The 56,510-nt window shown below is 47.9% G+C and carries 57 protein-coding genes and 1 other annotated feature (2 of these 58 only partly in view); of the genes, 30 read left to right on the top strand and 27 right to left on the bottom strand.

All coding sequences use genetic code 11. The features are described 5' to 3' along the window. Positions 1 to 390, top strand: partial view of a 3'-5' exonuclease gene (locus D3D03_RS10110; protein ID WP_119923486.1) — the 3' portion only. Its footprint begins 183 nt before the window's first position; the window shows 390 of its 573 coding nt (coding positions 184-573); its start codon lies beyond the left edge, outside the window; it ends in the stop codon at positions 388 to 390. A 64-nt stretch (positions 391 to 454) separates the two neighbouring features. Here D3D03_RS10110 and D3D03_RS10105 read toward each other — a convergent pair whose 3' ends face one another. The 3 genes from D3D03_RS10105 to D3D03_RS10095 all read right to left on the bottom strand — a co-directional run bounded on the left by D3D03_RS10105 (position 455) and on the right by D3D03_RS10095 (position 4,638). Continuing rightward, complete coding sequence (locus D3D03_RS10105) at positions 455 to 1,570, bottom strand: NADH-dependent flavin oxidoreductase (RefSeq protein WP_119923485.1); 1,116 nt, start codon at positions 1,568 to 1,570, stop codon at positions 455 to 457. 100 nt (positions 1,571 to 1,670) lie between these two features. Further along, on the bottom strand, positions 1,671 to 3,779 hold the full coding sequence (locus tag D3D03_RS10100) for an MMPL family transporter (RefSeq protein WP_119923484.1): 2,109 nt from the start codon (positions 3,777 to 3,779) through the stop codon (positions 1,671 to 1,673). Between the two features lie 64 nt (positions 3,780 to 3,843). Further along, positions 3,844 to 4,638, bottom strand: coding sequence for a hypothetical protein (locus tag D3D03_RS10095; protein WP_119923483.1), 795 nt, complete (start codon positions 4,636 to 4,638; stop codon positions 3,844 to 3,846). A gap of 115 nt (positions 4,639 to 4,753) precedes the next feature. Between D3D03_RS10095 and D3D03_RS10090 the strand changes: the two genes are divergently transcribed. Beyond that, positions 4,754 to 4,930 carry a YycC family protein gene (locus tag D3D03_RS10090; RefSeq protein ID WP_119923482.1) on the top strand — a complete coding sequence of 59 codons (177 nt, stop codon included), beginning with the start codon at positions 4,754 to 4,756 and terminating at the stop codon, positions 4,928 to 4,930. Positions 4,931 to 5,007: 77 nt separating this feature from the next. On the opposite strand, the gene D3D03_RS10085 is transcribed toward D3D03_RS10090, so the two are convergent. Both D3D03_RS10085 and pulA read right to left on the bottom strand, forming a co-directional pair. Further along, complete coding sequence (locus D3D03_RS10085) at positions 5,008 to 5,490, bottom strand: RIP metalloprotease (protein ID WP_026831765.1); 483 nt, start codon at positions 5,488 to 5,490, stop codon at positions 5,008 to 5,010. A gap of 231 nt (positions 5,491 to 5,721) precedes the next feature. Further along, a complete protein-coding gene (gene pulA / locus D3D03_RS10080; protein ID WP_119923481.1) occupies positions 5,722 to 7,734 on the bottom strand; it encodes a type I pullulanase in 2,013 nt (670 codons plus the stop codon). Between the two features lie 162 nt (positions 7,735 to 7,896). Between pulA and D3D03_RS10075 the strand changes: the two genes are divergently transcribed. Beyond that, complete coding sequence (locus D3D03_RS10075; RefSeq protein ID WP_026831763.1) at positions 7,897 to 8,391, top strand: YajQ family cyclic di-GMP-binding protein; 495 nt, start codon at positions 7,897 to 7,899, stop codon at positions 8,389 to 8,391. 47 nt (positions 8,392 to 8,438) lie between these two features. Here the strand turns inward: D3D03_RS10075 and D3D03_RS10070 are convergent, their stop codons facing one another. Next, positions 8,439 to 9,221, bottom strand: a complete 783-nt coding sequence (locus tag D3D03_RS10070) for a 3-hydroxybutyrate dehydrogenase (RefSeq protein WP_035387557.1) — start codon at positions 9,219 to 9,221, stop codon at positions 8,439 to 8,441. A 115-nt stretch (positions 9,222 to 9,336) separates the two neighbouring features. Between D3D03_RS10070 and D3D03_RS10065 the strand changes: the two genes are divergently transcribed. From D3D03_RS10065 to D3D03_RS10055, 3 genes are all read left to right on the top strand, one after another. Next, positions 9,337 to 10,221, top strand: a complete 885-nt coding sequence (locus tag D3D03_RS10065; RefSeq protein WP_119923480.1) for a LysR family transcriptional regulator — start codon at positions 9,337 to 9,339, stop codon at positions 10,219 to 10,221. Between the two features lie 87 nt (positions 10,222 to 10,308). Beyond that, complete coding sequence (locus D3D03_RS10060) at positions 10,309 to 10,722, top strand: carboxymuconolactone decarboxylase family protein (RefSeq protein ID WP_026831760.1); 414 nt, start codon at positions 10,309 to 10,311, stop codon at positions 10,720 to 10,722. Positions 10,723 to 10,784: 62 nt separating this feature from the next. After that, complete coding sequence (locus D3D03_RS10055; RefSeq protein ID WP_119923479.1) at positions 10,785 to 11,378, top strand: metallophosphoesterase family protein; 594 nt, start codon at positions 10,785 to 10,787, stop codon at positions 11,376 to 11,378. A gap of 67 nt (positions 11,379 to 11,445) precedes the next feature. On the opposite strand, the gene D3D03_RS10050 is transcribed toward D3D03_RS10055, so the two are convergent. Continuing rightward, on the bottom strand, positions 11,446 to 12,051 hold the full coding sequence (locus D3D03_RS10050; RefSeq protein WP_026831758.1) for a hypothetical protein: 606 nt from the start codon (positions 12,049 to 12,051) through the stop codon (positions 11,446 to 11,448). 29 nt (positions 12,052 to 12,080) lie between these two features. Then, a complete protein-coding gene (gene argS, locus D3D03_RS10045; protein ID WP_026831757.1) occupies positions 12,081 to 13,763 on the bottom strand; it encodes an arginine--tRNA ligase in 1,683 nt (560 codons plus the stop codon). 56 nt (positions 13,764 to 13,819) lie between these two features. Beyond that, positions 13,820 to 14,042: a binding site (T-box leader), on the bottom strand. A 124-nt stretch (positions 14,043 to 14,166) separates the two neighbouring features. Between argS and D3D03_RS10040 the strand changes: the two genes are divergently transcribed. Further along, the gene (locus D3D03_RS10040) at positions 14,167 to 15,843 is read left to right on the top strand and encodes a GGDEF domain-containing protein (RefSeq protein ID WP_119923478.1); all 1,677 of its coding nucleotides are present in this window, start codon (positions 14,167 to 14,169) and stop codon (positions 15,841 to 15,843) included. Positions 15,844 to 15,858: 15 nt separating this feature from the next. After that, positions 15,859 to 16,638, top strand: coding sequence for an alpha/beta hydrolase (locus tag D3D03_RS10035; protein ID WP_119923477.1), 780 nt, complete (start codon positions 15,859 to 15,861; stop codon positions 16,636 to 16,638). A gap of 60 nt (positions 16,639 to 16,698) precedes the next feature. Here the strand turns inward: D3D03_RS10035 and trhO are convergent, their stop codons facing one another. After that, a complete protein-coding gene (gene trhO / locus D3D03_RS10030; protein ID WP_035387556.1) occupies positions 16,699 to 17,616 on the bottom strand; it encodes an oxygen-dependent tRNA uridine(34) hydroxylase TrhO in 918 nt (305 codons plus the stop codon). 239 nt (positions 17,617 to 17,855) lie between these two features. On the opposite strand from trhO, the gene D3D03_RS10025 reads away from it, so the two are divergent. The 4 genes from D3D03_RS10025 (at position 17,856) to D3D03_RS10010 (ending at position 21,637) form a co-directional block, all read left to right on the top strand. Next, positions 17,856 to 18,500: a TVP38/TMEM64 family protein gene (locus D3D03_RS10025; RefSeq protein ID WP_026831753.1), complete on the top strand. Its 645-nt coding sequence runs from the start codon at positions 17,856 to 17,858 to the stop codon at positions 18,498 to 18,500. Between the two features lie 295 nt (positions 18,501 to 18,795). Continuing rightward, the gene (locus tag D3D03_RS10020; protein WP_028105470.1) at positions 18,796 to 19,122 is read left to right on the top strand and encodes a DUF485 domain-containing protein; all 327 of its coding nucleotides are present in this window, start codon (positions 18,796 to 18,798) and stop codon (positions 19,120 to 19,122) included. Beyond that, positions 19,119 to 20,675, top strand: a complete 1,557-nt coding sequence (locus D3D03_RS10015; RefSeq protein WP_026831751.1) for a solute symporter family protein — start codon at positions 19,119 to 19,121, stop codon at positions 20,673 to 20,675. Before D3D03_RS10020 ends, D3D03_RS10015 begins: the two co-directional genes overlap by 4 nt. A 107-nt stretch (positions 20,676 to 20,782) precedes the next feature. Further along, positions 20,783 to 21,637, top strand: coding sequence for a sulfite exporter TauE/SafE family protein (locus tag D3D03_RS10010; protein ID WP_119923476.1), 855 nt, complete (start codon positions 20,783 to 20,785; stop codon positions 21,635 to 21,637). 107 nt (positions 21,638 to 21,744) lie between these two features. Here D3D03_RS10010 and D3D03_RS10005 read toward each other — a convergent pair whose 3' ends face one another. Beyond that, positions 21,745 to 23,121 (bottom strand): alanine/glycine:cation symporter family protein, encoded by a 1,377-nt coding sequence (locus tag D3D03_RS10005; RefSeq protein ID WP_119923475.1) that lies wholly within the window; start codon positions 23,119 to 23,121, stop codon positions 21,745 to 21,747. A gap of 158 nt (positions 23,122 to 23,279) precedes the next feature. On the opposite strand from D3D03_RS10005, the gene D3D03_RS10000 reads away from it, so the two are divergent. The 3 genes from D3D03_RS10000 to D3D03_RS09990 all read left to right on the top strand — a co-directional run bounded on the left by D3D03_RS10000 (position 23,280) and on the right by D3D03_RS09990 (position 26,721). After that, entirely contained in the window at positions 23,280 to 24,497 is a 1,218-nt protein-coding gene (locus tag D3D03_RS10000; protein WP_026831748.1) for a PucR family transcriptional regulator, read from the top strand. 120 nt (positions 24,498 to 24,617) lie between these two features. Continuing rightward, the gene (gene ald, locus D3D03_RS09995) at positions 24,618 to 25,742 is read left to right on the top strand and encodes an alanine dehydrogenase (protein ID WP_026831747.1); all 1,125 of its coding nucleotides are present in this window, start codon (positions 24,618 to 24,620) and stop codon (positions 25,740 to 25,742) included. A 115-nt stretch (positions 25,743 to 25,857) separates the two neighbouring features. Further along, a complete protein-coding gene (locus D3D03_RS09990) occupies positions 25,858 to 26,721 on the top strand; it encodes a tetratricopeptide repeat protein (RefSeq protein WP_026831746.1) in 864 nt (287 codons plus the stop codon). A 1-nt stretch (position 26,722) separates the two neighbouring features. Here the strand turns inward: D3D03_RS09990 and D3D03_RS09985 are convergent, their stop codons facing one another. Next, positions 26,723 to 27,370, bottom strand: a complete 648-nt coding sequence (locus D3D03_RS09985) for a diacylglycerol/polyprenol kinase family protein (protein WP_026831745.1) — start codon at positions 27,368 to 27,370, stop codon at positions 26,723 to 26,725. A 116-nt stretch (positions 27,371 to 27,486) separates the two neighbouring features. Between D3D03_RS09985 and D3D03_RS09980 the strand changes: the two genes are divergently transcribed. Continuing rightward, positions 27,487 to 28,107: a DUF1836 domain-containing protein gene (locus D3D03_RS09980; RefSeq protein WP_026831744.1), complete on the top strand. Its 621-nt coding sequence runs from the start codon at positions 27,487 to 27,489 to the stop codon at positions 28,105 to 28,107. Between the two features lie 43 nt (positions 28,108 to 28,150). On the opposite strand, the gene D3D03_RS09975 is transcribed toward D3D03_RS09980, so the two are convergent. Both D3D03_RS09975 and D3D03_RS09970 read right to left on the bottom strand, forming a co-directional pair. Further along, positions 28,151 to 28,627: an LURP-one-related family protein gene (locus D3D03_RS09975; RefSeq protein WP_026827182.1), complete on the bottom strand. Its 477-nt coding sequence runs from the start codon at positions 28,625 to 28,627 to the stop codon at positions 28,151 to 28,153. Positions 28,628 to 28,798: 171 nt separating this feature from the next. Next, complete coding sequence (locus D3D03_RS09970) at positions 28,799 to 29,323, bottom strand: restriction endonuclease (protein ID WP_026831743.1); 525 nt, start codon at positions 29,321 to 29,323, stop codon at positions 28,799 to 28,801. Positions 29,324 to 29,517: 194 nt separating this feature from the next. On the opposite strand from D3D03_RS09970, the gene D3D03_RS09965 reads away from it, so the two are divergent. The 3 genes from D3D03_RS09965 to D3D03_RS09955 are packed head-to-tail and all read left to right on the top strand — an operon-like array spanning position 29,518 to position 33,484. Beyond that, positions 29,518 to 31,662 (top strand): PAS domain-containing sensor histidine kinase, encoded by a 2,145-nt coding sequence (locus D3D03_RS09965; RefSeq protein WP_119923474.1) that lies wholly within the window; start codon positions 29,518 to 29,520, stop codon positions 31,660 to 31,662. Then, the gene (locus D3D03_RS09960) at positions 31,659 to 32,744 is read left to right on the top strand and encodes an SDR family oxidoreductase (RefSeq protein WP_026831741.1); all 1,086 of its coding nucleotides are present in this window, start codon (positions 31,659 to 31,661) and stop codon (positions 32,742 to 32,744) included. Before D3D03_RS09965 ends, D3D03_RS09960 begins: the two co-directional genes overlap by 4 nt. Then, positions 32,741 to 33,484 (top strand): sugar nucleotide-binding protein, encoded by a 744-nt coding sequence (locus D3D03_RS09955; RefSeq protein ID WP_119923473.1) that lies wholly within the window; start codon positions 32,741 to 32,743, stop codon positions 33,482 to 33,484. Before D3D03_RS09960 ends, D3D03_RS09955 begins: the two co-directional genes overlap by 4 nt. A 63-nt stretch (positions 33,485 to 33,547) precedes the next feature. On the opposite strand, the gene D3D03_RS09950 is transcribed toward D3D03_RS09955, so the two are convergent. Continuing rightward, positions 33,548 to 34,936 carry a TrkH family potassium uptake protein gene (locus D3D03_RS09950; RefSeq protein ID WP_026831739.1) on the bottom strand — a complete coding sequence of 463 codons (1,389 nt, stop codon included), beginning with the start codon at positions 34,934 to 34,936 and terminating at the stop codon, positions 33,548 to 33,550. A gap of 160 nt (positions 34,937 to 35,096) precedes the next feature. Here D3D03_RS09950 and D3D03_RS09945 point away from each other — a divergent pair, with 160 nt between their 5' ends. From D3D03_RS09945 to motB, 3 genes are all read left to right on the top strand, one after another. Beyond that, a complete protein-coding gene (locus D3D03_RS09945) occupies positions 35,097 to 35,336 on the top strand; it encodes a hypothetical protein (RefSeq protein WP_026827175.1) in 240 nt (79 codons plus the stop codon). A 96-nt stretch (positions 35,337 to 35,432) separates the two neighbouring features. Then, positions 35,433 to 36,218, top strand: a complete 786-nt coding sequence (gene motA, locus D3D03_RS09940) for a flagellar motor stator protein MotA (RefSeq protein WP_026831738.1) — start codon at positions 35,433 to 35,435, stop codon at positions 36,216 to 36,218. Then, entirely contained in the window at positions 36,193 to 36,969 is a 777-nt protein-coding gene (gene motB, locus D3D03_RS09935; RefSeq protein WP_026831737.1) for a flagellar motor protein MotB, read from the top strand. Before motA ends, motB begins: the two co-directional genes overlap by 26 nt. Before the next feature lie 55 nt (positions 36,970 to 37,024). Here the strand turns inward: motB and D3D03_RS09930 are convergent, their stop codons facing one another. From D3D03_RS09930 to D3D03_RS09905, 6 genes are all read right to left on the bottom strand, one after another. Beyond that, complete coding sequence (locus D3D03_RS09930) at positions 37,025 to 37,558, bottom strand: DUF420 domain-containing protein (protein ID WP_026831736.1); 534 nt, start codon at positions 37,556 to 37,558, stop codon at positions 37,025 to 37,027. A gap of 3 nt (positions 37,559 to 37,561) precedes the next feature. After that, complete coding sequence (locus D3D03_RS09925; RefSeq protein WP_026831735.1) at positions 37,562 to 38,989, bottom strand: dihydrolipoyl dehydrogenase family protein; 1,428 nt, start codon at positions 38,987 to 38,989, stop codon at positions 37,562 to 37,564. Then, a complete protein-coding gene (locus D3D03_RS09920; RefSeq protein ID WP_026831734.1) occupies positions 38,986 to 39,363 on the bottom strand; it encodes a DUF1499 domain-containing protein in 378 nt (125 codons plus the stop codon). Before D3D03_RS09920 ends, D3D03_RS09925 begins: the two co-directional genes overlap by 4 nt. A 97-nt stretch (positions 39,364 to 39,460) precedes the next feature. Continuing rightward, positions 39,461 to 40,846, bottom strand: a complete 1,386-nt coding sequence (locus tag D3D03_RS09915; protein ID WP_026831733.1) for a sensor histidine kinase — start codon at positions 40,844 to 40,846, stop codon at positions 39,461 to 39,463. Next, on the bottom strand, positions 40,843 to 41,535 hold the full coding sequence (locus D3D03_RS09910) for a response regulator transcription factor (RefSeq protein ID WP_026831732.1): 693 nt from the start codon (positions 41,533 to 41,535) through the stop codon (positions 40,843 to 40,845). Before D3D03_RS09910 ends, D3D03_RS09915 begins: the two co-directional genes overlap by 4 nt. Before the next feature lie 23 nt (positions 41,536 to 41,558). Next, positions 41,559 to 42,821, bottom strand: a complete 1,263-nt coding sequence (locus tag D3D03_RS09905; protein ID WP_233550683.1) for a hypothetical protein — start codon at positions 42,819 to 42,821, stop codon at positions 41,559 to 41,561. A 124-nt stretch (positions 42,822 to 42,945) separates the two neighbouring features. Here D3D03_RS09905 and D3D03_RS09900 point away from each other — a divergent pair, with 124 nt between their 5' ends. Beyond that, on the top strand, positions 42,946 to 43,752 hold the full coding sequence (locus D3D03_RS09900) for a Cof-type HAD-IIB family hydrolase (RefSeq protein ID WP_026831730.1): 807 nt from the start codon (positions 42,946 to 42,948) through the stop codon (positions 43,750 to 43,752). 60 nt (positions 43,753 to 43,812) lie between these two features. Here the strand turns inward: D3D03_RS09900 and ung are convergent, their stop codons facing one another. Next, positions 43,813 to 44,472, bottom strand: coding sequence for a uracil-DNA glycosylase (gene ung / locus D3D03_RS09895; protein ID WP_026831729.1), 660 nt, complete (start codon positions 44,470 to 44,472; stop codon positions 43,813 to 43,815). A gap of 80 nt (positions 44,473 to 44,552) precedes the next feature. Between ung and D3D03_RS09890 the strand changes: the two genes are divergently transcribed. Continuing rightward, positions 44,553 to 45,275 carry a WecB/TagA/CpsF family glycosyltransferase gene (locus D3D03_RS09890; protein WP_026831728.1) on the top strand — a complete coding sequence of 241 codons (723 nt, stop codon included), beginning with the start codon at positions 44,553 to 44,555 and terminating at the stop codon, positions 45,273 to 45,275. Between the two features lie 50 nt (positions 45,276 to 45,325). On the opposite strand, the gene D3D03_RS09885 is transcribed toward D3D03_RS09890, so the two are convergent. Together D3D03_RS09885 and D3D03_RS09880 are read right to left on the bottom strand one after the other, a co-directional pair. Then, entirely contained in the window at positions 45,326 to 45,958 is a 633-nt protein-coding gene (locus D3D03_RS09885; RefSeq protein ID WP_119923471.1) for an NAD(P)H-dependent oxidoreductase, read from the bottom strand. A gap of 116 nt (positions 45,959 to 46,074) precedes the next feature. Further along, positions 46,075 to 46,533, bottom strand: a complete 459-nt coding sequence (locus D3D03_RS09880; protein WP_026831726.1) for a MarR family winged helix-turn-helix transcriptional regulator — start codon at positions 46,531 to 46,533, stop codon at positions 46,075 to 46,077. A gap of 172 nt (positions 46,534 to 46,705) precedes the next feature. Between D3D03_RS09880 and D3D03_RS09875 the strand changes: the two genes are divergently transcribed. Next, positions 46,706 to 46,966 carry a hypothetical protein gene (locus D3D03_RS09875; RefSeq protein ID WP_119923470.1) on the top strand — a complete coding sequence of 87 codons (261 nt, stop codon included), beginning with the start codon at positions 46,706 to 46,708 and terminating at the stop codon, positions 46,964 to 46,966. A 12-nt stretch (positions 46,967 to 46,978) separates the two neighbouring features. Beyond that, entirely contained in the window at positions 46,979 to 47,950 is a 972-nt protein-coding gene (locus D3D03_RS09870; RefSeq protein WP_119923469.1) for a LacI family DNA-binding transcriptional regulator, read from the top strand. A gap of 73 nt (positions 47,951 to 48,023) precedes the next feature. On the opposite strand, the gene D3D03_RS09865 is transcribed toward D3D03_RS09870, so the two are convergent. The 4 genes from D3D03_RS09865 to cbpA all read right to left on the bottom strand — a co-directional run bounded on the left by D3D03_RS09865 (position 48,024) and on the right by cbpA (position 53,455). Then, positions 48,024 to 51,185 carry an efflux RND transporter permease subunit gene (locus D3D03_RS09865; RefSeq protein ID WP_119923468.1) on the bottom strand — a complete coding sequence of 1,054 codons (3,162 nt, stop codon included), beginning with the start codon at positions 51,183 to 51,185 and terminating at the stop codon, positions 48,024 to 48,026. A 33-nt stretch (positions 51,186 to 51,218) separates the two neighbouring features. After that, positions 51,219 to 51,785, bottom strand: a complete 567-nt coding sequence (locus tag D3D03_RS09860) for a TetR/AcrR family transcriptional regulator (protein WP_119923467.1) — start codon at positions 51,783 to 51,785, stop codon at positions 51,219 to 51,221. A gap of 202 nt (positions 51,786 to 51,987) precedes the next feature. Beyond that, positions 51,988 to 52,755: a pyrroline-5-carboxylate reductase family protein gene (locus D3D03_RS09855; protein WP_119923466.1), complete on the bottom strand. Its 768-nt coding sequence runs from the start codon at positions 52,753 to 52,755 to the stop codon at positions 51,988 to 51,990. A 61-nt stretch (positions 52,756 to 52,816) separates the two neighbouring features. Further along, complete coding sequence (gene cbpA, locus D3D03_RS09850) at positions 52,817 to 53,455, bottom strand: cyclic di-AMP binding protein CbpA (RefSeq protein WP_026831721.1); 639 nt, start codon at positions 53,453 to 53,455, stop codon at positions 52,817 to 52,819. 336 nt (positions 53,456 to 53,791) lie between these two features. Between cbpA and D3D03_RS09845 the strand changes: the two genes are divergently transcribed. The 4 genes from D3D03_RS09845 to D3D03_RS09830 all read left to right on the top strand — a co-directional run. Next, a complete protein-coding gene (locus D3D03_RS09845; protein ID WP_026831720.1) occupies positions 53,792 to 54,409 on the top strand; it encodes a DUF47 domain-containing protein in 618 nt (205 codons plus the stop codon). 16 nt (positions 54,410 to 54,425) lie between these two features. Then, positions 54,426 to 55,430, top strand: coding sequence for an inorganic phosphate transporter (locus D3D03_RS09840; RefSeq protein WP_026831719.1), 1,005 nt, complete (start codon positions 54,426 to 54,428; stop codon positions 55,428 to 55,430). A gap of 134 nt (positions 55,431 to 55,564) precedes the next feature. Then, the gene (locus tag D3D03_RS09835; RefSeq protein ID WP_026831718.1) at positions 55,565 to 56,380 is read left to right on the top strand and encodes a bifunctional hydroxymethylpyrimidine kinase/phosphomethylpyrimidine kinase; all 816 of its coding nucleotides are present in this window, start codon (positions 55,565 to 55,567) and stop codon (positions 56,378 to 56,380) included. Between the two features lie 60 nt (positions 56,381 to 56,440). Beyond that, positions 56,441 to 56,510: the beginning of a YojF family protein gene (locus D3D03_RS09830; protein WP_026831717.1), read on the top strand. Its footprint extends 296 nt past the window's final position; only the first 70 of its 366 coding nucleotides appear in the window; the start codon lies at positions 56,441 to 56,443; its stop codon lies beyond the right edge, outside the window.

Raw genomic sequence — 56,510 nt, 5'->3', positions numbered from 1 at the left:
GTCTGGGATGCGCCGGCGTTACCCGAAGCGATGGCAACACACGGCTTATTCGAGCTGATTGAAAACGCGGAACTCATTGTTGCCCACAATGCTTCTTTCGATATGGGCGCACTTCAAAAAGCGATTCAAAAATATGATTTGTATCAAATGCCGTCTTTTCAGTATGGCTGTACGGTCAAGTTGTCACGGAAACTCTACCCCTGGTTGCCGAACCATAAGTTAAATACGATGGCAGAATTTTTGGGGGTTTCCTTTAAACACCACGATGCGAAAGAAGATGCCTATATCTGTGCCTTGTTGCTGCAGGATATGTTGGACCGGACGAACATCGAACATCCGGTCGAACTGCACCGTTTTTGTGGTGTCCGGATGGGTGAAGTTGCTTATTAATTCTCTTCATCTGAAAAAGGAGCGGCTCAGAATGTGAGCCGCTCCTTTTCTATCTGTCTGTTGCTTATTTCGTTGTTTGTTTGATTGGGAACCAGCCCGGACGGCTTGTGATTCCTTGCCATAAAGCATCCGGTACAACAAGTTCTGCTTGTGCCGACGGATCAAGTTCAGTCCGAATCGAAACCGTGTCGCCTGCTTCAACTTTTTCGACCCATTTCGGTTCCATGATCAGTTCACGACCAAGTGCGACGAGTGGAACCACTTCAAGCGAACGCTCGACTTCTTCTGGTGTGTGGAGTGATCCGACACCGATGACCGGAACGTGTTGTCCAACACGTTCTTGCACCAAACTGATCGGCGAACGTGTTTCGTTTTGATCACGAATCGATCCTGCAAAGAAGTCCATGACGGAGACGTGCAGGTAGTCGAGGTCTTTTTTCGCAAGAGCGTCGACGAGTTGCATCGTATCATCGAGTGTGATTCCCGGGTTTTCGACTTCTTCCGGTGAGAAGCGGTAACCGACGATAAACGACGGATCTTGTTTTGCGACTGCTTCGACCGCATCAACGACCGCAAGCGGGAACGCAAGACGTTTTTCTAGACTGCCGCCCCATTTATCATCGCGACGGTTTGAATGCGGCGAGACGAACTGTTGAATTAAGTACGTGTTCGCACCGTGAATCTCTACTCCATCAAATCCGGCTTCCATCGCCCGGCGTGTTGCTTGACCAAATGCCTCGATGATTGCGTCGACTTCTTCTGCCTCGAGGGCACGTGGTGTCATTGCACCTTCACGTTCCGGAGCCACTGCGCTCGCACTGACAGTTTGTCCGCCGACGAGTTCCGGCGGCGCCATACGACCCGCGTGGAAAATCTGCAGAATTGCTTTTGCGCCTTGATCTTGAATCGTTGTTGCAAGACGTTTTAAGCTTGGTACCAATTCGTCGCGCTCTGCTCCGAACTCATTCGGGAATCCTTGCCCGTCAGCTGTGACGTTGGCACAGGCTGTAATGACTGCACCAACCCCACCCGATCGTTCTGCATAATAAGCAAGTTCTGCTTCCGACACTTCACCGTTTTCTTCTGCCGCGTAGTTTGTCATCGGCGCCATCATAATCCGGTTTTTTAATGTTACTCCGTTTGGAAGTGTAAACGTATCAAACATCTTTTCATTAGCCATTGAAGCATATCCTCCTCTGAAATCTTAACTTGAATATCGTCAGTATACGCCCGTGTTCCGTCAAATGACCAATGATGTGCCTAGCCGATGTTCGGTCCGCTTAATGGACTTTGATTTTTCGTTTTGTCCGTCCGCCCGGCCACCACCAGTTCCAGTGTCCAAACAGCTTCATCAGTGCCGGGACTAAAAACATCCGAATGATAGTCGCATCAATGAAAATCGCCAAGGCAATCCCGACGCCCAGCTGCTTGATCGGGCTCACCCCGGTGAAGGCGAAGGCACCCGTGACGACGATCATGATCAAAGCGGCCGATGTAATGATTTTACTGGTCTTCGCGAGACCCATCTCTGTCGCAATATCATTGTCGCCTGTTTCCTCATAGTATTCTTCCATCCGTGAAACAAGGAATACTTCGTAGTCCATCGACAGCCCAAACACAAGTGAAAAGATGAAGACCGGCGTCAAAATGCCGATTGTCTCTGCCGGGAAGACCCAGCCCGATTCAAACAAGATGACGAGCAAACCAAACGTTGCGCCAAGGCTGAGCAGGTTCATCAAGATGGCTTTGATCGGAATCAGAATGGATCGGAAGGCAAACAATAAAATGATGAATGTCGCAAGCAGGACGAGTCCCAAAGCAAGCGGCATCTTCGAATAAATTTCATCGTAGATTTCCTGGTTAAACGCAGCCGGTCCTCCGACTTGGTACCCTTGCTCCCGAATTTCACGGACCCATTCTTGTGACGCCTTGTCACCCGGATCTCCCGTCAAATTCACATTCACCCGGGCAATCCCGTTCTCAAACGCAATCAAGGAGGCCAGTTGTTGTTTCCCCTGCTCCGTTGCTGCGACCTGCGTGACCTCGAGTCCGTTCGCTTCAGCGAGCGAGCTTGCGGAAACCACTCCCCGGACGCCTTCGTCCGCTTCGAGGCGTGTCGTCAGTGCCTCGAGTTGCTCCAGCCCCTGTTCCGTCTGAAAATCAGCTTTCAGTAAAACGACGGCATCCGTGCCATCATCCCCGAAGGTTTTTTCCCATGCTTCAAATGCCAGACGTGATTCATAGTCTTCCGGTAAGGCGCTCGCTTGCGGAATGTTCAGTTCCAGATCGCGCAGCGGAATTAAGCACGGCAACAGCAATAGTAAAGAAAATAACGTGATCGCAACGGGACGCTTCATGACGAAACGCGCCAGCTTGCGCCATCGGACTTCGCCTTGCTCTGAGTCGGCTTTAAAAATCCGGCCTTTTTCCAGCCCGGAACCCAGCAGTGCAAGCAAAGCCGGCAGTAACGTGACGGCGCTGATGACTGCTCCGAGCACTGATACCAACGTGCCGATGGCGACTGCTTGAAAGACGTCGACGTCAATTACGAGCAGTCCGGCTAAACCGACGAACACACAAATCCCGGAGAATAAAATCGATCGTCCGGCTGTTGCGACTGACACTTCAGCCGCTGCTGTAATCGACCGTCCGGCTGTTCGTTCTTCCCGAAAACGATTGACGTACAGCAAGGAAAAATCGATGCCGAGTGCCAGTGAAATCATCGCCACGGCATTCAAGACAAAAATCGATAACTCTTGTTGACCCGCAATGAAATACAAGGTCCCTGCCCCGAAAATGAAGGTCACGAGTCCCATGATGAGCGGCAGGACGGCAGCAAGAGGTGTGCCAAAGACGAGGAGTAACACGAGCATGGCGGCCGGCACACCAATCAACTCGGCCCGTACCAAATCGTTTTTCGATGCTGTATTCAAGTCGTCGACAATCAACGGCTCACCCGTCAATCGAATCGTACTGCCTTCCTGCGGATCGAGTTTGTCTTGAACCGCCTTCACCCAAGACGGTTCGATGTCGGGTATCCCGACCGACACGTATCCCTTACCGTCCTTCAAAGCTTCCGGATTTTCCTCGCTTCCGACGACTTGTCCGACTCCTTCAATCGTCCGAAACGCGGTGACATGACGGATCATCTCTTGTTCGATGACCTCGTCGTTCCCTTCAAACAAGACGATGATTTGATGCGGATCCTGCGTAAATTCTTGTTCCAAGATCCGTTCGACCTGCTGAAACTCGCCGTCCCGGGTGAAGCCGTTCCCTTTTAATTGATCCGGAAGCTGCACCGCAAAATAACCAAGGACAATCAAAAGAATCAACCACAGCAAACTGATGGTTTTTCGAAACCGGACTACGTACTGACCAAATCGTTCCATCTGTCATCCCCCTCTTTTCGTATACAAGAAACACATCCTTCGCCTGATAGGACAAAGGATGTGCTTACGTCTTTTGAAAAATCTGCAGCCACGTCGTGCCGAAATTGGAAGAGGTTGAAACGATGGCAAGACGTTGTGCCGCTCCGTCCAACAATACCGTCTTAAGTAAAACGGAGGACTGACAACCATCAAACTTAAACTTCAATTTATCTTCTTCATATAAATAAAAGCGTGTCGCATCGGTAATCGAAAATAGATTCTGATGGCGATCTACAAGCAGATATTCTTCATACTCCGAGAAAGGAATGACGTGTTCCTCCTCGGTCATAGCGTCCCAAATCACATAACGCGTTTGGGTCATATCATACGAAATGATTGTTGCCGGAGCAATCAAACGTTCAAATGCAAACTCCGGATCGTACCCGCGTTCAATGAGACGTCCAAATAAAGGGGCTTCGGCATAGTCTGAAAATGTTCCTTGCTCGGTTTCAAAACAATAACGGACAACATCCGTTTCGGCTGAATACATAAAAATTTCTTCACCCTGCCAATAATACAGATTACTGAACCAAGCATCCGAAAAGAGTGCCGGCCGTTTCATATATTGAAGACGTCCGTCTTCTAAATCCAACAAACCAAAGGTCGATGTTTCGTTAAAAACGATGAATACCCGATGTCCTTCTGGTTCAAAATACCAGGTGAACGGAACATATGCACACGCTGTTTCCCATCGTATTCTTAAGTCTGCGTCACACTTTGTAAATCCGTACTGATCCCGATATAAAATCAGATCATCACCGAACCGGTCAAAAAGAGATACAGACTCATGGAGCAACAGCTCAGCAGCTGGTTTATACATACGCATCACTTCCTACTTCCTACGGTATCAACCTTCTCTGTTTCTAGCTACTGTCGATGCGCTCTGCGAGCACCTCCTGTATACTGAAGTTATACGAAAAGGAGGAATATTTACGATGAAACCCCTACAACTGTCAGCAGAAACAGCTGTTGAACTTTCGAAACGTCTCAATGTGCCGCTCGAACAATTGATGCACATGCCGCGACACATTTTGATTCAAAAACTGGTTGAGCTTGAAAGTGAACAGTCGGATGCTGCATCAAAAGATGACACGCCGCCGTCAACAGATTAATTCTTTTCAAAATGCCCTTCTTTTATGCGCTATTCGCTAAAAGAAGGGCATTCGTTTCATCCATCCGACCCGATGGATCAGGCCTGCGGATTGTATTTGGACTTTCCATAACGGAATACATTGACGATCGCTTTCCCGTCGCTCGGATAACCATTCGGATGGTCAATCGGGAACAATGAGAAAAAGATGAAATAAAACGAGAAGTACGCAAATTGGTACGTAAAAATCGATGTCTCGAACACACCGGCGTAAATCAGACCGTTCACAATTAAAATACTCGCCAGATTGAACAATGCCCCTCCAGCATAGACCATGATGTTCGTAAATTTATTTTCATGACGCAGTGCCTCATATTGGCACCAGCCGTCCCAGAAATAGACACGGTTTAACCGAATCGGTCCCACCCGTAACAAGGATTTCCCGGATCCGATATTGATCTCCATATTCCCGCCAAACAGACGGGCAAAAAAGTAATGACCCATTTCGTGAATTAACGTAACAATCGGTAACAGCAAAAAGAACGAAAAGAAAAATTTCCAAATATCGTTGAAGCCAAACATAGATTACATCCTCTCAAAAACCAGCACTCTAAATACTACTTATAGTATGTTCCCGAAAGGTTTGAATTAAAACAGAAAAGGCTCAAAATCATTAAGTCATTCTGATGACACCGCAACAGGACTGTCATCCGGATGGATTCGATGTATGTCCACGCCAAAAAATCGAAGTCCACGTCCGTGAACTCCGATTTCTCCAAATACGCCTCTTTTAAAAGAAACACCAAACCATCATTATTTGTTTTTATTGCGTCGTTTGCTCGCTGCATATAACAAACCAAGAATCGTCAATGCGGCTCCGCCTGCTACCGCGTACTTTTTATAGTCTGCCTTACGCTCTGCAATCACGGTCGTCGATAAGGCCTTGACGACGATTACTTTTTCTTCGTGAAGACGGGGTGCGTGGATTTTTACTGCTCCTTCTTCAACGAGAACTTCAAACTCACCGCTCGGTAACTCGATTGTCACATCGTGCTCTGTCGCGTTGTGATACACACGTTGCCGTTCGATATATCCTTCATACGTCCGCTTCAATTCATACGCAATGATGCCTTCTCCTTCTTCCAGGAAACGAAGGTGTTTCCGGATCATCGCCGTGTTTTCGAGGCGGAACATCGGATATTGACGGCGTAACGCAATCAATCCTTTGACATACTCGACGCTGTAACGGAACTCATCAGCCCGTTCGTAATCCAGTTGATTCACGACTTCACCTGCATTAAAACTGTCACGAATCCCATCTTTCGTCCGGAAGAATTCTTGTCCCGCATGTAGAAAGGGAATGCCCTGCCCTGTCAAAATGATGGCATTCGCAAGCATTTGTCGTTTCCGGCGGATTTCATCCGTATCTTCCGGACGCGACACAGATAACTTATCCCAGATCGTTAAATCGTCATGTGCTTCGACATAAGACACGACCTGATTTGGTTCATCCGCAAATCCTTGCGATGAAACGTTCCCGGCGATTCCCCGTTTGACCTCATTCGTCCTTTCAAACGCTCCACTGATGAAACCACGATCGGTCGGCGTTTGGACATCTCCCTTGACGCCGTCCCGCAACCCATTGTTGAAGTGCGCGATACCGGGCATCTGCGGTGCATTAAAGTAATTGGCTTTATCCTCGAGTGGCAATGGTGTATCGAGATCCCATCCTTCTCCGATGATTAAAATCGATGGATCAATCCGGTCGAGTGCATGACGGACTTGGTTCATCGTCTCCACGTCGTGTAACCCCATCAAATCAAACCGGAATCCGTCGAGGTGGTATTCTTTTGCCCAGTACGTCACGCAATCGAGAATGAACTTACGCATCATCAGTCGTTCTGACGCCGTATCATTTCCGCAAAAACTGCCGTTCGACAGCGTACCGTCTGCTTCGTGGCGGTAAAAATAACCGGGCACGAATTGTCCGAGCGGTGCCGTTTCCGCGTCATAGACATGATTAAAGACGACATCCATTACGACACGGATTCCCCGGTCGTGCAGCGCCTGAATCAACGCTTTGAGCTCTAAAATCCGTACAGCCGGATCATCGGCATTCGACGCGTATGATCCTTCCGGCGCAAAGTAATTAACCGGGTCATATCCCCAGTTGTAGTTATCCGGATCTTGAGGCGCCGTTTCATTCACCGAACCAAAATCATAGATCGGCAGAAGCTGGACGTGCGTCACACCTAAATCAGACAGATAATCAAGACCTGTCAATCCGCCGGACGGTGTCCGTGTTCCGGCTTCCGTCAGACCACGGAAAGTTCCACGCTCGATGACCCCACTCGCCGGATGGCTTGTCGCATCTCGCACGTGTAATTCATAGATGACCGCTTCTTGTGACGAGTGGAACATCGGACGCTCTTCAATCCAACGCTCCGGTTGAATCGTCGATGGATCAATCAATGCCCCCCGCTTGCCATTCGTCCCGACGGCTTTGGCGTATGGATCCACCGCTTCGATTTTCTGTCCAGCGATGCTGGCTTGAAACGTATAAAAGTACCCTTCATACACAGCACGATCCAGTGTGACGACAAATGTCCCCTGCTGATCTGCTGTCATTTCGAGTTCTTCGACTTTCCTCGCTCGTAATGTTCGGTACAATCGAATGGCGACACGTTCGGCTGTCGGTGCCCATAACCGAACTTGTATCGTCGTCTCATCAAACGTCGCTCCTAAATCCGATCCTTTATAGGCATACCGCTCATCCAGCTCTTCTGGTGTGAGCGTCAACATATCTGCTGTTTGTTTCAAAGCCATGCACCCCTTTCATTTCATGGTTTTCATTATAGCAAAATTTCAGAACCGTGAACGTTTCGACTGTTCACCTTTCTCGTTCTTTTCTTCCCACTTCGTTGAGAAGTCAGGGCATTTTCGGACAAATATGCTAAAATGATGAAGGAACGAAAGGAGAGATTTTAAATGGCAGCAAAAGATAATTCATTCGACATCGTGTCACAGATCAACATCGAGGAAGTTAAAAACGCAATGCAGGTTGCGTTAAAGGAAATCACGAACCGATTTGACTTCAAAGGTTCAAAAAGTGATATGAAATTGGAGAAAGAGGACTTGATCCTCATTTCTGATGACGACTTCAAACTGGACCAAGTCAAAGACGTATTGACGGCAAAACTGATCAAACGTGAAGTCCCGACAAAAAACCTGCAATATGAAAAGGTCGAGCAGGCGGCTGGTAACACAGTGCGTCAACGCGTCATCCTGAAAAGCGGAATCGACCGTGATGATGCGAAAAAAATCAACACGGCCGTCAAGGAATCGAAACTCAAAGTAAAAACACAGATTCAAGATGATCAAATCCGTGTCACGGCAAAATCACGTGACGACCTGCAACAAGTCATGCAAATCGTACGTGAGTTACCACTATCCGTCGACGTTCAATTCATCAATTTCCGTTAAGCACAAAAAAATCCCTTTCTCCGCCCGGAGAAAGGGATTTTTTATCGTCATTGCGCTGTATAGCCGCCATCGAGCACAACGGCTTGACCTGTGACGCCCGCCGCTTTATCACTCGCCAAGAAAATCGCGTAGTCGGCAATTTCTTTTACTTGAAGTAAACGGTGTTGCGGGACGAGCGGATAAATGACTTCTTCCAGCACACGGTCCAGCGGGACATTCCGTGTTTCAGCAAGCGAAGACAATTGTTTTTGAACGAGTGGTGTATCGACATACCCCGGGCAAATCGCATTGACGGTAATACCGGATGTCGCCCCTTCAAGGGCTGCAACTTTCGTCAAACCGATGACGCCGTGTTTCGCACTGTTGTACGCAGCTTTACCGGCAAAGCCGATGAGTCCGTTGATCGATGACATGTTCAAAATACGGCCGAATCCTTGTTCTTTCATGATCGGGAAAACATATTTTGTATACAGGAACGGTGCCCGTAACATGATGCTTTGCAATAAATCGAATTTTTCAGTCGAGAATTCTTCAATCGGTGAGACGTGCTGCATACCGGCATTGTTGATGACGATATCAATCCGTCCGTAATGCGACATCGTCTGTTCGATGCTCGACTTGATGGCCGCCTCACTCGTGACGTCTCCTGCTACTGCAAAAGCTTCGAACCCTTTGCCTTGAAGTGTTTCCGCCGCTTGTTTTGCCGCCACTTCCTGTAAATCGACGATGACGACTTTTGCACCTTCCTGTGCAAATTCTTCCGCGATTTCAAGACCGATTCCGCTTGCTGCTCCAGTGATTAATGCTACTTTTCCTTCGAGTTGTTTCATGATGATCTGCTCCTTCTTTACTGATTCGTTTCTTTTACTGTACGCTTAGAAAACGAATAATAAAAATGAATACTTGTTATGATATATATAACCTAAAAGAATAGGAGTGGAGCCGATGGATTTCCGCCAATTGGAGTACTTTACAGAAGTAGCACGCTTTAAAAGCTTTACCCGGGCAGCCGATCACCTGCATGTCACACAACCGACTCTCAGTAAGATGGTGCGCCATTTAGAAGAAGAACTCGATATCGAATTGTTTGACCGGAGCAAGCGGCAAATCGTCTTGACCGATGCCGGCGTGACGTTACTCGAAGAAGGCGAAAAGATTTTAAATCAATTGGCGGACCTGCCGTCGCATCTTTATGACGTCATGCATCTGACGAAAGGAACCATCCGGATCGGTGTTCCGCCTCTGATCGGTTCCTTATTTTTCCCCCGCCTGCTCCGACTGTTCCGCGAACGCTATCCGATGATCACGATTGAAATCACGGAAGCCGGCGGACATGCGCTTGAAAAAGCTGTTGTTGCGGGCGAAGTTGATTTGATTGCGACAGTCTTTCCGGCCGACGAACACTTGACCGTCTTTCCGTTCATCGAGGAAGAACTTCATCTGTTTTTACCGGAACACCATCCGCTCGCTACGCGGACATCGATTGCGCTCGAAGAGGTCGCCGAAATGCCGTTTGTTCTATTCAACGAAACGTTTTCGCTTCATGATGTCGTTTTGCAGGCATGTGACGCAGCCGGTTTTCATCCGACCGTCAATCACGTCAGTTCCCAGTGGGACTTCCTTTGTCTCCTTGTCGCGGAAGGAAATGCCGTCACGCTGCTTCCGCGCTCTCTTGCGAAACAGATGACAATCAATGGAGTCAAAACCATTCCACTGGATATACGTGTCCCTTGGCAACTCGGTGTTGCGGTTCCGACGGGACGTTACCAATCGTACGTGACGCGCGAATGGATTCGCTTCGTCCAAGAAATTCATTCTAAAAATGAATGATATGTATAAAAACCATGTATTTGTAGCATGAATATTCTTCCTTTAAGATAAGTTGTATCGTTCACAACAGAAAGGAAGTTATTACTCATGGCAACAAACTTAGATACACGACATGAAGTAGGTCTTAAAAAATTAAACGAGTTCACGGATGTCAATTCGGCGCAGTCGACACATGAAAAAATCGCTGAATCATTAAAAGATATCGCACCCGCTGTCGGTGAATGGATCACGGATTTTGCTTACGGTGAAGTTTACAGCCGGAACGGACTTGTTAACCGCGACCGGGCAATCGTCACGATTGCTTCCCTTGTCACCCAAGGGACGGAACCACAGCTTGCCCTTCATATCAATACCGGGCTGACAGCTGGATTAACAGGCAACGAGATCGTTGAAGCCATCATGCACCTCGTTCCCTACACGGGATTCCCACGTGTCCTGAATGCACTCGAAGTCGCCAAAGTCGTCTTTGCCGAACGTGGCGTTACCGTTGATCCGGCTTAATTAAAAGAGGATGATCCGCATGCGACGCAGGGTATACTCTTAGTACAAGGGAGCGATGCCACATGCAGTATGCACTCATCACGGATTTGCACAGTTCATTGCCCGACACCCGGGCTGTCCTAAAAGACATTCAGACGACCGCGCCAAAAGCGGTCGTTTTTTCACTCGGCGATGTCCATGAATGTCATATCGGAAAAAAACGTGCGAAACGGTATGTGTTTGAAGAAATCGAACATGTCGTGACACTTGATCCGGATTTTTTGAAGCTGGTTTTTTTTGAAACCTTACTCGGAAATCAGGAAGAGCGGTTGTTTTCCTTGATTCCGGTCGGAGTGTCGCGTGTTCTCGACCAACTCCGCTTATCCGATCGCACAAAACAACTGGCGTCCGCCCGCTTCATCCACGGCGACCAGCTGAAATGGAGTTACGACTTAACGCCCGACACATCCGAATATCCGGACCGGCTGTTGTTTTTTGGACACAGTCATGTCCGGGGATTGTTCAAAGACGGAAAACGATTGGTCATCCATCCCGGCATTCCGCTTTCGATCAAGCGTGGACGTTACGCGATCAACGTCGGACCCGTTCTCGTCGAACGTGAATGGTTGCTCTATGATACGACTGCCGAGACGATCACATTCCATCGGGTCCGCTAACCAAACAACCCCCCGCCTCCATTCACTGTACCGTGAGGAGACGGGGGGTTCTGCGTTTTCATATGTTTTACAAGTAACGGACGAGTGACGCACGGACTAAATCGACTTGTGTGAACTCCGTTTTATCCGCAAACTGGTTCACGACACGACGGACTTCACCTTGGCGACGGACGAAGCTAGTCGGCACCGGTGTTTTCCGGACGATTTGCTCATACAACGTCGTCAATTGATGATCATCGATGACCGTCGTCATTTGATCGAGGAATAACAAGACATGCAGGCGGTTCAAGTAATCCCACGGCTTGTCTTCCGAGCGGAATTCATTACGTGCCAACCATTTCTTCAGACCAATCGCATCGATTTGGTTTAATGTTTCTTTTGTGCGTGGTGCTTTCCAAAGTGCCAACAGCTCACCTAGTTTTTTACGTGTCTGTTTTTTCACCATGAAGAATTCGAAATTTCCTTTTGTTTCGAGTGCATCACCGCTGATCGGCGCAATTTGATCCGCTCCGGGTGCTGTCACGAAATCAAATACGAAATCGACCGATTCTCCCGGAAGCCATGCTGCGACTTTTCCATGGAAGTCTGCAATGAAAGCAACTGATGCTGCCAAATCTTCCTGGTTCATTTGTGTAGAAGCGTGCTGCAACCGTTCCATTGTCTCTTTGTTCATATAATAACCCCATCTTTAATCTGATTTACTTACATTTCTTCTGGAGCACCTACACCAAGCAGGCGTAATCCTTCCGTCAATACAATCGTAACCGATTTTACGAGTGCAAGGCGAGATTGTTTTTCTGCGTCGTCTTCTAAAACACGGACTTGTCCGTAATATTTGTTGAAACTTTGTGCTAAGTCAAGCACGTACCGGCTGATGATTGAAGGCTCGCGACGTGTAAACGCACGGTCAATCACGGTCGAGAACTGGTTCAGCATCGACACGACGCCCCATGAGTAATCGTCCGCACTTCCGGCAAACGCTGAACCGTCGTATTCACCTTTACGCAATAATGAATTTGCCCGTGCATTCGTATATTGGACGTACGGACCCGTTTCTCCTTCAAACTTCAGCATTTGTTCGAGATCAAATTCAATGTTGTTCATCCGCTCATTTTTAAGATCATGGAAAATAACAGCGCCGACACCCACTTCACGTGCCGTCTGCTCCGCATTCGCCAGGTTAGGATTTTTCTCGGCGATGTTCTGTTTTGCGACATTAATCGCATCTTGAAGGACTTCTTCTAAGAGAACGATCCGACCCTTACGTGTCGACATCTTTTTGCCGTCTTTCATGATCAGACCAAACGGTACATGGTGCATGCCGTCGACATTTTCAAAGCCAAGTTTTTTCAAGACTGCGAACAATTGCTTGAAGTGCAACGCTTGTTCACCGCCGACAACATAAAAGGCTTGCTCAAAACCGTATGTCTCAAGACGATACACGGCAGCCGCCAAATCACGTGTCGCATACAACGTCGCTCCGTCTTTTTTCTTGATCAAGGCAGGAGGCATTCCTTCTGCTTCGAGGTCGACGACCATCGCACCTTCCGACTCGACCAGCAACTCTTTTTCTTCGAGCAAATCGATGACATGTTGCATCTTGTCATTGTAGAATGCTTCCCCGTTCAAGCTGTCGAAGCTGACACCCAGCATTTCATACACACGGTTGAATTCAACAAGTGACACTTCGCGGAACCATGTCCAAAGTGCCGTCGCCTGCTCGTCACCCTGTTCGAGTTTTTTGAACCAGGCACGACCTTCATCTTCTAAGCCCGGGTTTTCTTCCGCCTCTTCGTGGAAACGAACGTACAGTTTGAGCAATTCTTTAATTGGCTCAGCGCGGACATCTTCTTCCTTGCCCCACATGTTGTAAGCAACCATCAGCTTGCCGAACTGTGTTCCCCAGTCTCCGAGGTGATTGATGCCGACGACTTCGTATCCTTTTTTCCGTGAAATCTGGTTCAATGCGTTTCCGATGACCGTTGAACGGAGGTGCCCCATTGAAAACGGCTTCGCGATGTTCGGAGACGAGAAGTCGGTGACGATTGTTTTCCCGGTCGGCTCACTTGAACCGTATGCCTGTTGCTCGTCTAACACACGTTTGACGATTTCACGCGAAACGATTTCCCGGTTCAAGAAGACGTTGACGTATGGTCCGGCAGCCTGAACATTTGAAAAAAGTGGATTATCGATTTTTTCAGCCAGTTCCGTCGCAATCATCATCGGTGCTTTCCGGAATGCTTTCGCGAGTTGGAAACAAGGGAAAGCCAAATCTCCGTGGTCCTCATGTTTCGGTTGTTCAATCAGTTGTTCAATCTCTTGTTGCGACAACGCATCACCGATCACGCTGTGTAATACTTCCGCATATTGTTGCTTATAACTCATGTTATTCCCTCCAACAGTTTATTTTTTCCAATAAAAAACGCCCTTTGCGCAACACGCAAAGAGACGGAATGACCGCGGTACCACTCTTCTTGGTGTCGACAGTGCGACACCCACTTTAACTGGGGATAACGGGGGTCCCCCGGCTACGCCTGATCAGGTTGATTCGGATAGCATCTCGGAAGTGCGTTTCACGGTTTTTCAATCCATTCAGGCTTCCACCATTCCCTGATTCGCTGGTCGATCAAATGATCCCGTTACTTTCTTCGTCATTGATTGTTTGATATCTTCCACATTATACGCAATCCCCTTCATTCTCTCAACCTTATTTTTTTGTAAATCCCTCATCATAATTTCCACAAAACGGGTATAAGTAGGGAAGGACTGTTAAAGGAGGGGACGCATTGTGGTCTACTATCAAAAAGTGGCACGGACGAGTTGGCTTGTGTTGTGTCTCGTTGCCGGTCTGCTCACCTTTGCTTTACTCGCACGTCCGACGCTGATGGACTTTCCACTTTCTTTTGGTAATGCCGTCTATCTTCTGGCACTCATCATTTTATTCCAATTCGATAACGTCCGTCGTGGCGGAATTTATTATACCTTTCAAGAGGGTATCATCTTGTTCATCTTCCTCAACTATGGTTTGTTGCCGTCGATCCTGCTCAGCCAAATCGGCATCATCATCTTTCAAGTTTTCTCTCATAAAAAAGAAATCCGTCTCAAACGATTTTTATACTTGTATCCGATCAACGTCTTGTTTGATTTGTTTTATCTCGCTTGTCCATCACTCGTTTACTTGGCGCTCGGCGGCCCGATCGGCACTGGATTCACGTACTCGGAAGCGATTATTCCTTTTTTAGGATACTTGACGGCGGTCATGCTCGTCTCTTACGTGCAGTGCCGTTTCGTCAATCGTGTCCTCTATCTGAAATATGATTGGATCCGCCTTGTCCGTTTGCAGACGCTGGTTTACGGGACGAGCATGCTGTGTGCGTTTCTCGGCATCTGGTTTTATGATGAAAATCCGCTCATCGCTGCTTCCGTCTCGGCCCTCATCTTGCTTTTGTTCAAACGGTTGCTTCAGCAACGGGGCGTGACAATCGAAGCCAACGAAAATGCCAAGCGGTTTGACGATGCGAAAGAGCACCTCTTGATTTCCCGTTTCGAACGCGAGACGATCGACTCGTTATTGATTGATTTGCCCCAACTGATTGACTTTTCGGAAGGCTGGATTTCGATTCAACAGCAACGGAAACAAATCATCTACAACATCCGGACAAAGACGGTCATCGATGTCCTTCCCTTGTTTCATTCGTTGTCGGCCGAGCAACTTCAGACGCCCATCATCCACGGTCTCCGGTTTGATTGGGGGCAAGACATCCAAATCGATTTGCCGGTCGACCGGCATTCGATGCTCGCCATTCCTTCGATTACGAACGAAGACGTCGATGTCTCGATTGTATTGTTTCATCAAATAGCCGATGCCTACGATGAGGCAAAGGCGGATGAGTTGTCGCGTTTACTCCGGATTTTCTGTCGTTCGCTGCATCGCTCTCAGGAAACGCATCAGCTCTATGCTGAAAGTCGAACCGATGCGTTGACGGAACTGTCCAACAGCCGTGCTTTTTATGAAGAGGGCGCCTATCAATTCAACTCCGACCGTTATCCGTTGTCGATTATTCTGTTCGACATCGATCACTTTAAGTATGTCAATGACACGTATGGTCATAAAGTCGGCGATCTCGTTCTTCGTGAACTCGGACGCCGTATCCGGTCCTTGCAGCAAACACGGCAGGATGTCTTTGCCGCCCGTTACGGTGGAGAAGAGTTTGTCCTCTTGCTCCACCAGTGTCCGCAGAAGCAGGCGATTGATTTCGCAGAGATCATTCGTCATGCTGTTCTTGACCGCCCTTTTTTGGTCGACGGACACCGCTTATCGATCACAATCAGTCTCGGCGTCGATACGGTCGAGCATCCGGGTGAACGGACCTTTGAAGAGTCGCTTCGTCAAGCCGATCATGCCCTTTATGTCGGCGGCAAACATAACGGTCGAAACTGTACCGCCCATTACGCTAATCTTTGAAAGGTCGTGACTACTTTGTCCATTATTGAAATCGAACACACCATCCCGATGCTGAAATCACCTCGGACCATCCGGATTTACCGTCCGACGGAACTGTCAGCCGAAGAAGCACTCCCTGTCATCTACATGCACGACGGGCAAAATGTGTTCAGCGGCGAAACCGCGTCCTTCGGAAAAGGCTGGGAAGTCCATCATGCGTTGCATGCGGTCAAGTTGCATGCGATGATTGTCGCCATCGACAGCCCGGACGACGGGATGGATCGATATGACGAATATGCCCCTTGGACGGATGAAGCTCTGCTCATGCGCACCGCCTATCCTTCCCACCGGACAACGATTGGCGGAAACGGCAAGCAGTATATGGACTGGATCGTCCACGAATTAAAACCGCATATCGACACACATTACGCGACGATCCCGACCGACACGACCATGATCGGGAGTTCGATGGGCGGCGTGATTTCACTTTATGGATTGTTCGCCTATCCTGAAATCATCACACGTGTCGCCGCCTTGTCGACCGCCGGCTGGGCCAACTTCTCCTCCTTACTGGAGTTCATCGAGCGCAGCCCCCGTCTATCGGAACAGCATCGTTGCTACATGGATGTCGGCACAAAAGAAGTCAGTGGACCGATGACCGAAAATGATTATTTGCACACGAATGATGTGCTCGCCAAAGCGGTACAGAAAAAAGTCGACAGTGCGACCTATACTGTCATTCCAAATGCCGTTCACCACGAAACGGAATGGGCCAAACGGATGCCGGATATTCTCCGCTTCTTGTTTTCATCGTAAAAAAACAGGCTGACGGCATTCCCCGTGAGGATGCCGTCAGCCTGTTCTGATTGGTTGTGTTTACTTGACGAGTGCTTCCGCCTGTTCTTTGATATAACGATTCCGCGGATGCTCACGGCATTCATCTGAACAAGACCGCATCACTTTCGGTTCGCAGTCCTCGCAACAGAAGTGTTGACGATTACATTCCGGGTTCGCACAATTCACATAACGTGTCTCGTCTTTCCCGCAGTAGTAACAGGTCGAGACGACGGTCGGGTTGACTTCATTGACAGGTACTTGTACACGTTCATCAAACACATACAATTCGCCTTCCCAGTCTTCTCCACGTGTCGCTTCATCTTTTCCATACATGACGACGCCGCCCTTAAGGTGGAAGATGTCATCACTGTTTTGACGTTTCCGGAAGTAGGCCGTGAATTTTTCACAGCGGACACCGCCCGTGCAATACGTCAGGACTTTTTTCCCTTCAAACAGGTGCTCATTTTCATCGAGCCATTGTGGGAATTCCCGTGATGCGTCCACGTCGACTTTGACGGCATTTTTAAAATGCCCGAGATCGTATTCATAGTTGTTCCGGACATCTAAGATGACGACATCTTCATTTTGCATCATGTTTTTCCACTCAGCCGGTTCGAGATAGGCTGCATGTTCTTCCGGCACGTTGAATTCATCTTCAAAACGCCATGTCACGAGCTCACTCTTGTAACGGACAAAGATTTTTTTGAAGGCATGCTCGTCGACCTCATCGATTTTGAACTCGATGTCACTAAACCGTGGGTCCGCAAGCAAGTCTTGCATGTACTGTTCTGTCTGTTCGACCGTTCCGGACAACGTTCCGTTGATTCCTTCCGGTGCGATCAAGATTCTTCCTTTGATGCCGAGCTCTTTGCAATAGGCAAGATGCTCCTTTGTTACTTGTTCCGCATTGTCGATTGGAACATACTTATAAAATAATAGTACGCGATAAGGTTTCATAATCCTCATTGGCCCCCATGTCAGTTTTTTGCAGTAAAACGAACGTTGGCGAACGAAGCGTCATAGCTATTAGCTAGCTGGGAACGCCTGCAAAACGCACCCATTTAAGTATGATACCAACTTCGTTTGAATTGTACAATTGCTATGTTACGGATCACGATTACATAATGTCTCTCCCTTTCTGACGACGAAAGAGTTAAAATAGAACATAGCAGTTTATTTTGTAAGGAGGATTTCGAATGCTCCAAACCGTCCGTCAGTGGATTGAACAGATGATTACGTTTCTTCAGGATCTTCCAGGCGGAGCTTCGACTGGATTAATTGCCCCGTTTCTTGAATCCTTGTTTCCATTCCTTCCGTTAGTCTTGATCATTTCTGCTAACGCAGCAACATATGGTTTTTGGATGGGTGTGTTAGTCTCGTGGGTCGGAAGTATGCTTGGTTCACTTGTCGTTTTCGCTTGTATTCGTTATTTATTTCGCCGCCCCGTCACACGGTGGCTTGAACAACATAAAGGCGCACAACAATGGATTGAACGTGTCCGGCATATGAGTCCGATTTCACTCGGGTTTTTCTTCTCACTCCCGTTCATGCCGGCATTCATCATTACATCCATTTCGGCGATGATTCAGCTGTCGCTTCGGACATACTTGATTGCAGCCGGAGCCGGTCGATTGATTGTCGTCATCATCTTTTCCTTAATCGGTAAAGAATGGTCGACTTTTTTAGAACGACCGATTCGACTTGTTTTCCTGTTCCTGATTTTACTCGCCATCTGGGGAGTCAGCCGCGGAGTGGAAGAAATCATCAAACGGCGTGCCCTCGCCCGTCGTTCGAAAGTGCTCCGCGAAATTGAGCAAGACATCGAACACAATAACAAATAACTTATCCGCACAAAGCGACAGATCTCTTTTATCCTCAAAGAGATCTGTCGCTTTTAAGTGATTGAACGGTCAGGTTTTGCGTCCATTTAGACACAGGACTTTTGAATCATTTTCTCACATCGTTATTATACTTAAATACCGTTCACATTTTGTTCAACATTGGAAACGCTTACATTAAATTGGTAAGACCAATATTAGTATAATTTCATGTTTTTCCTTCATTAAATTAGGATAGATTTTCCAACCGGACTGTCTCTATAATGAATTTAAATTCATTTTTAAAGGAGGCGTCCCTATGCACCAAGTATCGGAATCGACGAAGACGGAGACGACACGCTCCGCACAGACGATTGTCGAAAGTGCTTCATTTCGACAACTGATGCATGAAAAGAACAGCTTTATCATCCCTGCGATTCTGTTTTGTCTTGTCTTTTATTTTACCCTCCCTGTCATGACGAGCTATTTTACATTTTTAAATCAACCGCTGATCGGAGATATCACAGGTGCTTGGCTATTTGCTTTCCTTCAATTCATCATGACGTGGACGTTCTGTACCCTCTATAACAAAAAAGCCCGTTCGTTTGACCGATTGGTCGAACAGATCAAGGAGGAGTCCCGATGAATTATACAGCTGTCGCCCTGTTTGCGGCGATTGTCGGTTTGACACTCGTCATTACATATTTTGCCGCACGCAAAACCAAAACAGCCAATGACTTTTATACAGCGGACGGCGGGCTGACCGGAGCCCAAAACGGAATGGCCATCGCTGGAGATTACATGTCGGCTGCTTCCTTTTTAGGAATTGCCGGTATGATCGCCTTAGCCGGTTTTGACGGATTTTTTTATTCGATTGGTTTCCTCGTCGCTTATCTCGTAGTGCTCTATCTCGTCGCTGAACCGTTGCGAAATTTAGGAAAATATACAATGGCGGATATGATCGCGGCCCGTTTCAACGCTTCCAAAGTCCGGGGTGTCGCCGCGATGAACTCAATCGTCATCTCGATTTTCTATATGATCGCCCAGCTCGTCGGAGCCGGTGCCTTGATTGAACTGTTGCTAGGTATCCCGTACACAACGAGTGTCATCATCGTCGGTATCCTGATGACGGTCTACGTCGTCTTTGGCGGCATGACCGCGACGTCGTGGGTGCAAATTATCAAGGCCGTGCTTTTGATGGCCGGAACAGCAGTGATCTCCTTTATGGTATTTGCGAAGTTTGATTTTTCAATCATGAAGATGTTTTCTGAAGTCAAACAAGCGACACCACTCGGCGATTCGTTCTTGAATCCAGGGAATAAGTTTAAGCTGCCGCTTGATACGATTTCCTTGAACTTGGCGCTTGTCCTCGGAACAGCCGGACTGCCGCATATCTTAATTCGTTTTTTCACCGTCAAGGATGCACCAACTGCCCGTAAATCCGTTGTGTATGCAACATGGATCATCGGTGCGTTTTATATCTTAACGATTTTCCTTGGTTTTGGAGCTGCCGCGTTTGTCGGTTCGGAAGATATCATTGCCGCAAACGCTGCCGGAAACATGGCAGCCCCTCTGCTTGCTCAAGCACTCGGCGGCGACTTACTCTTTGCCTTCGTAGCTGCCGTCGCCTTTGCGACGATCCTCGCCGTAGTTGCCGGACTGGTCCTGTCTGCCGCTTCCGCCTTTGCCCATGACTTCTACAGTCACATCTTACGTAAAGGACAAGCGACGGAAAAAGAACAAATGACGGCTGCTCGGCTGGCATCGATTGCCGTCGCGCTCGTTTCAATGGTCTTGGCCCTGTTTGCCCAATCCATGAACGTCGCCTTCTTGGTGTCGCTTGCCTTTGCTGTTGCGGCAAGTGCCAATTTACCCGTCATTCTGCTTACGATTTTCTGGCGCCGTTTCAGTACTGGCGGAGCCGTCACCGGAATGATGGTTGGACTTTTTTCTTCTCTGATTCTCGTTGCGCTCAGTCCGAATATCTGGGCAGTCGACGGTTCAGCCTTGTTCGTCGGGGAAGCTCTATTCCCGCTGGCGAATCCAGGAATCGTCTCGATTCCACTTGGTTTTCTAGGTGCGATCATCGGGACGCTTGTTACAAAATCCGACGAGGTTGCCGGTAACTTCGAACGGATTCTCGTCAAAGCCAATACCGGCATCGATACAGCGACGGAAGTGGCTGCATCCAAAGAATAATCCCCTCGACGGCTCCTTCAACCCCCTTGAAGGAGCCGTTCCCTTTTACATTTTGCAGGTAGATTGCCATACTTACCGTATTATAGATCGTGAAAGGAATGGCATAGATGGACTTTTATTATTTTTTACCTCTCGGATTTTTCATTGGCATCATCTCTGGTTTTTTCGGAATCGGCGGCGGAATCATTCTGACTCCGTTATTGTTGATTCTCGGTTTTGCACCAAGTGTCGCCATCGCGACGAGTTTAATGCTGACATTGGGCTCAACGGTCTCCGGTACGCTGTCCCATCTCCGTTTAAAAAACGTCGTTTGGCGTGACAGTCTGGTAGTCGGTTTAGTCGGTATCATCGGCTCTACCATCGCTACTCCCATCGTTCTTCGATTGGAAGAAGTGAACGGGGCGCATATGGTCATCTCGATCGTCTACATCGGTCTGTTATTATACTTCGCCAATAAATTCTTGCGCCCCAAATCAACGACCGATCCTCAGACAGGTTGGAAAAACCGCTATCTTGCCCTTGCTTTCATCGGCTTGTTCGCCGGTTTCATCTCGTCTTTACTCGGGGTCAGCGGTGGATTCATCATTACACCGTTACTGGTCGGGATTGCCGGTTATGAACTCAAACGTGCCGTCGGAACAAGTATCGCTTCTGCGTTATTGATTGTGTTATCCGGTCTCGTCAACTACACGGTCGCGAGTACCGATGTTGACCTCATCGTCGGTATCATGCTGATCGTCGGAGCTTTGCTCGGTGCGCCGATCGGTGCCAAACAGTTGGCACATTTCGAGAGTGCCTTTGTCAAAAAATATTTGGGCATCTTCTATTTAACGGTTGCATTGAGTGTGCTTCTAGAAGTGCTTCATTTCAACGTTGCTTCCTTGATTGTGCTGATTGCCCTCAGCCTCGTCTTTTTATTGACCCTGGTCGTCTATGGTCGAAGACGTTCTGCGAAACGGTAACTTATTTTTCTTACGTGCAGCAGTCTGCACACAACATCAATTGCAAAAAAAACGAGGATGGCAGATTGTAAATCTGCCATCCTCGTTTCTCGTTTCATCTGATTTCATCATGCTACCCGTCGAATCGTTCCCGCCTCATATTGTTTCGTATGATCGATGACGATTTTCGACAGCAACAACATACCGATCAAGTTCGGTATCATCATCAGCCCATTCGCGATATCCGCAACCAGCCAAAGCGGCTCCAGATTCGCCACCGCACCGTAACATGCAGCAACCGCAAAAACGATCCGGTACGCTTCATTAAAACGTGTCGCACCACTCAAATACTCCAAACATTTTTCTCCGTAGACGTACCATCCGATAATCGTCGAATAGCCGAAGAAGAACACCGAAAAAGCAACAATCCAGGCTCCGCTTGATCCAAGGACACTTGTAAATGCGGCTGAAGTCAATGCTGCGCCAGACAGCGACGCATCGTGGGCAACACCCGATAACTCCCCGCCCGTCGGATCCCAAAAACCAGTCGTCATCAACACGAGCGCCGTCATCGTACAAACGATGATGGTCACGATGAACGTACTGGTCATCGAAATCAACCCTTGTTCCGCCGGACGTTCACTTTTAGCCGAACCTGCAATCAAGGCAGCCGTTCCAAGCCCTGCTTCGTTCGTGAAGATTCCGCGCGCGACCCCAACTTGCATCGCAACCATGATGGAAATACCCGTGAACGCTCCCGCCGGCGCAAGCGGTTCAAATGCATATTGCACAATCAATCCAAGTGCCGGTAACACTTGATCCGCCTGAATGACTAAAATCAAAAGTGCAGCACAAATGTAGAGCAGACTCATCAAGGGTACAAAAATCGTCGAGATCGAGCTGATCCGTTCCAATCCGCCTCGGATTGAAAAGTAGACCGCAATCGCCAAGAGGATCCCGAATGCAAGCAACGGAACGTGGAACGTCTGATTCAATACTGTCGACATCGCGTTGGCTTGAACCGTATTCCCGACACCAAACGACGCGATTAAACCGAAAATCGCAAAGGCAACCGCGAGCGGTTTAAATCCTTTTCCAAGCCCTTTTTCAATATAATACATTGGTCCACTGACTACTTCCCCGCGATCATTTCGTTCGCGGTAAAGAATCGCAAGTAAACTTTCGGCATATTTGGTCGCCATTCCAATCAATCCGATGATCCACATCCAAAAGACAGCACCCGGTCCACCCATCGTCAAAGCGACGGCAATACCCGCAATGTTCCCGTTTCCGATCGTCGCAGCAAGTGATGTCATCAGCATTTGAAAACTGCTGATTTCCCCTTTACCATGCTCAGATTTCGTCAACGCCAGACGAAACGCTTGTTTTAAGCGCCGAAATTGTAAGCCGCGTAAACGAATCGTAAAGTACAGTCCTGTCCCGACCAACAAGACCATGCTGGGAATTCCCCAGATCCATGAAGAAATTAGTTGTAACACATCCATATTCGTTGATCCTCTCTCTCTTTAACCTATACTCTGTCGCCCACCTTAGCACAAGTTTGTTTAATCTTACAATCCATTACGAAACTTTTTGTGATTTTACACAAACCAAGATATACTGAGAACATCAGCATGTTCAGAGAGAAAGAAGGAATGCCTTTATGTTAGAAGCGACCTACCATTCACTCGATGATTTGGCGGAAGCCATCGGAATCGCCTTAAACGCCCCCATCACGATTGAGGATCGAAATCATCGATTACTGGCTTACAGTACCCATACTGCCGATACGGACCCGGCCCGGATTGCAACCATCATCGGTCGACGGGTTCCGGAATCCGTCATCGATCAACTTTGGAAAGATGAAGTCATTCAAAATCTGGCTGCCCAAGATGAACCTCTCATCATTTCGGCTCGGACCGGTGTCGGTCTGAATGACCGGGTGGCAATCGCCATTAAACAGGATACGGAAATTCTCGGCTACATTTGGTCGATCGCCCGGACCACACCTTTTTCAACAACGGAATTGGCAGATTTAAAAAAAGGTGCCCTGCTTGCCCAACGTCAGCTGCTCGCGATTGACATGCAAAAGAAACGGCAGGAAGAAAAATCAGAACAGTTCTTTTTTGAATTGCTTCATGAAGACATGCCTGAATCGGAAATCCTGAAGACCTTTTCGAAACTGCACTTGGCTCCACCCGGCATCAGTCGGTTGATGGTGATCCGCTTCTCGGAGGCCATCACACCCCGTCTTGCGGATCGGTTGCGTTACTTGCTGACGATTCAGCAAACCGTTCGTCCGCTCCTGTATGCGTATGATGAAACGGATTTTATTTTGTGGATCAGCACAAACGATCAAGATGCCCAACACGAACGGCTTCAATTTGACGCCTTCATCCAATCGTTTCGACAAATGCTCGCGGAACGGTTCAATTATACGAACTTCATTTCTGCCAGCAGCGAAGTGTTCACCGGTGTCCAATCCATTCCGGACCGTTACGAAGAGACGGGAATCGTCTTACGGCTAAAGGATGCCTTTCCCTTTGAGTTGGACGCGGTGACCCGGTATGAGCGACTCGGGTTATTCCAACTGTTGCCGATCTTTTCCGAACGCTTGCGCCGACGGACCGTCCGGCTTGAAGAGATTGAGCGGTTGCGTGCGTATGACGGCAAACATGCTGCCTCCTTATGTGAAACGTTGGAATGGTTCCTTCACTATGACGGGAACGTCAAGCAGGTGGCTTCCCATCTGCACGTCCACCCGAATACAATCCTGTACCGGATGCGCCGGATCGAAGAAGAAGCCGGCATTCGGATGGAGTCGCTCCCGGAACGTGCGCTCCTTTACTTGTATTTAAAAGCAGACCGTTATCCTTTGTGATTTTTCACAAAGGATTGTCTGTATTTTTGAAATCGCCGATAAAGTAGAACGCTTTCATTTCTCGTATACTGAAGGGGAAGTGAAACACTGTTTGTTTATTCGCGAAAGGGGATCGCATTTATGATCATCGGAGTATTAAAGGAAATTAAAAATAACGAAAACCGTGTTGCGTTAACGCCTGCTGGGGTAGCAGCCTTAACGGGTCAAGGACATACGGTCATCGTCGAAACAACAGCCGGTATGGGGAGTGGCTTTACGAACGAAGAATATACGCAGGCCGGTGCACAAATCATCGAAACAGCTGCTGAAGTGTGGGCCACTGCTGAGCTTGCACTCAAAGTAAAAGAACCGGTTGCTTCGGAATACCAATATTTCCGTCCAGAACTGACACTGTTCACGTACTTGCACCTCGCGGCAGAACCTGAATTGACACGCGCACTCGTTGATTCAAACATCACAGCCATTGCTTACGAAACGGTTGAAAAAAACCGGACGTTACCACTCTTAACACCGATGAGCGAAGTGGCTGGTCGGATGGCGTCACAAATCGGAGCTCAGTTCCTTGAAAAACCACACGGCGGTATGGGCATCCTGTTAGCAGGTGTTCCTGGTGTCCGTCGCGGTAAAGTCACGGTCATCGGCGGTGGAGTCGTTGGAACAAACGCAGCGAAACTTGCAGTTGGTCTTGGTGCAGATGTCACCATCATCGATGTCAGTCCGGAACGTCTCCGTCAATTGGATGACATTTTCGGGAATTCAATCAATACACTGATCTCAAATCCGTACACGATTGCGGAAGCAGTCGCTGAAAGTGACCTCGTCGTCGGTGCCGTCTTGATTCCGGGAGCAAAAGCGCCAAAACTCGTCACGGCTGAGATGGTCGAGCGGATGAAACCGGGCTCTGTCATCGTGGACGTTGCCATCGATCAAGGTGGTATCTTTGAAACCGTCGATCGGATTTCAACACATGATGATCCGACATATGAGAAATTCGGTGTCGTCCATTATGCTGTTGCCAACATGCCGGGTGCTGTTCCCCGCACATCGACACTCGCTTTGACGAATGCGACACTTCCTTATGTTCTGGAACTCGCAAACAAAGGCACACACCGCGCACTCGCTGAGAATCCGGCTCTTGAAAAAGGTCTGAATGTCGCGCAAGGGTTCGTCACGTACGAAGCTGTTGCACGCGACTTAGGTTACACGTATAAATCCGTTGAGGATGTTCTGCACTTGCACGCTTAATCGCATCATATGCAAATAAGAAACAGTCCGTTGCTTCGCGCAACGGACTGTTTCTTATGTCAGATATCCTATATGATTATGATGAAAAGATAACATGACATAAGGTGGACTAGATATGACACATACGTTACACGCACATTCAAACGACATCACGATTCCCTTTGCGGAACTTGATCTCTTAAATCACCTGACTTCTGAAAACGAGATGGATGGACTGCATGAAAAAATCCAATACCTTCAGAAGTTAGCACCGACCCATCCCCTTCTCGGCATCGCACAGGCCTATACTTTGTTTCATGCGAAAGAATTTTCAGCGGCACGTCAACAAATCGAGTTGGCGCGAGACAAGACGGGAGATCATGTCCGGGCTCATCTGCTTCTCGGTTTGATGAGCGAAATGGAGCAATTTCAACATGAGGCAGAACAACATTTCTTGACTGCCCTCAAGCTTTTCCCGGGCGAACCGATCGTCCATCGTTACCTTGCCGTTCATTATTATGACCGTACCTTTCATGGGGAGGCTGCGCATCACGCTCTCCAGTATTTGAAAAAGATCGGTCCTGACAGAGAAGGGACACTGATGATGGTCGATATGATGCAGTCGATGCCGGATCATGACGACTATGTCTTGGAATCGCTCTACGCAATACTGCTCGAAATTCCTGAACATCGGCACGATATGGTGTTTCATGCCATTGCCGCTAATAACGCTGAAATGCGGTATGACGCTTTTTGTAAGACACTTGACGGTGAACCGGACGAAGCAACCACTGCGCGGCTCGATTCGCTTCTGTCTTTGATGGTCGAACATAGTATGTGGGCAGCCATCCATGATCAATCCGACGAACGGATGTACCGCAAGATGTTCACCGATATGTGCCGCGACTTGACGTTTCGTCATGCCGGACTGCGATCCGTTCCGTTGTATCTGTCCATCCGGTCGCGGTACTGGATGAATCGCCTGCAGCACCGCGGATGACTTAAAGCGCAAAGGCGACGAGGGCACCAATCGTCAATGGAATCAACAGGTTGTCGGTGTCCCGGTACGAAACGGCTTCAATCAACGTGGCGATATTGGCCAGTAAAAATCCGTAGCTGACGGCGAGCCAAGACGGTAATTCATAAAACAAAAATGTTACCGTCAGGACAAGGAACGAGGCGAGGAACATCGCGATGCTCCCCTCAAACGACCGCTTTATGTTTCCGCGGGTATAAAATGTTTTTCCAAAACGTTTCCCGACGAGAGCGGCCAATCCGTCTCCCCAGGCCAGAACCATGCTTCCTGCGACGAGAGCCATCGGTTCCTGTTCGAAAAATAACATGACCAATAAAGCCAAGGCGACTGGATAATACACCGTCCCGTAGGAAATCCGCTCGACTTGATTCATCTGTCCGTTACCTCGTTTTAAGGTGATGAGATTTACAACCGTAAAGAACAGCAACGGGACGATTGCAATGTACCACTGATCGATCCAGGCAAGCGCCAGAAAGACCCAATGTCCGACCGCGATATGAATCCATTTTCGAACCGTTTCGGGTTGTGCCTGTATTTTTCGTCCTGTCCACTCCAATCCGGCTAAGACGATTCCGACGATGACGATTGTTCCAATTGCAGCAATCCACTCCATACGAATCCCCCTTTTTCTGATAGTTCCATTGTACTTCGTTCGATTGGCGTTTGCTCTTTCGAACCTCCATTTGTTAACATAAGGTCAAATGACGTTCTAGAGAGGAAGTATTCTGAATGTATGATGCTCAAGCAGTTCAAACGTTATCTGGCTGCCTGCTTCGTTTAAAAGAAGGCAAAGGAATCGGTACACTCGTTTCTGAAGAGGAAGCTGAGCTTCCAAAAGTAATGACACGTCTCAAACAGTTCGACCCAACAAAAAATGGTTTGTCCATTAATGAAATCGTCCATCTTGCCAATGCATTGATCGGGGAACATATGTCGGCAACGACGATTCAAAACTGGACGAAACGAGAAGTCCGAGACATCATTGGTGTCCCGCACCGTGGTAAAAAATATTCAATCAACCAAGCTGCCATCATTTATTTGCTCGATGATTTGAAGCATCTCTTTTCATTAGAAGAAACACGGGAGTTGTTGACGATTGTCTTTAAAAACCCGAATATCGATGAAGATGATTTGATCAGTCCCCTCGATTTTTATCTTGTTTATACACAACATGCCGAAACCAGTGGCCCGATTGAATTGACGGAAAAACGTCTGAGACGCTCATTAGAACGCATCAACGCCTACCGCCCTGAAACGGTCCATGTCCTTCAGCTTTGTCTCTATGCACGCCGTATATCGCATCTGACGCACGAAGCGAAGCAACGCCTGCAACATGTCTTACACACTTAATAAAAAAAGATGTCTCCCGATGAATCGGGGGACATCTTTTGGGTTAGACCGCTGTAAGCGATTTGTAGTTGACGTTATTCGTCAGACTTTTTAAGACAGAGAGCAGTTCATACATCGACAGTTTATCCGCATCTTTGACAAGGCGGTACTCATCACCGTCCTGCAATAATTCTGCGACGACTTCGCCTGCTGAACTCCGAACTGAGAATTTTCCTTTTGTCAGGTCGAAGGAAATCGTATACGTGCCACGTTCATACACGTTATACTCACATTTCTTCGAGAAGAGTGAAAATTTCTCACGCATTTGACCTACTTCTTGACCATCGTGGTTCATCACGACCCATTTTTTACATGTCGGGATGAACTTACCAAACGCTACCCCTCTACCTTCACCATTCATTACTTGGACACGACCCGTTTCGTCGTGTTGAACTGCACCAATCATTTGGTGCGATTCATCATAAATCGCGGCATGACCTTGCGAAAAAACGCAACCCTGCACATAGACAACTTTGCGCAACAGAAATTCTCCTCTCACTGCTAAAAAGTGCTGGTATTTCGTCCCCAGTATATTTAGACATTCCTAATAATTTGATTTTCTTTATCTGACTGATATTTCGTTAACGAAAATGATTATTGCACCGTTTGAACAAATTGACAACCCCCTTTTGTCGACAATCATTCGACAACCTTAGCGAAAGCCAATCTCATGGGCAAATTCCAGTAATTCTTTTCGGTCAATCAATCGAATCCGGTTCGGTTCCGCCAACTGATAAGCGGCTTCCGTATAAGTCGAATTCGTAACGACCCATCCTTCATCCATGTCGTAAAACGGGACAGCCGCAGCCACTTGCTGCACGGCTTCCAAACCAACTGCTGAACTGTATCGTTTCGCTTGAATCGCAATCCTATACCCTTGTGCGTCTTCAATCAACAAATCTGCTCCGAAATCACGTGAGGCCGGTGTCAACTCGACACGATACCCGGCTGTTTCAAAAAGCTCGACCAACCATTCTTCAAACTCTCTGCCTTCCATCCGATCCAGTCGATTTTCAAGCGATGGTGTCAGGAAAGAAAGGATTAAAAAGAGTATACACCCTACTATACTGATAATCAAGATTAAAGGTTCCCATGAACTCGAAATAAAATAAGATCCAATTATTCCGATAAATGCGAATAGCAAGGCAATCAGCCTTCGTTTCGTCCGTTTCTGCATCGTCATTTTTACTCCTTTTTCGTATCGTTCGATTTTCGTTTCTTTTTCATCATACTAAAATTTACCGTTCCCTTGTTTCTGAAAGAGGAACGTCATATCCGAGTGGAGAATAAAGAGAAAGAGTACGTAGTGAACAGCACTACGCATCGTTAACGGCAATCGGGTCGTTTTTATTTCTTTTAAGGAGGCAGCTCATGGCAGAACATTCATCTCCTTCTTCAAGCAGAGTCATCCATGCAACGTTACGCGCTCTCGAAGAACCTGTCGTGTTGGTTGATCGACTAGGTATGATCGACTTTGCGAATCCTGCATTTCATAAACAATTCCTGACAATGTCAGCTGATGTTTCGCTCACTTCGTTTTTTTCAATAGAAGAAACACTTTTTCCACTCTCTCATCAGGTCCGGATTGTCTCCCCTCCCTATGCGTTAACATTTTCGCCGGTGGAGCAGACTGATTTTTATCTGGTGACCATCAAATCACTCGACTTAAGACAGCTGTTGAACTCAACGATCGATGCCGCCTTGCTTGTGACCGACTCGAATTTCTTCATCACCTCGATGAATGAAACAGCGAGTACACTGTTCGGATTTGATTTGACGCACCCGCTCGACCACGTCACACCTATCTCCTTGCATGATGCAGACGAATTTCAACTTCGAAAACAGCATCTGGAACAGTTGAATCTAAAGAATCTGGCGGATGAAGATATTCTTTTACTTCACGGTCGGGATACGGAAAACGAATGGACCTATCATCGAAAAGACGGCTCACGTTTTCAAGGACGCCTCTATATGACACGACTTGAAAACGGCGGATTTTTCTTGTTCATCACGGACATCAGTTCACAAAAACAAGTCGAAACGCATCTTGCCAAAAGTGAACGCCGTTTCCGGCTGATTGCCGAGTCCGTTTTAGAAGCGGTCATCTTCCATGATCAAGGTGTGATCCTCGATGCCAATCGTGCCGCTGAAATTATCTTTCGGACGAAACTCGAACTGATGAAAGGACATCAGATTCTCGATTTCATTCAACCTGAATTTCAAGAGTCTGTTATGCGACGCATCGCCGCCCACTATGAGGAACCGTATGAAGTCATCGGGCGGCGGGCGGATGGAACGTCTGTCGAAATTGAGGTTTTCCCGCGTGAAATCACCTACGATAAAACACGGATGCGTGTCGCTGTCGTTCGGGATATCAGTGAACGGAAAAAAATCGAAAAAATGTTGGAACGCGAAAAAAATGCCATCATGCGTCAGCGGGACATCACCCAGTCCATTCTTCAAGCTTCCAATGAAGGCTTTTTACTGACGGAGGAAGACGGCAGCTTTATCTACATGAACGTCAAGGCGCGAAAATTACTGGATGTCCCGGGCATCGCCCCCAGTAAGATTCAGGAACGGATCAGCATGATCCCAAATCTGGATTTAGCAACCCGTTATGCCATGTTGCAGCAAGTTGAAGAGTTACTGGCCGGAAAACATTCCGAAATTTCTTTCCGGTTCATGTTACAGCAGCCGGATGAATCCAGTAATCATTACTTTGAATTTTATGCGACGTCGATCAAAAAAGAACGCAGCCGCTTTTCCCGGCATGGTTTTTTGTTTGTCTTCCGTGACCGGACAGAGGAACAAAAAATGGATCAAGTCAAAGATGAACTCGTCAGCACCGTATCACACGAATTACGCACACCACTCGCCTCGATTCTCGGCTTCATGGAACTGCTGCGCTACCGGCAACCGACACAGGAGAAAACGACGCGCTACATTCAAATCGTCCATGAAGAAGCCAAGCGGCTGACGACACTGTTAGATGACTTTTTGGATATTCAACGGATGGAAGGCGGTAAACAAGATTACGTCTTCAAGGCCTTCTCCTTACGCCAACTCCTGCTCGAAACGATCGAGACGTTTGGCGAACATGCCGAAACCCACACGATTCAGGTCCATCTGGAGGATGACCCGATCATGATCTTTGCCGACGAAAACAAGATCAAACAAGTCATCATCAATCTGTTATCAAATGCCATCAAATATTCTCCTTCCTGTGACCACATCGATGTTCACTTGAAGAAAACGGCGGATCAAGCCAGTTTGACCGTCATCGATTATGGACTCGGCATTCCACAAAATGCGTTTGATAAGCTTTTCACGAAATTTTACCGGGTCGATAATTCGGCCATCCGCAAGATAGGCGGCACGGGGCTGGGACTTGCCATCTGCAAGGAAATCATTGAATCGCACGGTGGTGCCATTTCCGTCGAATCGGAACTGAATCAGGGATCGACGTTCACGATCGTACTGGATCTCGATCCACGAAAGGAATTTGAGAAACTATGAAACGAACTTACCTGATGACCGGTTTCCCGGGTTTTTTGGCAACGAAGCTTGTCGAACGACTCGCGCTTGTACCGGAACAGATTGACTGCTTTTATCTGCTTTATCTTAAGCAGGAGCAGGCCGGCGCCGAGGCTCAGAAAAATCATTTTTTGAAGACAACTGCCTTACAAGAAGAACAGTTGATTTTAATAGAAGGTGATATTACAAAAGAAGGACTTGGCTTACCGGAAACAACGCGGCAAGAGCTTGCGTCCCGCGTCACCCACCTCTTTCATCTCGCCGCCCGTTATGATTTAGCGACTTCGTATGACCTGGCGTTCCGGATTAACGTCATCGGAACATCCAACGTGACACGACTGGCGCATACATGTGTCCATCTGGAACGATATGTTTACTTCAGCACGGCTTACGTCTCCGGCTTACGAACAGGGACGGTATCCGAACAGGAATTGCTTCATCACGCTGATTTTAAAAATGCGTATGAGGAAACGAAATATTTAGCGGAAGTCCGGTTCCGCGACGAAATCGGTGCGCTTCCGTATACCATCATCCGTCCCGGCATCGTCGTCGGACATTCACAAACCGGCGAAACACCGAAATGGGACGGTGTGTACTTTATCTTAAACGCCCTTCGCCTGCTGGACGCGTTTGCCCCCTTGCCGTACGCCGGTCGGGCGAACGCACTCGTCAATCTCGTTCCGTATGATTATGTCGTTGCGGCGACTACTTACTTGAGTCATGCGCCAGCCGGAATCCGGATGACCTATCATTTGACGGACCCCTTCCCGCACGGCGCCCGGGCGATTTACGAAATGCTGCATGTCGTCTATTACGGGTCCTATCCCCGCGGGGTCGTCCCGTTTCGTCTTGTCACATCGTTGCTGACGCCACGCGTCGCCAAACGATTACAGATGCAGCGTCAGACGCTCGATTACTTTGTCCATCCCGTCCGCTATGATACGAGTAACACATTACGTGACCTCGACGGGACAGGCATCATCTGCCCTGATTTGGCAGAACTGATTCCCCGCCTCGTCACCTATTACAAAACAAACCATTCACAGATTGGAGAAACCTTATGAACGTTTTAATCACCGGGATGAACGGAACGGTCGCTCCTGTCCTTGCAGACGTCTTCCGTTCCCACCATTACGACATCACCGCCTGGGACCGGTCCGTCGTCTCAACGACTGATCCTGCTATCATGGAGGCGTTCATCGACCGGGTCCAACCCGACCTGTTGCTCCATATCGGGATGGGTCCGGCTGAATTCGCCGAAACGCTTGCACGACTGTCGTTTGAACGGAACATTCCGTTTCTGTTTACAAGTACCGCTTCCGTCTATGCCGACGACCAAATAGGACCGCATGATCCTACGGTCGCACCGGCAGCAACGGATGAATACGGCGCATACAAACGAACGTGCGAACGTCTGATCCAAGCGGTCAACCCCGATGCGTACATCGTCCGGATCGGTTGGCAGATCGGACAAGCAGCCGGATCCAATAATATGATTGATTATCTGGAACGCCACGCGGTGACCGGTCCGATTCCCGCCAGCACACAGTGGTATCCTTCCTGCGCCTTTTTAGAAGATACGGCACAGACGCTGTACACGATTGTTACGACGTATACGCCCGGTCTTTATCTGGCGAACGGGAATTCCAACCATTCGTTTTTTGAGATCGTGACCGCCTTGAACACTCTGCACGGTTCAAAGTGGCAAATCACCGAAGACAACCGCATGACACGCGATGACCGGATGACGGATGCACGCGTCGCCATCCGACCGATTTCAGAACGCCTGTCCTTCGTCCATTAAAAAAAGTGTCTTTCGTCCCGTATTGATCGGGACGAAGGACACTTTTTTGACTGTGATAGAAACTCAACCAATCAACATGTTTTCTTTTGGATAACGGATCGTCCGGTCGTGCTGCGTCGCAAAGGTGAAGAGAATCGTCAAGGATCCGACCCGACCAAGCAACATCATGAACATGATTAAGGACTTTCCGAAGTCATTTAATTCCGCTGTGACATTCAGAGAAAGTCCAACTGTTCCGAACGCTGAAACCGTTTCGAAAAACAATCCGATAAACGGCACGTTTGGTTGCGATAAAGCAAGCAACGTCGTGATCAAGGCGATGAACAACAGACTGAACACGGCAATCGCATAGGCTTTTTGAATCGCTTGTGGTCGAACGGTCCGGCGCATCAACACCGTTTCCCGTTGCCCCCGTAAATAGGTCCAGACATTCTTTAGAATGACGGCAGCCGTCGTCACCTTAATCCCCGACCCCGTTGAGGCCGAACCTGCCCCGATGTACATCAAGACCATCATGAGCCCGATCGAGAGCGGCACCATCGTCGTCAGATCAATCGTCTGAAAACCTGCCGTCCGTGTCGTGACGACTTGGAAGAATACGATATGGAGCGCCTCAAAAAACGAATACTCTTTGAGTGAACCGAGATTCGATACCCATTCATAGACCATCATTGCGATGACACCAAGACCATTGATGACAAGCAGCGACATGACCATTAATTTCGAATGGAGCGAAATCTTTTTCCAGCTGCGCTTCGCTGATAAGTCGGCGATGACTGTGAACCCAAGTCCACCAATCATCAATAACGCGGCAATCGTCAGGATAAAGGTCGTATCCTGCTGGAAACCGATCAGGTTGTCGCCCCATAACGCAAAGCCGGCATTGTTGAAGGCCGAAATGGCGTGGAACAACCCATAGTACAACGATTTCCCGAATGTGTACTTATACTGAATAAACAAGTCGAGCGCAATCAGGACCATACCGATCAATTCGACGACGACGGTCGTGACGATGATATTCCGCACCAGACGAATCGTTCCGCCCGGACTGTCGAGATTAAACATCTCTTGAATGATGATGCGTTGGCGAATCCCGATTTTCCGACCGGTTACACTCAATAAGACAAGCGCAATCGTCATGAAGCCAAGTCCGCCGACCTGAATCAACAGCATTAAAATGATTTGCCCGAACAGATTGTACGCTTCCGCGATGTTGATCGGCGATAATCCGGTTACGGTACCGGCAGACGTCGCAACAAATAAACAATCAATAAAGGAAACCTCTTGTCCTGCTTGCTGTGAGACCGGCAACCAGAGTAAAAATCCCCCTAACAGAATGGTGAGGGTAAACCCCATCGCAATGAACCGGGCCGGCTTATCAAATTGATGATAAATCAGTTCCCCGAGCCGTCCAAACTTGGCTAATCGCGAACGTCTTTTATGTGAAAACATGTTCGTACTCCTCCTATATGAAATGACCCAATTGCATCTATCATACTCTCTCAAAAACATTAGTTCTATCTAAATGTACAATCTGCTAAACCTTTTCGTTTTTTTTTGGTAAAATAGATAAAAGTCGACGTTTAATCATAAAAGGAGGTTGAGGGAAACAGTGGACCCTAGGACGGCTGAACATTCGATTGAAGATGTCTCGCGAAGGCTGGAACGCCAATCACAATGGATGCCCGCACAGTTGTATTATCAGTTCGAGGAGTTATTATCACTACATGTGGATCAATCAATTCTGAATGAATTGTATATTGCATTAAAAAAATACGATGTATTAACCGATATAGAGCGTGACGAACGAAACGAAAGCATTCAATTGCTTATCGACGAAAACGGCGCTTGATACTCGGTTTTTGGATTTCCGAGCAGAAGACGCCTCTTCTGCTCTTTTTATTTTTCGTTCACGATCAGACAACATGGGGAAAGGTGGCACAAACAAATGGATATCGTGTCGATTATTGGTATTATACTAGGCCTCATCACCCTAGTCGGAGGAATGATTTTAAAAGGGGCTTCGCCGGTCGCCCTCTTGAACCCGGCGGCACTTGTCATCATCTTTGCCGGAACGATTGCGGCCATCATGATCTCATTTCCGAAAGAGCGACTCAAAATCGTTCCCGCTTTATTTAAGGTCATCTTCTTTGAGCAAAAACTGATGACGAAACAAACGCTGTTGCAACAGTTTTTAACACTTTCGACACAAGCTCGAAAAGAAGGATTGTTATCACTCGAAACAGCACTCGAAGAAGTGGATAATGCCTTCATGCGCCGTGGTGTCATGATGGTCATCGACGGACAACCGTCTGAATATGTCGAAGATGTCATGACCCGCGATCTCGAAAACATGACGGAACGGCATCATGCCAACGCCAACATCTTTACGCAAGCTGGTACATATGCACCGACTCTTGGTGTACTCGGAGCCGTCATCGGACTCGTCGCTGCCTTGTCCGATCTGTCGGATATCGAAAAATTGGGCCATGCGATTTCCGGTGCGTTCATCGCAACCCTGTTCGGGATTTTCACGGGATATGTCCTCTGGTTCCCGTTCGCTACCAAACTCAAGCAAAAATCAGCCAATGAAATCCAACTGTATGAAATGATGATCGAAGGGATTTTATCGATTCAGAATGGAGAGTCCCCTAAAAATCTGGAGGATAAGCTACTTGTGTATCTGACACCGAAGGAGCGTGCGACGTATGAAACGGAAAAAGAAGCCGCATGACGAACATATCTCCGAAGGTTGGCTGATTCCTTATGCCGATCTTCTGACGTTGTTGCTTGCCTTGTTCATCGTTCTGTTCGCTTCGAGTAATGTCGATGCCGTCAAGCTTAAAGCGATGTCCCAATCGTTCAGTTCCGTCTTTAACGGCGGTTCCGGAATGATCACGAACAGTTCGTTGTCGACCTCACAGGAAGAAGAGGACTCCAAAAAGACGGATGCCCGGACAAAGGCTCAAAGTTATGAAATCGCCGAACTTGAAAAAATCAAGGAAGAAGCAAATGACTACATCAAACAACAGAAGCTCGAAAAAGACATCAAAGTCGAAGTGACGAATGAAGGACTGGTCTTTACAATCCGTGACCGTGCGCTCTTCTCCCCTGCCCAGGCCGAAGTGCGTGGCAATGCCGTTCAGATTGCCCAGGGTATGAGTAATTTACTCGTCAAAGCCGGTCAGCGTCAGATTCAGGTGTCCGGTCATACGGACAATATTCCGATCAACACGGCACAATATCCGTCCAACTGGGAGCTGAGCACCGAGCGGGCAATCAGCTTCATGCGGGCGCTCCAACGTAATCCGCAGCTTGCTCCTAAACGGTTTACCGTCAGTGGATACGGTGAATATCAACCGATCGCTTCCAACCAGACGGAAAGCGGTCGGAGTCAAAACCGCCGTGTCGAAGTATTGATTCGTCCGTTGATTGATATTAAAGCACAAAATGTTCTCGACGAGACGAAAGTCACACCATCATAAAAGAAACGCAAACAGGTCCATCCTCGACTATTCCGGGATGGACCTGTTTGCTGTTTTAATAATACGGACGAATCATCAAGTAGACGATGACACCCGTAAGACTGACGTACAACCAAAGCGGCATCGTAAACCGTGTCCACTTCTTATGTTTTTCGAAATTTTGATTTAACGCATGGGCAAGCGACATCAGAACCAATGGGACGATGACTGCCGCTAAGATGATGTGTGAAATCAAAATAAAGAAGTACAACGGACGGACAAACCCTTCTCCTCCGAACTTCGTTGACTCACTGACCGCGTGATAAGTGACGTACGAAATCAGGAACAGCGTCGTCGTCGTCATCGCACCACCGATAAAACGACGGTGGTTGATACGATTTCCACGGCGGATCGAAATCCAGGCTCCGAGTAATAACATGAATGTGAAGCTGTTAAAAATCGCATTCAAGAACGGAAGGATCGTCCAGTCAAATCCGTCACCGACTTGTAACGGCGGCGCAAAAAATAACAGTGCGACCAACAAATTGATAACGAGCGTCAGGATAATGACGAGTGGAACAAAATTACGTTTTTTTGCGGATTGTTGCATGAATTATTCTCCTTGTTTCCAATCAAAGTATCGTTTTAACCATTTTGGTAATGGACCATCAAACAACCGTTCACGCCAGTACAGATCGGCTGCACGCTGGACGGCTGCTCCTCGGATTGGATACGGATGGACGACACGCGACAGTTGACCAACCTTATCTTTACGGGCCATCGCATAGACGACTTCCTGCATCCATTCGCCCGCCTGTTCGCCAATCGCGTGGGCACCAATCAATTTCCCCCGCTTATCCGCAATCAGTTTGACACGTCCTTCCGTCCGACCGTTAATGACAAAACGATCGACTTCATCGAGTCCTGTTTCGTAGACTTTGATGTCGTCATACTTTTGACGCGCCTCTGCTTCCGTCAATCCGAGATGGAAGAGCTCGGGCGTCGTGAATGTCACCCATGGCACCGCACGGTAATCCGGTTTTGTCCGTAAACCGAACAGGGCATTCGTGACGACCGTTTTTCCTTCAAGACCCGCAACGTGCGTGAACGGTAACGATTGAATCGTGTCACCGACGGCAAAGATGTGACGTTGGTTCGTCCGAAGCGACGCATCAACTTGAACATATCCTTTTTCGACTTGAACACCGGCCCGGTCAAGACGCAATGCTTCGATCCGTGGTTTCCGTCCAACTGCGACGAGTACCGCATCCGTCTCGATGACACGTGATTCGTCTCCCGTTTTGACCGTCACTTCAATCCCGTTCGCCGCTTTCCGGACACTCGTGACTGTCGTGGCGAGATGCAGCGTCAACTCTTGTTCGATTTGGCGTTGCAACACGGTGACCATGCTTCTGTCTTCCTTCGGCATCAAGGAATCTGCACCTTCGATGACCGTCACCTCGGTTCCGAGATGCGCATAAGCTTGTGAAAGTTCGAGTCCGATTGCTCCGCCGCCAATGACGAGTAATCGTTCAGGACGTTCGGTCTGTTCAAAAATCGTCTCATTGGTTAAATAAGAAATCGTATCCAGTCCGTCGATTGGTGGGACGATCGGCTGTGAGCCGGTCGAAATGACGAATTTTTCACCAACAACCAGTTGTCCCGCCACTTCAACTTCATTGGCACTTAAGAAACTCGCTTCCCCGATATAAACATCTACACCCAGATCTTCAAAACGTTTTGTCCCGTCATGCGATTGGATGATGTTACGTGCCCGATCGACACTTGCTTTCGTCTTCGCATAAACGGCGTCCCCGTTCAGTGTGATGTTATATTTAGCTGCCGTCTGCTTCATGACATGGACATCATGGGCGGCTTCGATCAACGCTTTCGAAGGCACACATCCGTAATGCAGGCAGTCTCCCCCTAAATGCGTATGCCGTTCAATCAATGCAACGTGGGCACCGAGACTTGCTGCACCCGCAGCAATCGTCATTCCGGCTGCTCCCCCGCCGATTACAACCAACTGATAACTTTTCATCGGGAAACCTCCTTATATCGTGTTGCAATCTCTTCCATCCGTTTCCGGTTGACACCCCAGTCCGAATATCCGACGCGTGAAGCCGAGCGGAAATGGACGAGCTGAGCCGATGGATCAAAATAAAATTCGACATCATCTTTGAAACGTAGAAGTTTGCTTGAGAACACCGCATGAATGTACTGGGCGTCTTCTTTCACGACGTCCACCCGATCCAAACTTTGGAGAATCCGCATGATTTGAAACTTTGATTCTGTCAGATTGCCTTTAAACGGTAAAGGTGCCATTTTCAACGCTTCTTTGTCCGTTTGTGTCGATACCGCATTCGGTTTCCCGGTCAGCGGACTTAATGTTCCGTTCGATACGCCAAGTGCCATGACTGATTCCTCCATTCGTTTCGTCTTACAGTAAATCTCTATTCCCATTTTACTTTACCAGTTCGGTTTCGAAAGCGCTTCTCATTTGACTTTTTCGTTATGCTTTTGTGACCGGCAGGAGAATCGTCGCGATGGCGCCCCCTTCCGGCTGGTTATCGATGAACAGTTTTCCTTCATGCGCTTCGACGAGTTCGCGGCAGATGGCCAGTCCGAGCCCCGTTCCACCTTTCCCTTTTTGGACCTGATAAAACTTCTCCGTTACGTGACGGAGGTGGTTTTTCGGAATCCCGGGTCCTTCATCGCTGAAGGACAGGAACAAGACCCGTTCCGAACGGACCAGACGGATCGTGATTTCGCCGCCTGTCGGTGAAAATCGAATCGCATTATCGAGCAGGTTCAGGAAAACTTGTTTCAATCGATTCTCGTCGTATAGACCGATCACCTGTGCCGGCAGTTTCCGGACGATCCGGATGTCTTTCTCCTCCAGTTTTTGACGCAGCTGTGCCGTCACCGCCTCAATGATTTCCGTGAGATTGACTTCTTGACGGTACAAAACGAGGCGGCTCGTTTCAAGCTTGGAAAAGTCCAATAGTTGTTCGACCAGTGAAATCAACCGTTCCGTTTCCGAATGGATGATTCCCATACCAAGCGAGGCTTCTTCCGGCAAGCGTTCCGGTTCTGCCAGTAAGGTTTCGCTCCAGCCTTTGATTGAGGTCAGCGGCGTTCGCAGTTCATGCGAAATCCCCGAGATGAACTCGTCTTTCAGTGTTTCCTGTTGTTTGATCTGTTGTCCCATATAGTTGATCGTCCGGGCCAACTCGCCTAATTCAAATGTATATTCCTCATTCACTTTGACATCATAATGTTGTTTCGCAATCTGATCGGACGCACCGATGACTTCCTGGATCGGACGGACGATGGATGAGACGAGGCGTGACGAATAAATGTAAGCCAGTCCCCAAATCATGATCCCTAAGACAAGAATCGCCAAACAGATCTCGACAACCCGCTGATCAATTTTGGCGAGTGAGGTCGTATACCGAAGAGCTCCTGTCGTTTGACCAAACGATACGACCGGTTCCGTCACTTCCAACAAATGTTCGTCCGTACTCGGGTCGTCATACCGTTTCGTAATGGTGTCGCCTGCCAACAGACGGGTTGCTTCCTCTTTTGTCAGGTTCCGCTTGGATACGAAGCCGGTCGACGAGTAACGGGGGACTCCCTTGACATCCAACACTTCGATTTCAGCGTCCGTATACGCATACGAATCGAGGACTTCATGAATCGTCGCCTCAGAATCCTGAAAATCATACGCCAGTCCGCTGTTGGCGAATAAAACGGCGCTGGCATTGGCGTGCCGTTTCAGGACATCCGTTGCCGTCACATAATAATAGTTGTACGTCACGAACGATAAGATGCCGATGACAAGTAACACCGTCACGGTAATGATCGTCATGAAACGCATCAGAATCTGTCGTTTCATTTTTCGTTACGCCATTTGTATCCATGACCCCATAACGTTTCAATGAATTCGGGTTCGGCTGGATTTTCTTCAATCTTTTGACGCAGGCGACGGATGTTGACATCGACCGTCTTGCGATCGCCAAAGTAATTTTCGCCCCATACGGCATCCAACAGTTCATCACGCGACATGACTTGATCTTCGTTTTTGATGAAGTGACACAATAAATCGTATTCGGTCGGTGTCACTTCCACATCCACACCTGCTTTTTGGACACGTTTCGCCCCAAGATCGATTCGAAACGGTCCGGACAGCAATTCACGCGGTTGTTTACGGCGGCGTAACGTCTCGACGCGACGAAGTAACGATTGAATCCGTGCGAGCAGCTCCGCGGGGCTGAACGGCTTCGCGATGTAATCATCGGCTCCGACACTTAAGCCCATGACTTTATCTTCTTCACGCGTCCGTGCCGTCAACATGATGATGCCGACGACTTCATCTTTAGAGCGGGCTTGTTCGCAAACGGCAAATCCATCCACTTCCGGCATCATGATATCGAGCAACAAAATATCAAACGTCTGTTGCTCAAACTGGTCCAATGCCTCCCGTCCGTTTTCTGCTTCAATTACTTCATATCCCGCTCGCTTTAAATTAATGACGATGAAACTGCGAATCGCATGTTCATCCTCAGCCACTAATATTTTCGTCATCTTGATTTCCTCCTGCTTTCGCTTTATTCCACAAGGGCTACGTTTGCTGCATATTCGTCATACGATTGATTGGCATCGATGACGTAGACATAATCAATGCCTTCTTTGATTTTTTTCTTTTGTTGGCTGGCGATATACTGATTTTTCGGAATGATTTCGAGTTCAAAATCAATCATGCCGGTTTCTCGGTTAATGAAACGGACCCGGTTATCTTTTTTCTCGATTGTTTCGCGTGTGGCCCAGTTCGCCGGGAAACGCATGACGAAGTTATACTCAAGATCGATGTATTGTTCTTCCCGCAATTCAAATCCGCTTTCGAGAAACGGTTGCACATTGGCGCCGTTCCAGGCATAGTACGCCGTGATACGCGGTTTGTCTTCCGCAGTGCGTCCGACACTTCCTTCCGGTGTGTACTGATGGGCGAATTCAACGACTCCATCTTGATCCACATCTTTCGGGAAGGTATACATCGGCTCAATGATTTCTGTGATTTGATCAAAATTCACTTGATTGAGCTTGGCTTGATCAAGCTGAACGAGCATTAAATGCATCGCCGCGTCACGCGTAAAGGACACGAGCAGTCCTTTTTCCTTTGCTGCATTGATGATGTCGACCTCAAATAAATCGTGATCGGCAAACAGATCACCTTCTCGCATCGGCAGGGATATGGCTTGACGGACGGAAGGAGTCAACGCTTCCTCGTAATAAACCAGCTCTGTCGGTTGACCGGTTTTCAGCAACAGCATGTCTTGGCGTTTGTCTTGATTCAAGTCGGCGATCGTCAATCGATCGTATGTATCGACTTCCGTGACACGCATCGAAGACTTCAGCAGATCCTGCAAGACATAGACGGTATTTTTCTCAAGACTCGTGATGCCGATGACCAACTGATTCAGGGTTTTTGATGGATTGGCAAGGACGTGGAGTTGATCAATCGAACGACCTGCCGCAATCGGCTGACTGACACGCAACACCCACTTCTTTTTCATCCGCTCGTGGACCAACAGGTGGATTTGGAACGTTCCGTCCTGATTGATCCGGTAAAACGTAACCGCTTCTTCCTGACCGTCCCGATCCAAATCAATCAGTTCATACAGTTTGGAAAATGATTGATTGCGGGGCGCCACGATTTCGGCCTGTGCCGGTAAATCGGCATCAATTCTTGTTTTTAACGACTTTTCCCATTCCGGTAAAGCCGGATGTTCCAATAACGAGGCAGGGTGCGGGAATGTGAGACCACATCCTGCTAAATATAGGGTCGATAAGAAAATAACAACATATTTCATCAGACGAATATCCTTTCCGTACATACTCTCTTCAAACTTTATCACACTCTTTCGAGAGAGAGTAATTGTGGAAGAGGAGTCAACTTGTTAAGATGTAACAGATATTCGAAAGGAGTTTACACTTATGGCTTATGAAATGATCGTACTTGATCTGGATGATACATTATTGACGAGTGATCACACGATTTCTCCAAAAACGAAACAAGCATTACTCGATGCACAGCGTCGTGGAAAAAAGGTTGTCTTGGCAAGCGGACGTCCGACTTACGCCATGATCGATCTTGCGAAAGAACTCGAACTCGCCCGCTACGGCAGTTACATCTTAAGTTTTAACGGAGCTTCCATCATCGACTGCAAGACCGATGAAGCACTCTTCTCCAGTACCCTTCTTCCGGAGACTGTCCATCGTCTCTATGATTTAAGTCAACGGGAAAACATTGACATCCATACGTACGTCGGACACGAAATCTATACCCAACACCCTAATCCATACACGACGATCGAAGGGGAATTGACAGGAATGGACGTCGTCACTGTACCCGATTTTAAAGCAGCCATCACAGCACCTGTCGTGAAATGTTTGATGCTCGCAGAAGAAAACCGGTTGGCGGAAGTCGAACAAAAACTGCAACTCGAATTGGCCGGTGAACTCGCCGTCGCCCGTTCCAAACCATTTTTCTTGGAATTCACAGAGGCCGGTGTCACAAAAGGAACCAGTCTCGAATGGCTTGCCAACCGCCTCGGCATTAAGCGCGCCGACGTCATCGCGTGTGGCGACGGCAACAACGATTTATCGATGATCGAATGGGCCGGACTCGGTGTCGCCATGGCGAATGCCGCCGATACCGTTAAAGAAAAAGCCCAGTACATGACCGCCTCGAATGACGAAGACGGCATTGCCCTCGTCGTTGAAAAATTCATGATGGACTAACAATTTCGACAAAAAAGCATTCGATTCCGGTGTCCTCGGAGTCGAATGCTTTTTGTTGTGTTAAGACATACACCAGTCAATCGTCGGGCGACCTTGTTGATTCAACCACTCATTGGCTTGCGAGTACGGACGGCTGCCAAAAAAGCCGCGACTGGCCGAAAGCGGACTGGGATGAACCGATTCCAAGACCAGATGACGCGTCGTATCAATCAAACTTTTTTTACTTTTCGCATGGTTCCCCCACAGAATGAAGACAATCGGTTGCTCCTGTTGTCCCAATACTTCAATCACACGATCCGTAAACGATTCCCAGCCTTTTTTCGCATGCGAGCCGGCTTTTCCGGCTTCGACCGTCAAAGACGTGTTCAGCAAAAAGACCCCTTGCTTGGACCATGCCTCGAGATTGCCCGTCGTCGGCGTCGGACAATCGAGATCGGTGACGAGTTCCTTGTACATATTCCGCAAAGAAGGCGGAATCGCGACACCGTCATTGACAGAAAAACTTAATCCGTTGGCTTGATTCGGTCCGTGATACGGATCCTGACCTAAAATGACACACCGGACATCAGCTGGTGCCACAGCATCAAAGGCATGAAAGATTTGATCTTTTGGCGGATACACGGTTGTTTCCCGGTAAGCCGTTTTAACGAAATCCCATAAACGGATAAAATATTCTTTTTCTTTCTCTTCTTTTAAGATTTCCTGCCAGGCTGAATGCATACGGCTCGCTCCTTTTTCAGTCTCAAGCCCCTGTTCGTTCGGCTTGATTCTGCTATGATGAGTAATGAGGTGGAATAAACATGATTCAAACAACACAGTTATTTGGTTTGCCTTTTGTCAACGCAACACCATCGACATGGTATACCCATATTAAAACGATTTTACACAATAACGAAAAAGCCTTTCTCGTCACGGCTAATCCCGAACTGGTCCTCCGTTCGTTGCGCGATCCCGCTTACAATCATATCTTACAACAAGCGACATACATTACACCCGACGGAATCGGCGTGACGGCCGCCAGTAAACGGATGGGCGAACCCTTAACGGCGACCTTGCCCGGCATCGAGACGGCACGTGAACTTCTTCGGACGGCAGATGCCTTGAAAAAACGTGTTTTTTTACTCGGTGGTCGACCGGAGGTCATGAAAGCTTTACTTAAACAGCTGTCCATCCGTTTTCCCGATATCCAGTTCGTCGGTACGTTTCATGGATTTGGGAAAGAAGAGGAAGCCGCCGCCGCCATCCGCTCGGCTGATGCCGACTTGATCCTCGTCGCGCTGGGGGCACCCAAACAGGAGCAGTGGATTGCTTCCGTCTATGATCAACTGGATCACGGCATCTTCATCGGTGTCGGCGGTGCTTTTGATGTCTGGTCCGGTCACAGCAAACGGGCACCCAAACTGTTTCGTAAACTCAAGCTCGAGTGGCTGTACCGGATTTCCAGCCATCCGCGTGGATTCGAGAAATTAAAGGATCTGTTGCTGTTCGTGTTACTCGTCTTACGTAAAAAATCACGTCTGTAAACACAAAATACCCGCTGTCCGTTTGAAGGGACAGCGGGTATTTTTGTTTCTTATGCGTTGACTGTTGAGAATGAACGACCGAGTTCTGTTGCTTTAACGATCGCTTCTTCTTTGATTTCTTCTGCTTTTTCAGGGTTCATTGCCATACCTTCGATGAACAATGCGTTGTAGTCTGTTACACCTGTGAAAGCAAGTGCTTGACGGAGGTAGTCATCTCCGAAGTTGAGTCCTGAACCAGTGTAGACACCGCCTGTTGCTTGGATGTGGAGTGCTTTTTTGCCTTCCATCAATCCTTTAGGACCTTCTGCAGTGTAAGCAAACGTTTTACCTGCAAGAAGAACGCTGTCGATGTACATTTTGAGACGTGCTGGGAATGAGAAGTTCCACATTGGCGTCACGAATACATATTCGTCCGCTTCCATGAACTGCTCAAGGTGCTTCGTCATCGTACCGACTTTTGTGATTTCAACTTCTGTGAGCGCTTCGCCTGTTGCGAATTTTCCCCATGCGCTTAATACGTCTGTATCGATTTCTTGAACATCTTCGTTGTATAGGTCAAGAACTTCCACTTCAGCGTTCGGGTTAGCTGCTTTGTAGCTTTCGAGGAAAGCTGCACCAGCTTGAAGGCTGAATGAGTGTTCCGTTGATTTCGGGTTTACAGTTACATAAAGTAATTTAGTCATTTTTATTTCTCCCTTTTATCTAAAGTAATTTCTGTAAGTAAATATACCAACACCGTTTTCTTTTGTCAATTAGTTTGATTTCGAAGAATTCAGCAAAAAAAGCTTAATCATGACGATTAAGCTTTTTTTGAATGCGTATAATGATCTGCTTTATGACCAATCCGTTTCAATTGGTCAATCAACTGTTCTTTTTCTTCAATTGAAAGATCGCTGAATAAGTCCGTTAAAAATGCTTCGTGTTTCGGGAAAGTTTCTTCCATCAACGTCCGACCGGCTTCGGTTAATGTCCCGAATGTCACACGGCGATCTGTCGGGCACGATCGTCGGGCAAGAAGTCCACGGTTTTCCAATTTATCGACGACATACGTCACACTGCCGCTTGTCAGTAAAATCTTATCACCGATTTGTTGAAGCGGTGTGTCTCCTTTGTGGTACAACAACTCAAGTACACCAAATTCCGATAAATTCAATTGATGTGTCTTGATGTCCACCTTTACTTGTTCCGTTACCGCATGCATTGTACGAGATAGAACAACGAGCATTTTTAATGCCAGCTTCGAGTCTGTCGATTCCATTTTACGTTCGCCCCTCTTTATCTTCATTCGAAACAATCATAGACCTCTTTTTTCCATTGGTCAATTCCAGCTCGGATTTCTACCCTTTCGACAGACGCCCCACATTTCCCTTGCCGTGAAACGCGTTCCACAGATTATGGTCTTGATATACACTACAAGGGAGGCTTTCATCATGTCATTGCAAACAATCTTACAACGGCTTTTCCAAAAAAATGTGGCATTTGAATTAGCGATTGAACAACTGTATACACCAACCGGCTACTACCTGTGTAAACATACGCTGGTCGCCCAGTACAAAGAGTTGACGCCGGCTCATCAGGTCGAACTGTTGCAAAAAATTTCCGAACAGATTGAGCGCTCGACTTGGCTCGAAGGATCGATTACGAAACAAGACTGGATCCATCTCCACCAGCAACTATCCAACAACCGATAGGAGGAACCTTTGATGACCAACATTCGTGACTTGGCACGTGAAGCAGATGTTTCAGTGACGACGGTCTCGCGTGTCCTTAACCATCATCCGTATGTGGCGGACGATAAACGAAAAGCCGTCCAAGATGCCATCCGCAAACTGGGTTACATCCGGAACCAGACAGCCGTCCAGTTATCCACCGGACAGACCAAGACGATTGGTGTCATGCTCCCTTATGTCGACCATCCGTATCACGCCGCCATCCTCCAAGGAATCGCCCGATGTGCTTTCGAAGAGGACTACCGGTTTTTGACCTGGCAGACGAACTATGTCAAGTCACACGAACAAACCGTTCTGCAAGCGCTCGCCCAACGTGAAGTCGATGGACTGATCATCGTCTCCCACAGTCTTGCCGTCGAGGACATTCTAAACTATGAACAATACGGACCGATTGTTTTTTGTGAACACCATCCAGATGTCTCTGCTGTCTATATCGATCACTATACAGCGTTCCAAAAAGGGTTGGCTGCCTTCCAGTCCCTCGGACATACCGAAATCGGCATTTGTCTCGGCCGACCGGACAGCACCAATAGTCTTGCCCGAAAACGAGCCTATCAGGATACGGTGGCATGTACGCCGTCAGAATGGATTTACGAACATTCGCTGACAATCGAGGATGGTGCAAGTATCGCACGCCACTGGTTAAGTCAGCCCCGACGTCCGACCGCTCTTTTGACGGCAAGCGACCACGTTGCGGCCGGTATCATCCTGGAACTGCGAAAACGGGGCTACCGCGTTCCGGAGGATTTAGCCGTGATCGGTTTTGACGGCAGTGATTTGGCCGTCGTCTTGAACTTGACGACCGTTGCTGTCCCTTATGAGACAATCGGGCGGGAAGCTTTCTCCATCGCGATCAGTGATACGTGGCGCGATCATCCGCAAATCGAAATTCCGACCACGCTCTTGAGTGGAATAACCGCGAATCTCGCTGTGAATACACGTTAAAAAAGGTCATCAAACGGCTCGTTTCTGCCGTTTGATGACCTTTATTTTATAGTTGTGACCGTTTCAGATCATGTTACTGTGTTGATTTCTTTTTCCGAAAACGAGCAAAGAATTCATAAACGATCGGTACGATCAACAGTGTCAACAAGGTCGAACTCGTTAATCCACCGATGACCGTTACACCCAGTCCTTTCGAAATCAGTGCGCCGCCCTCAAGACCTAACGCGAGTGGTGATAACGCACCGATTGTTGCGAGAGCTGTCATCAAAATCGGACGTAGTCGCGTTCCGGCTGCATCAAGTAATGCCTCCCGCGTATCCAGCCCTTCATTTTCCTTATGAATGACCCGATCAATCAGAACAATCGCATTTGTGACGACGATTCCAATCAACATCAAGGCACCAATCAACGAGGAGACAGAAATCGTTTCCCCTGTAATCAACAGGGCAAGTAAACCACCGATGATCGCAAATGGAAGCGAGAACAAGATGACGAGTGGCGTCAATGCTCCACCAAACGTGACGACAAGGACAAGATAGACGATCGCAACTGCTGCTGCCATCGCAAGTCCAAGTTGCGTGAACGATTCTTGAATCTGCTCCGTCACTCCGCCTGCGTCATAGGATACGCCTGTCGGAAGGGCAATCTTCTTGACGGTTTTGTCGATCGCCTGTGAGGCTTCTGTTGCTTTATCCGTTTTCAGTTCTGCCGTGACGGTCGCGACAAGTTTTCCATCACGTTCACTGAGTGAATCCGGTGTCGTTCCTTTTTTGACCGACACGAACTCTGATAATTTCCGTACGCCGAGCGGCGTCGTGACATCCGTTTCTTCCAAGTCATTAATCGAATCATACGTCGTCTGTTCGTTTGATACGATGACGTCTAATTCTTTTCCGTCTACTTTTATAGTAGAAAGTGGTTTTTCTTCCCCTTGGACATTTGCGATGCCTTGGGCCAGTTGTGCCGTCGACACACCAAATTCCGCTGCTTTTTGTTGATCGACTTCAAACGTGTATTGTGTGTACGACTCTTTTAAGTCTGTCGTCACTTTTCGAACGTATTTCGATTCACCCTCGATCGCTTCGACGAACTTAGGTGTCATCGTTTGTAAATCTTCAATCGAGTTGGCATAGATCGAATACGAGACACCCGAAGAGGCCGCTCCGCCGCTGAAGTCTTGTTCTTTCCATTCTCCAGTCGGGATATCTTGGTTCAACTGTTTAATCGCTTGTTGTTTAATGTCTGCAAAGTCTTCTGTGTCCGGATCATACTGGGCAATGAAGACGGCTTGTTTCGTGTTTCCCGGATTCAATGGATTTTCTCCACCGACCGTAAACTGTAAGTTGTCGACACTGCTTTGTTTGTCAAAGTAAGCTTCTGCCTGGTCAGCGGCCTTCAATGAATCTTCCAGTGTTTGACCCGGTTTTGGATTGTAGGTGACATAAAACGTTTTTTCACTCTCTTGATTCAAGAAGTTGACGCCGATTGCCGGAACGAGTGCAAAGCTGCCGACCAGCATCAGAACAGCCAGACCAAAGACCACAAGTTTATGATTCAAGGACCAGTTGAGCACACCACGGTACCAGTTCGCGAGTTTACCGCCATCTTCTTTTTCCGGTTTTGGTGCCTTCCCGCGTTTGAACAATGAATCGGCAAACATCGGTACAACCGTGACCGCAACGATCAACGAAGCAAACAGGGCAAAGACGACCGTCAAGGCGAATGGCAGGAACAACTCGCCGACGAATCCGGTGACGAATCCAAGCGGCAAGAAGACCGCAATCGTGACGATGGTTGACGAAGCAACCGGAATGAACACTTCACGTGTCGCATCGATGATCAAGGCTTTTCCTTTTAACGGTTCAGCCGGATCCGTCAATCGCCGGTAGATGTTCTCAATGACGACGATGGAATCATCGACGACCCGACCAATCGCAACGGTCATCGCACCAAGCGTCATGATGTTGAGTGAGATGTCCAACTGTTTCAAGACGAGAATCGCCATCAACAGAGAGAGTGGAATCGAAATGACGGCAATGATCGTTGATTTAATGTTACGCAGGAACAAGAGAATGATGATGACCGCGAACAAGGCGCCGATCAAGGCCTTGCTGACCATCGTCGAGACCGACTCTTCGATCGGTTTCCCTTGATCCAGGGTGACGGATGCTTTTACGGTGCTGTTATCTTTCTCAAAGGCTTGAATCGTCTCTTTGACGGCATTCACGACTTCGACGGTATTCGCATCCTGTGATTTCGTCACTTGAACACCAATCGATCGTTCTCCGTTCGACCGGGAAATCGATTCTTCGATCCCTTTATCCTCGATTGTCGCCAGTTGCGACAATTTGACGGTCGGTACTTGGGTCGGAGCAGCCGTTGCGGGTGCAGTTGGACTTGAAGCGGGTGCCTCCGTTGCTTGTGTTGGCGCTCCAGTTGGTGCTTGTGCTCCTGCTCCAGGTGACGCCTGGCCTGTTTCCGCTGACGGCTGTGGCGTGTACGGTAAACGCAGATTCTTTAGTTCATTGACGGTTGTCGCTTTTCCATCCAATACAACCGCCTGCTCTTGATCTCCCAACTCATATAAACCGAGTGCCAAGCGGGAATCATTTGCTTGAATCAGTTGTTTGACGTTCTCTTCCGTCAATCCATACTGTTGTAATTTCTTTTCATCAAACTGAATCTCGATCCGGCGAATTTCTTGACCCGCAATTTGTACTGTCTGCGCCCCTTCAATTCCTTCGAGTTTCGGTTGGAGTTCACTTTCAACCAGTTTGGTTAAATCGGACAACGAACGTTTTTCGTCCGATACGGCAAATCCGATGACAGGGAAGGCATCAAATGAGATCCGGGAAACTTGAGGTTCCTGTGCCCCTTCCGGCAACTCGACGTTCGCTAACGCCTCTTTCACTTTCTGCTCCGCTTCGTCCATATCGGTACTGAAGCTGTAGTCGATTTGCAGATTCGACGCATTTTGGAAAGACGAAGAACGGACCGTTTCGACGCCGCCTAAGTTCTCTACTTTACTTTCAAGTTCACGACTCACTTCGTCCAACACTTGTTCCGGGGTCGCACCTGGATAAATCGTCGTTACCGAGACCGTTGGTGTCGTGATGTCTGGTAACGTTTCGAGTTTCATCGTCGTTCCGGCATAAATACCGGCAACCGTGACGATGATCGTCAGTAACCAAAGAGCAAACTTGTTATTGACTGAAAATTGAATGATACGCTTCATGGTAAGGATTCGCCTTCTCTCTTCTTTTTCAATTTATTTCTCATGTCCGGATGCTTGATCCATCGCACGTGCTTGTGTAAGTAAACGGTTAATCAAGGACTGGCGAAGCTCGGGTGTTGGCTCGCCAAATTGAAAGTGTTCCGACATCTTTAAGCCGTCTAACGTAAAACGAATCATCATTGCATCAACAGGATCCGTCTGTTCCATCAATCGGTCAAAAAATTGATGGACCTGTTTCTTTCGTTCTTCAACGAAATCAGCATTTTCCTTCAAAAATGACAATAAAAACACGACCGTATCGATATCCAGACAAATCTCTTCGTCCCGCTGGGCTTGGAGCATGACGAATGCTTCCATTTGACCAAGCCCTTGTTCACGATAGGTTTGATATTGCTGAAACTGACGGGCTTCTTGTTCTTCGATGACCCCCATCAGCAATTCTTCTTTTGAAGCAAAATGATACAACAGCCCACCCTTTGATACGTTGGCCTGTTTCGCCACTTCTTCAAGCGTCAATTGTGGAAAACCCCGAGTCAGCATAATTTGAACCGTCGCATCCGTGATCCGACGTCTTGTTTCTAATGCTTTTGCACTGACCATGGTCTCTCTCCTTTCTTTTTACTGTACCGTCCGGACGGTTTCTTTTATAAATATACGAATTTCTTTTCGAATTTGCAAGATTAAATCGATGTTTCACGTGAAACGTTTTCGGGTTACACAATCTACATCCGAAACAACAAAAAAATCCACACGATTCCCGCTCTTTTCAGATCGGGAACATGCGGACTTTTTCAGATGATGGTTAGACGTCTTCGCGGGCACTTTCCATTAAGGCTGCATGCATCGCTTCTGCTAACTGATGTTCACGCAAGACATGCACCCCGCGATCCGTCGGTCCTCCGGGAGCTGCCACATCTTGAATCAGTTCTGCCGTCGGCCGTTCTTCATGCAACAGTAGTTCCGCCGAACCCTTCATCGCTTGTGCGATGATTCGCCGTGCAGCGGATTCATTAAAACCAGCTTTCGTTAACACCGGTGTCATGGCACCGACGATTTCATAGAAGAAAGCGGGACTGCATCCTGCTGCTGCCATCAAATACGGCATGGTCGAAGCATCCGTTTCAACCGTTTCACCGACTCGTTCAAACAACGTCGTTGCTTGCCGTTTCTTGATGTCAGAAACATGATCACCGAACCAAAGACCAGTCATGCCTGTTCGAAAGGCGACAGGCGTATTCGGCATCGCACAAACCGCTCCACACGTCACATGCGCTTCGATCTCGGCGGGTGTGATGTGGGCTGCGACGGAAATCAGAAGTTGATCCGTCCAACGGTGTTGTTTGATGTATTCCAGGACACCGTCCGGTTGCATCGCTAAGACGATGACATCAAACCGATCGATTTGTTCGTCCGTCGTCGTCCGCACCCCATACTGCTCTGCCAAGGCAAAAAGTCGGGCACGATCCGCTCGGTTCGTCATCGTAATCGTCTGCGGTGAGATTCCGGAATCAATCCATCCCTTGACGAGTGCTTCACTCATCGAACCTGCACCTACCATTAAAATGTTCATGTTCATTCCTCCCAACAAAAAAAGGACCAGTCGCTGCTGGCCCTTTTGGATTTCCTAGTCATTATACACGAACGGCTAAATCTTCGACAGCAACGACACGCAACCCTTTTTCATTCAACTTCTTGACGATTTTCTTTTTCGTCTTGTCATCACAATCTGTTGGTAACGTGATCAAGACACGACGCATGACACTACTTTTCGCATCAAGTGTCATGAGACTTGCGACCGTCGAATATTTATTGACGATTTTGGCGATTTTTTCAAGCGCACCTTTTTGTTCACTGAGTGCCACTGTTAAGACATAACTTCCCGAATCACGGTTCCATGCTTCTTCCAGCATACCGAGCATCTTTCCGTGTGGTAAGATACCGAAAAATTGTCCGTCATCGTTCAGTACCGCGATATACGGAAGTTCTTTAATGGAAAAGAAGACTTCAAAGAAGTTGCTTCCCGTATAGATGAACTTCGTCGTATTCTTAATCAATGTCATGACATTGTCGTCTAAACTGCCGCCATTCATGCCATGGCGATAGATGTGCATTTTATAGATGTTCCCTTTGAACTGTTGACCGGATTGATCCAGAACGGGTACACAACGATATCCCGTTTCTTCCAACGTCTGTAACGCTTCACGGAGCGTGGCTGTTTCTGATACTTTGACACACTGGTGTTTCGGGATGCATAAACTTTGAACGAGCATACAAAACGTCCTCCTCTTTCCTCTTCATGGTTCTGGCTGAACTGCCGATCGATCCTACCTAGCTTATCATTCGCTTTTGGTTCTCGTTTTCCTGCTTTCCTTCTATTCCCTTCTCAACACCAACCGAAAACACAACTTTCCTTTAGAATCAGGAGGAAAAACCTACGATTCAGTAGGTTTTTAAATCATTATTAAATCGGCAATCTGCTTTACATTAAGATTTATTAAGATTTCGTAAAGAAGAGCCATAGTTGTATTCTTTTACAATAGCGTCTGATACAATCGAACTCGTGAAGTTACTTCACTATTCTTGTTCTTAATATGGAGGCAGAAAGAATGTTTAGTAAAAAACAAGATCCATTCGCAGTGAAATTATCTGAGATTGCAGGACACCTGAAACAAACGTCACAATTTTTCGTCGATTTTAAAATTAATGGTATTGCCGATGTTAAAGAATTCGCCCATAAAGTAAAAGATTTTGAAACAGCTGGTGATGATCTGATGCACCAACTCATCATTGATTTAAACAATGCTTTCATTACACCGATCGACCGTGAAGATTTATTGGCACTCGCTAATTCGCTTGACGATGTTCTCGACGGTTTTGAAGAATGTTCAGCTATTTTTGAAATTTATAATATCGTACAAGCAGACGAGCACATGATCCGCTTCGTCGATGAGATCCACATTGCTGTCAACGAACTCGCTTTGGCGATGGACCTGTTGGTTGCCCGTAAACTTCAACCGATGCGTGAACACGTCATTAAAGTAAAAGAACAAGAAACGATTTGTGATAACTTACGTCGTAAGTCAATCAAAGCCTTGTTCGCTACAGAAACCGATCCAATTAAAATCATCCAATACAAAGAAATTTATGAATCGCTCGAATCAATCGCCGATTACTGCCAAGATGCAGCAAACGTCATTGAAACGATCATCATGAAAAACGCATAAGTGAGGAGCGAACGAGATGGATAGTCTTTTTATCATCACCGCCATAATCGTCATTCTCGCACTTAGCTTTGATTTCATTAATGGTTTCCACGATACAGCGAACTCGATTGCGACTTCGGTGTCGACTCGTGCTTTGAAACCACGTCACGCAATCATTCTTGCGGCGACGATGAACTTTTTAGGTGCCATTACGTTTACTGGTGTAGCTAAAACAATTTCCGGCGATATCGTCGATCCTTCGACACTTGAACACGGAAGTTATGTCGTCATTGCCGCTTTACTTTCTGCCATCGCCTGGAACCTTTTGACGTGGTACTTCGGTATTCCGTCCAGTTCTTCGCACACGCTGATCGGTTCAATCGCCGGTGCTGCGATCGCCTCAGTCGGATTTGGCGGAATCGAAGCAAAAGGACTTTTGAAAATCGTCCAAGCCTTATTGATTTCACCAATTCTTGCGTTTACACTCGGTTTCATTGTCTATGCCATCTTTAAAGTAGTCTTCAAGAAGGGTAATCTGGCGAAGACGAATCGTCGTTTCCGTCATATGCAGATTGCGACAGCTGCCCTTCAATCGTATACGCACGGAACGAATGATGCCCAAAAAGCAATGGGGATCATCACGCTTGCTCTGATTTCTTCCGGTTACCAAACGGATCACGAAGTCGCGACATGGGTTAAGTTATCATGTGCGATCGCGATGGGTCTCGGTACATCGGTCGGTGGATGGCGGATCATTAAGACTGTCGGTGGACAGATCATGAAAATCCGTCCCGTCAACGGAGTTGCGGCTGACTTAACGTCTGCTGCCATCATCTTTGGTGCAACCGCGATTCACTTGCCGGTCTCGACGACACACGTCATTTCTTCTGCGATTCTTGGTGTCGGTACATCACACCGGAAAAAAGGAGTCAAATGGGGTACGGCACAACGGATGTTGATTACATGGGTCATCACACTCCCGATTTCAATGGCAGTGGCTGCTCTCATTTACTACATTCTTGATTTCCTTTTCATCCGATAATCCCGATTCCCCGTCTAGTTTGAATAGATGGGGAATTTTTGTCCCCGTTAAGCTCAGGGAGTTGTCGCTTCGCCTATAATTCGCTATGATTGATGGCAAGAAGAATCGCTTATTTTATTTAGGAGGAATTCCAAATGACAAAACGTAAAGCCTTAACAATCGCTGGTTCTGATACAAGTGGTGGTGCCGGTATTCAAGCTGACTTGAAGACGTTCCAGGAGCTTGAAGTCTACGGGATGAACGCGTTGACGGTCATCGTCGCACAAGACCCCGATCAATCTTGGCACCATGCGGTTTATCCAATCGATGCCGAACTCGTCCGGACACAAATCCACACGGTCCTTGGAGGAATTGGCGTTGACGCGATGAAGACGGGTATGCTCCCGACTGTCGAAATCATTGAAGTCGTTGCTGAAAAAATCAAGTCATCCGGCGTCAAAAACGTCGTCATCGATCCGGTCATGGTGTGTAAGGGTGAAGACGAAGTCCTCAATCCAGATACAGCTAACGCTTTACGTGATGTCCTGACACCGCTCGCTACGGTCGTGACACCAAACGTCTTTGAAGCGGGTCAATTGTCCGGTCTCGGAAAAACACCTTCGACAATCGATGAAATGAAACTGGCGGCTGCCCGGATTCATGAAAAAGGCGCACAATACGTACTCGTCAAGGGCGGCAGCAAGATTGACCACCCACGAGCAGTTGACGTGCTTTATGACGGAAAAGAGTTTATCCTAATTGAGGACGAGCGTATTGAGACACCGTACACGCATGGAGCAGGATGCACCTACTCCGCCGCCATCACGGCTGAACTCGCAAAAGGAGCTTCCGTGGAACAAGCGGTCCGGACTGCGAAATCGTTTATCACCTCTGCGATTCGTAATTCATTCCGTTTGAATGAATATGTCGGTCCGACTGACCACGCTGCTCACCGAACAGTAACGTCTTAATCGCTCAAGAAGTCCGCGCAACGATCGCGGACTTCTTTCTGTATAGGAAGGGGATACACCATGCAAGCACTTGATTTAACCGCTGTACAAGACTATATCGACAAGCATGCCAATACACCACTGTACGTTC

It is taken from the genome of Exiguobacterium sp. RIT452 (genome assembly GCF_003598705.1).
In the GTDB taxonomy this organism is placed as follows: Bacteria; Bacillota; Bacilli; order Exiguobacteriales; family Exiguobacteriaceae; genus Exiguobacterium_A; species Exiguobacterium_A undae.
This window is presented reverse-complemented; position numbering and strand designations above follow the sequence as displayed.

What these genes read in the sequence shown, in the direction of transcription:
- D3D03_RS10105 (WP_119923485.1), bottom strand. Translation starts at nt 1,570, where the DNA reads ATGGCTAATGAAAAGATGTTTGATACGTTTACACTTCCAAACGGAGTA.
- D3D03_RS10100 (WP_119923484.1), bottom strand. Translation starts at nt 3,779, where the DNA reads ATGGAACGATTTGGTCAGTACGTAGTCCGGTTTCGAAAAACCATCAGT.
- D3D03_RS10095 (WP_119923483.1), bottom strand. Translation starts at nt 4,638, where the DNA reads ATGTATAAACCAGCTGCTGAGCTGTTGCTCCATGAGTCTGTATCTCTT.
- D3D03_RS10090 (WP_119923482.1), top strand. Translation starts at nt 4,754, where the DNA reads ATGAAACCCCTACAACTGTCAGCAGAAACAGCTGTTGAACTTTCGAAA.
- D3D03_RS10085 (WP_026831765.1), bottom strand. Translation starts at nt 5,490, where the DNA reads ATGTTTGGCTTCAACGATATTTGGAAATTTTTCTTTTCGTTCTTTTTG.
- pulA (WP_119923481.1), bottom strand. Translation starts at nt 7,734, where the DNA reads ATGGCTTTGAAACAAACAGCAGATATGTTGACGCTCACACCAGAAGAG.
- D3D03_RS10075 (WP_026831763.1), top strand. Translation starts at nt 7,897, where the DNA reads ATGGCAGCAAAAGATAATTCATTCGACATCGTGTCACAGATCAACATC.
- D3D03_RS10070 (WP_035387557.1), bottom strand. Translation starts at nt 9,221, where the DNA reads ATGAAACAACTCGAAGGAAAAGTAGCATTAATCACTGGAGCAGCAAGC.
- D3D03_RS10065 (WP_119923480.1), top strand. Translation starts at nt 9,337, where the DNA reads ATGGATTTCCGCCAATTGGAGTACTTTACAGAAGTAGCACGCTTTAAA.
- D3D03_RS10060 (WP_026831760.1), top strand. Translation starts at nt 10,309, where the DNA reads ATGGCAACAAACTTAGATACACGACATGAAGTAGGTCTTAAAAAATTA.
- D3D03_RS10055 (WP_119923479.1), top strand. Translation starts at nt 10,785, where the DNA reads ATGCAGTATGCACTCATCACGGATTTGCACAGTTCATTGCCCGACACC.
- D3D03_RS10050 (WP_026831758.1), bottom strand. Translation starts at nt 12,051, where the DNA reads ATGAACAAAGAGACAATGGAACGGTTGCAGCACGCTTCTACACAAATG.
- argS (WP_026831757.1), bottom strand. Translation starts at nt 13,763, where the DNA reads ATGAGTTATAAGCAACAATATGCGGAAGTATTACACAGCGTGATCGGT.
- trhO (WP_035387556.1), bottom strand. Translation starts at nt 17,616, where the DNA reads ATGAAACCTTATCGCGTACTATTATTTTATAAGTATGTTCCAATCGAC.
- D3D03_RS10025 (WP_026831753.1), top strand. Translation starts at nt 17,856, where the DNA reads ATGCTCCAAACCGTCCGTCAGTGGATTGAACAGATGATTACGTTTCTT.
- D3D03_RS10020 (WP_028105470.1), top strand. Translation starts at nt 18,796, where the DNA reads ATGCACCAAGTATCGGAATCGACGAAGACGGAGACGACACGCTCCGCA.
- D3D03_RS10015 (WP_026831751.1), top strand. Translation starts at nt 19,119, where the DNA reads ATGAATTATACAGCTGTCGCCCTGTTTGCGGCGATTGTCGGTTTGACA.
- D3D03_RS10010 (WP_119923476.1), top strand. Translation starts at nt 20,783, where the DNA reads ATGGACTTTTATTATTTTTTACCTCTCGGATTTTTCATTGGCATCATC.
- D3D03_RS10005 (WP_119923475.1), bottom strand. Translation starts at nt 23,121, where the DNA reads ATGGATGTGTTACAACTAATTTCTTCATGGATCTGGGGAATTCCCAGC.
- D3D03_RS10000 (WP_026831748.1), top strand. Translation starts at nt 23,280, where the DNA reads ATGTTAGAAGCGACCTACCATTCACTCGATGATTTGGCGGAAGCCATC.
- ald (WP_026831747.1), top strand. Translation starts at nt 24,618, where the DNA reads ATGATCATCGGAGTATTAAAGGAAATTAAAAATAACGAAAACCGTGTT.
- D3D03_RS09990 (WP_026831746.1), top strand. Translation starts at nt 25,858, where the DNA reads ATGACACATACGTTACACGCACATTCAAACGACATCACGATTCCCTTT.
- D3D03_RS09985 (WP_026831745.1), bottom strand. Translation starts at nt 27,370, where the DNA reads ATGGAGTGGATTGCTGCAATTGGAACAATCGTCATCGTCGGAATCGTC.
- D3D03_RS09980 (WP_026831744.1), top strand. Translation starts at nt 27,487, where the DNA reads ATGTATGATGCTCAAGCAGTTCAAACGTTATCTGGCTGCCTGCTTCGT.
- D3D03_RS09970 (WP_026831743.1), bottom strand. Translation starts at nt 29,323, where the DNA reads ATGCAGAAACGGACGAAACGAAGGCTGATTGCCTTGCTATTCGCATTT.
- D3D03_RS09965 (WP_119923474.1), top strand. Translation starts at nt 29,518, where the DNA reads ATGGCAGAACATTCATCTCCTTCTTCAAGCAGAGTCATCCATGCAACG.
- D3D03_RS09960 (WP_026831741.1), top strand. Translation starts at nt 31,659, where the DNA reads ATGAAACGAACTTACCTGATGACCGGTTTCCCGGGTTTTTTGGCAACG.
- D3D03_RS09955 (WP_119923473.1), top strand. Translation starts at nt 32,741, where the DNA reads ATGAACGTTTTAATCACCGGGATGAACGGAACGGTCGCTCCTGTCCTT.
- D3D03_RS09950 (WP_026831739.1), bottom strand. Translation starts at nt 34,936, where the DNA reads ATGTTTTCACATAAAAGACGTTCGCGATTAGCCAAGTTTGGACGGCTC.
- motA (WP_026831738.1), top strand. Translation starts at nt 35,433, where the DNA reads ATGGATATCGTGTCGATTATTGGTATTATACTAGGCCTCATCACCCTA.
- motB (WP_026831737.1), top strand. Translation starts at nt 36,193, where the DNA reads ATGAAACGGAAAAAGAAGCCGCATGACGAACATATCTCCGAAGGTTGG.
- D3D03_RS09930 (WP_026831736.1), bottom strand. Translation starts at nt 37,558, where the DNA reads ATGCAACAATCCGCAAAAAAACGTAATTTTGTTCCACTCGTCATTATC.
- D3D03_RS09925 (WP_026831735.1), bottom strand. Translation starts at nt 38,989, where the DNA reads ATGAAAAGTTATCAGTTGGTTGTAATCGGCGGGGGAGCAGCCGGAATG.
- D3D03_RS09920 (WP_026831734.1), bottom strand. Translation starts at nt 39,363, where the DNA reads ATGGCACTTGGCGTATCGAACGGAACATTAAGTCCGCTGACCGGGAAA.
- D3D03_RS09915 (WP_026831733.1), bottom strand. Translation starts at nt 40,846, where the DNA reads ATGAAACGACAGATTCTGATGCGTTTCATGACGATCATTACCGTGACG.
- D3D03_RS09910 (WP_026831732.1), bottom strand. Translation starts at nt 41,535, where the DNA reads ATGACGAAAATATTAGTGGCTGAGGATGAACATGCGATTCGCAGTTTC.
- D3D03_RS09905 (WP_233550683.1), bottom strand. Translation starts at nt 42,821, where the DNA reads ATGAAATATGTTGTTATTTTCTTATCGACCCTATATTTAGCAGGATGT.
- D3D03_RS09900 (WP_026831730.1), top strand. Translation starts at nt 42,946, where the DNA reads ATGGCTTATGAAATGATCGTACTTGATCTGGATGATACATTATTGACG.
- ung (WP_026831729.1), bottom strand. Translation starts at nt 44,472, where the DNA reads ATGCATTCAGCCTGGCAGGAAATCTTAAAAGAAGAGAAAGAAAAAGAA.
- D3D03_RS09890 (WP_026831728.1), top strand. Translation starts at nt 44,553, where the DNA reads ATGATTCAAACAACACAGTTATTTGGTTTGCCTTTTGTCAACGCAACA.
- D3D03_RS09885 (WP_119923471.1), bottom strand. Translation starts at nt 45,958, where the DNA reads ATGACTAAATTACTTTATGTAACTGTAAACCCGAAATCAACGGAACAC.
- D3D03_RS09880 (WP_026831726.1), bottom strand. Translation starts at nt 46,533, where the DNA reads ATGGAATCGACAGACTCGAAGCTGGCATTAAAAATGCTCGTTGTTCTA.
- D3D03_RS09875 (WP_119923470.1), top strand. Translation starts at nt 46,706, where the DNA reads ATGTCATTGCAAACAATCTTACAACGGCTTTTCCAAAAAAATGTGGCA.
- D3D03_RS09870 (WP_119923469.1), top strand. Translation starts at nt 46,979, where the DNA reads ATGACCAACATTCGTGACTTGGCACGTGAAGCAGATGTTTCAGTGACG.
- D3D03_RS09865 (WP_119923468.1), bottom strand. Translation starts at nt 51,185, where the DNA reads ATGAAGCGTATCATTCAATTTTCAGTCAATAACAAGTTTGCTCTTTGG.
- D3D03_RS09860 (WP_119923467.1), bottom strand. Translation starts at nt 51,785, where the DNA reads ATGGTCAGTGCAAAAGCATTAGAAACAAGACGTCGGATCACGGATGCG.
- D3D03_RS09855 (WP_119923466.1), bottom strand. Translation starts at nt 52,755, where the DNA reads ATGAACATTTTAATGGTAGGTGCAGGTTCGATGAGTGAAGCACTCGTC.
- cbpA (WP_026831721.1), bottom strand. Translation starts at nt 53,455, where the DNA reads ATGCTCGTTCAAAGTTTATGCATCCCGAAACACCAGTGTGTCAAAGTA.
- D3D03_RS09845 (WP_026831720.1), top strand. Translation starts at nt 53,792, where the DNA reads ATGTTTAGTAAAAAACAAGATCCATTCGCAGTGAAATTATCTGAGATT.
- D3D03_RS09840 (WP_026831719.1), top strand. Translation starts at nt 54,426, where the DNA reads ATGGATAGTCTTTTTATCATCACCGCCATAATCGTCATTCTCGCACTT.
- D3D03_RS09835 (WP_026831718.1), top strand. Translation starts at nt 55,565, where the DNA reads ATGACAAAACGTAAAGCCTTAACAATCGCTGGTTCTGATACAAGTGGT.